Origin of the sequence: Anabaena sp. AL93 (assembly GCF_001672085.1) — a bacterium.
GTDB classification, from domain to species: domain Bacteria; phylum Cyanobacteriota; class Cyanobacteriia; order Cyanobacteriales; family Nostocaceae; genus Dolichospermum; species Dolichospermum heterosporum.
The window spans coordinates 1-40,383 of sequence record NZ_LJOU01000053.1 but is presented as its reverse complement, the minus strand read 5'-3'; the positions used below and the strand labels follow the sequence as shown (position 1 = coordinate 40,383).

The following is a 40,383-nucleotide window of genomic DNA, read 5'->3' as shown; positions in this document are numbered from 1 at the left end:
TCCATATAAGTATCTGTTACCATGTTCTCATTTTTCTGTTGATTTAAAACGTTTTTTTAGTTTTTTATAGTCATTGAGGATAAAGCTTTCAATGATTCTGGACTAGGTTTTCCATTACAATCACCTCAGAATCAAAATTTCGTACTTAGTCGTTTTATTGACTATATATCTGCTTTAATAGTAATTATTCCTATTTAGCCTCAATAAATTTTAATCACCCCTCACAGGTATTAGTTCTTATGTACTAAATATATCGGTTTTCTTGGGGTGTGACACTTGGGGGTGCGGAATGTGGGATAATTACTCTCCTGCCATTTTTTGGTGGTTCACTTGAGGATGTAAACCAAGCTTTAGTGTCACTTATATAAGTTGCAGCACTAGGACATTCACCCACATATTTAAACAAAGGCAAAACTATCTGATTAAGTTCTGATTGTCCCTCAACTTCAAAACCAATCTCAGGTGCAGCAGGAGCAGATTGTCCCCAACTCGGCAAGGATTGCATGAATACTAATGGAGTGGACAATACAACAATCTTCATCAAATAGGATATGCAGCGAGTTCTCTTTGACATTTTTCTCACCATAAAGTAAAGAATTTGTAGGTTACAGCACTTCCCGGTGTTATAAGGTACATATCTAGCGGGCAAGATGCCCGCACTACAAGAGTTTCATGATTCAACTTTGTACCTCATAAGAGCGGAAACCGCTGTATTTAGTCAATAAGCTTCAGTTAACGAAGGATATTAACTTGGATTGTTGAGTTCAATTCTTGATATTGAACCGGATTGAACTATGAGGTTAGTAAGCTTGGCTCAATTTATAGCTATATATACCCGCAGCAATTAATAAGCAATATTTTTATGCTTTTCAAATTGTATGCAGATTCATCTAGGTATGAAATTACTTTATCTTACAACCATCAAAATACGCAATGAAATTTCCCCAAACAGGTCCATCTAAAAATGCTCTAGGGAGATATCCTTTAGGCGCATCTAAAGAGTATTTAAGCTGATTATTAGATAAATATCTACCTCGATAACGCCAACCTAAATCAGTAGCAAAATCTTCAAAATGCTCGTTAGTTGGTTCAAATTTATTACCAAATAAACTCTTCCATTTTTGTGCTTGTGCAGAAAAACCAAAGCGACCTTGGCTTTTAGTTTGCCAAATTTGATTAATAAAGCTTAATTTTCCGCAGGACAATCGAGAAATTGCCTTATCATTGAGTGATCCAGAAGCTTGGCTAATCTCCAGCATTAGAGACTTTGTTTCCTCGTCAGCCCCTTTCCAATCACCTTGAGATAATAATTGTGATAATTTGTCCATACTAGCGGGAAAGTTTCCAGTATTGCCTATTGTGGCTATTGGTTCTTGTTCTGTCTTTGGCGGAATTACACCCCTACTAGGATTAGGAGTAGGAGGTTTCTCACCAATGAGAGCAAAATAGGTATTAATAGGAATTGCCCCATTAAATCCTGTTTTTCCCTCTGGGGATGTTCCTGTTTCCTTTTTTCCAGGTACTAGTTTTTTCACAGGTATGACTGGTTTCTGTATTCTGGTGGTTTGTAACTCGCTCGGATCACTGCCATCTTCTCCACCATAATCACCTTGTCCGTGAATACCGATAACTCTACCAGAAATATCAAACACTGGTCCGCCACTATTACCAGTTTTAGTAGTGGCATCATATACTAGGGTATAACCGTTCTTCTCTTTGCGAAGTAAAGTAGTCACCTTTCCTCGTGTAACTGAATATTCTCTCTCCGTCCCCCCTTTACCAAAAATAGTAGGAAAGCCAGTAACTTTAATATCTGCCTCCCTTTCTACCTCTTGAGAATTTCCTAAAGTAGCGACAGGATAATTTTCCTGGGCTTCAAAAGTAACCACAGCCAAATCTGGGTCATTCTCATTTTGCTGTAATGCCCGACGATCTTTAATCGGATAATCTTTACCAGTGTAAGTACGAATTGTGTAACTAACGTCTGTAGTACAAGTAATTTTTTTGCGTCCCTTTATGGCATCACAGACAACATGATTAGCCGTTAGAACGGTGTAAATTTTTCCTTTTTTATTAATAATTACACCTGAACCTCCGGGAGAGTTATTACCTTCACTATTAATTTGGACTGTAGTTTGTTGGGCAGTGTCCTCAAGTTTTCCCGCTTGCACGGGAATCAATGCTACAAAAAATACAAATATTGACACCGTAACCGAGAAAATAGCAGAATTATTTTTCAGTATTTGGTTAGATAGATTCATATTTACATACAAATGACTTAAGTGAGATGGTATCACACCTACTTGGTAGAATCAATGGGTTTAGACAGGGAATTTACTCCCTGCCCATACTTTACCTTACAAGCGTCCTCCAGTATAAGCGCTCATAGGTTCTTTGATAAACCTGATGTAAAGATGCCTAAAAGTAGACTTAATCACACGGGGCATGGCAAAATCTATGGGCATTAACTTTTCGGGTAATTGCCAATCTGTAATTTGTAATAAATCGGGTGATAAATTCGGGAAGTGAATATCACTTAATTCTGGACATATTCCCAATCTTTGGGAAGCTGCAACTGTGGGAACTTGTGCGGGTGCAACTTGGAGAATTTCTAGCATTGCTCTATCTAAAGCAAATACATTACTCCCAGCTGCTAGAATTTCTAATTTCCGAGGTTCTCCCCCACTTGGTCCATTACCTTCATGACCAATAATTCCATCTAAAATTGTTAAAGTTGGATTAATTGCTCTGGCAGTTTCTACTAACATTTCTCCAAATTTGTTAGCATCTTTACCTGCTTCCATGTGCCACCAAGCTTTCATTTTCCCAGGAACACAACCAAAGAGATTTTTAACTCCTAAAGTTAGGGTTAATTGCATATGAGATTTAACTTTAGGCAGATTAATAATCACGTCTGCTTCCATTGCTTCTTTCGATAAAAGCAAGTGATTAAAATTGTCGTTGACGGTTTGATAACGTTTCCCGTGAAATTCCACCAGTGGTAATTTTAGTTCTTCTAAAATTGGTAATAAACCATTCGCTATGGCCACACCTTTAGCACTACCAAAAGCGGGACTATCTCCTAAAAATGGATTTCCACCCACAGCAATTACCATTTCGGCAACAGCACGCACTAATTCTGGTCTGGTGGTACATTCTTTAGTAGGACGAGAACCTGTGAGCAGGTTGGGTTTGAGTAAAACGCGGTTGCCTGGTTTGACAAAAGCAGCCATGCCCCCTAAAGGTTCTAGCAGTGTTTCTAAGGATTCTTTTAAAGCTTCCTGTTCGTAGGATTTAGCCCGAATGAGACTAACAGATGGTTTTTGTGTTGACATGGAAAATAATTGCGTTATATTACATTCAGCATTAATACTGTATCAAAAATTAAACTATAGTGGAAAAGTTCTTCCTACTTTGACAAAGATGAATCTAAATAACAGTTATGGTAGGGAGTTTTATGAAATACTAATTTTGCTAATATTTATTTTATTTCTCAGGGTAGATGAAACAGCTAAAATCACGCTCGCAAGATTTACGCGGCCTATTTGAGAAAAGTATCACTATAGAATATGTAGCCGAACCTCTCAAGGCTGTGTCGGTTGATGCTGATGTCAAAGAAGTATTACATTGGATGCAGTTACAAGATTTTGATGTGGTAGGGGTAGAGACAGAAAATATTATTAGTGGTTATGTGGAACGTTCTCATTTAATACAATGTCAGGCTGGAAAATGTAGCGACTACCAACAGATATTTCATCCCCAAGAATTAATTGCTATTTCCACACCTTTGATGAAATTATTGCCTATCTTAGCACAAAAACCCAGATTATTTGTCTTAGATTCTAACCAAGTTAGTGGTATTATTACTTACGGTGATTTACAAAAAGCCCCTGTGCGAATGCTACTGTTTAGCTTTATCACCCTTTTAGAAATGAATTTGTTACGATTGGTCAGGCTTTATTATCCTCAAGATTCTTGGCAACAATTTCTTAAACCTGATAGACTGGAGGCGGCTCAAAAATTATGGCGTGAGAGTCGAGAAAGAAACGAAGCTACAGATTTATTAGACTATTTGCAATTTTGCGATAAGCGAGAATTGATATTAAATCAACCAGAACTACTTCCGCAATTAGGATTGAATTCAAAACGCTCTGGGGAAAAGTTTCTCAAGTCTGCTGAACGTTTACGCAACCGTTTAGCACACGCTCAAAACTTAGTTAGTGGTTCTTCTTGGCAAGAGTTAATTTCTTTGGCTGAAGCTATGGAAAAACTGTTAATTTGTTGTGAACAGATTGAATAATATCAATAGTATTTATTGCTGGTTTGTTGAATAGACAACGCGCAGACTTTGGACTAAGATGACCAAAGATGCAATCGCCATTAATAGCCCCCAAAACCAATAAGGTAAAAACAAATATCGCTGCATTTGTCCTGTATCTGATAGTCCTAATGAACCCGCAGTATAACTAAATAAATAATCAAGTTGGTGATAGGTACTTACACAAGCCTGCACACCTAAAAATTGAATTGCAAACCCTTGTACCCAAAGAGGTGTTTTTAACGCAATTCCCAATATCATCAAACCTAACAGGGGAATAGCCACAAAGCCAAACCAAGAACGCACCCAAATTAATGTAGACAGCAGTAAAAATCCACCTAAAATTTTTAAACTCAAAGAAGTTGTTTTCCAACTCCCAGAAGCGAGAATTAAGCTGGCACCGGCAATAGGTGGACCCATTGGCCCCGCAGCCGCTACTAAGCCGATACCAAGGTATCCCCATGTGTTACTTAAAGTATAATGAGCTACGCCAGAACCGTTACCAAAAATTTCTAGTTTTTGAAATTGTCCCCCCAACATCAAAGCCATCAAACCGTGACCCATTTCATGAAACCAAGTAGCTAAGATAGAAAATGGGTACAAAATATAATTACCTATGGGTATTTGCCACATAATTGCTGTGACTATAGCCGCTGCTACTAACCAGGTTAGCCCCATTTGTTCTACTTCTGTTGGTGTTTCTTGAGTAAATAAAGGTTTAGAATTTTTACTGGGTTCTCTCATTAGTGACTCTCCTGCGCGTAATTACACCAATTAGCTGAGTATTCTTGAATCTATCCTAATTTACTTCAAGAGGAAGTGTTGATTTCCTTAAATTTATTCCCAAGTGGCTGCATTCCGCAACACACTGGGAATTTCACCTTGCGATAAGGGAAACTCTAACATTGTTTCTTTATAACCTAAATACCCAGATTCAGTAAAAGACAAAAGCATTCGTTCCAGTGCAAACCAAACTTCTGATTCATATTCCCAATCATGATAGCGTCTAGCACGTCCAGCAATGGAACGTAAAGCCCAAAAGTAAGAATTTCTAACTACAGAACCGCCTTTTTTAAATTCTGGTACATCTTCATGATGAATAAATAAAACATTATTTTCAATTCTGGCTCTCATACTCATAAATCAAATATTCTGTAGGGGCGCAGGGTCTGCGCCCCTTGAACCCAAGGACTGCGCCCATTCAATAGCAAGAAAGAAGAAAAAGTTCCTTATTATAGACTTTTATAATAAACCTTTCATCTCATTGCCAGTGCATACCGCTATAGCTGAATGCTTAATTTATTTTCACCTGACTAGCTGCCTTTACTGCCTTTTCTCTAGCTTCTTGAATATCCCCACCTTTTGCTAAAGCCACACCCATGCGACGATAAGGATGAGCAGTAGGTTTACCAAATAACTTAATATCTACATCTTTTTCAGCTAAAGCTTCAGCTACACCAGTAAAAGTAATAGAATCAGATTTTTCCGAAGCTAAAATTACCGCACTTGCAGAAAATCCTAACTGTTCAATATGGGGAATTGGTAAACCTAAAATAGCTCGCAGATGTAATTCAAATTCATTCAAATTCTGAGAAATTAATGTCACCATCCCTGTATCATGGGGTCTGGGAGACAGTTCTGAAAAAATGACTTCATCTTTAGTAATGAAAAATTCAACCCCAAAAATTCCCGCACCACCTAAAGCATCAGTAACTTTTTTAGCAATTTCTTGAGATGCTAAAATTTTATCTTCAGAAATAGCTGCGGGTTGCCAAGATTCTTGATAATCACCTCTTTCTTGACGGTGACCAATGGGGGAACAGAAAATTGTCGGTGCGTCCCATTGTTTAATCGTTAGTAAAGTAATTTCAATTTCAAAATTAATAAATTCTTCAACAATTACCTTTTGGCTATCACCACGAGAATTAGAAATAGCATAATTCCAAGCTTTTTCTACTTCGCTGCTATCATTAACGACAGATTGACCTTTTCCAGAAGATGACATCACAGGTTTGACAACATTGGGAAAACCAATTTTTTCAGAAATAGTAATTAGCTCTTCTAAAGTGACAGCATAACCATATTTAGCAGTCCTAATTCCTAATTCTTGATGTGCTAATTCCCTAATTCTGTCGCGGTTCATGGTGTAATTAGTCGCCGCTGCTGTGGGAATAACTGTAATTCCTCTTTGTTCAAATTCTTGTAATTTTTCGGTTCTAATTGCTTCAATTTCGGGAATAATAAAATCGGGTTGATGTTTATTGACAACCGCTTCTAAATCATCAGCACTTAGCATAGAAATAACTTCTGCACAATCAGCTACCTGCATGGCGGGTGCATCGGCATATCTGTCCACAGCAATGATATAATTGCCTAGACGTTGAGCAGCAATGACAAATTCTTTTCCCAGTTCTCCTGAACCAAGCAGCATTAATTTTTGGGGTAGTTTTAGCTTCTTAATCATAAGTTCGATACCGCAGATGTTGATTTAAATATCTTGTCATTATTTTACATAGTTTGGGGATTTTTGCCGAGGAGGTTGGATAAAAAAACAGGACAATTATTAAAAATACTCTTGACAAGTTTCCAAGTTTCGGTTATTGTTTAATTACAGTGGAAATCTGTGCGCCCATATATATAGGGTTTTGTTTTCCCGGAAGTATTTTTGTCTGAATCAGGATATCCAGGATTTGAGGATTTTCAGGATGTTGTTGGATGATTTTATTTTGTCAGAATCAGGATATCCAGGATTTGAGGATTTTCAGGATGTTGTTGGATGATTTTTGGTGGGAGTTTGAGGTTTTATTTGTCTGAATCAGGATGTCCAGGATTTGAGGATTTTCAGGATGTTGTTGGATGATTTTTGGTGGGGAGTTGGTTTTTTTTAGGATGTTTTTGAATGATTGTTTTTGAATAATTTAAACCAGCTATAAATTACCATCCTGTTAATCCTTTAATCCTGGTTATCCTGATTCAGACAATATCAATGGTGCGTCGCGTAGTTAATTTATGTGTACATTTTATAATCTTTTGGTTATCCTAACTCACCCTACAAGCTATTCATAAACTTTACTTCTATGGGCAATAAAAACAACTGTTACCATTTTTAAATCATCATTAACTTCATAAATAACTCTATAGTCACCTACTCGATAACGATAATAACCTGATAACTCACCTTTGAGAGATTTTATATTAGGATGATTACGAGGATTAATTTTTAAACGATCAAAACATCTGTCTAACTTCCGTTGTAAGATGGCAGAAGCAGATTCAAAAAACTCCCCTGCATCAATACTAATAACAACAGTATAATTAATATTTTCGTTTAAGTTGGTCAACAGTAATCACCTTTCCTTGTTTTACGTTTTCTCTAGCATGATCAAAATTTTCTTTAAATCCTACAATTTCTAATAACTCTTGAGTAGCATCATCTTCTCTTGTTGCTAGATATGCTAAAAAATCAACTGCTACTAGTAATTTTTCAGGTGACAGTTGTTCAACATATTCTTGGATTTGTTCACGAAGTTCTAGTGTATTCATAGATTATTTTGATTATTTACCCAATTTGATCATATCTTATTCTGTAATATTCTGAATCAGGATATCCAGGATGTAAAGATTTACAGGATGTTATTAGATGATTTTTGGTAGGGAGTTGGTGATTTTTTTGTCAGAATCAGGATGTCCAGGATTTGAGGATGTACAGGATGTGGTTGGATAATTGTTTTTTGGAAGTTGGTTTTTTTTCAGGATGTTTTTGAATGATTGTTTTTGAATAATTTAAACCATCTATAAACTAATATCCTGTACATCCTTTAATCCTGGTTATCCTGATTCAGACAAATACAACTTTCATCACCAACAAACCATCTATAAATTACCATCCTGTACATCCTTTAATCCTGATTATCCTGATTCAGACAAATGCAATTTTCATCACCAAACAAACCATCTATAAACTACCATCCTGTTAATCCTTAAATCCTGGTTATCCTGATTCAGACAAATACAACTTTCATCACCAAACAAACCATCTATAAATTACCATCCTGTACATCCTTTAATCCTGGACATCCTGATTCAGACCAATACAACTTTCATCACCAAACAAACCATCTATAAACTACCATCCTGTACATCCTTTAATCCTGGTTATCCTGATTCAGACTTAATAATTTTCTGTAACCCTTAAATATTACAGTTTACAAGTCTCGACGCGAGAGAAGAACACGTCCAACCATCAAAAACTCCCCCAAGTGAATACCATTCCCCCACGCCCACGCCGCAAATAATTCACCACACACCCCAGTGGGGAGGTGGCCTTCTGGTGCTTTCTTGTCAAAAGTAATATCCTCGGAGTACAACCAGTAGCCTCCTTTTCTGCATCCTACATTGTCCCCGAACTTCTCCCATATTTCCTCATTATATTCTCTCCTTCCACCGAAACTTTGATAAATTCGTTTCTGCACAGAAAAACCAAACTTACCACCACTGTATTTTACCCACAACTGGTCAATGGTGCGGAGGTCTGCACAGGGAAAATTATCAATACTTTTATCATCTAACCAACCTTCTTTTTCCCGCTTCGCAACCACTAACATTACCCGTGCTGTTTCCTCGTCTGCTTCTTTCCATTCCCCTTGTGCGAGGTAGTCACCCAGTTTCCCGTAGTCCATATTAGATGTTTGTAGAGACGTTCCATGGAACGTCTCTACATTTTTGATGAGTTGTTGAATATCAAAATTAATGGGTTTTTGAACCACCAAACCCAAATTTTCCCGAAACTTCAAAACCGTCGGAGTCCGCTTTTCCGGTTCTATTTCCATACCCTGCAAAATAGCATCATTCACCCTCTGACTAATGCGAGAATTATAATGTTTTGGTGCGGGTAAAGGTTCATCATCATATTTCCGGTTTTGCGCGGGTACTGGACTAACTTCCCCCTCTTTGTTGAGTCCATCAGCCGTAAGCAGATAATATAAAGTGGCAGCTAAAGCGTAAACATCGGTATGGGGTCCAAAACTCCCTTTGCGACGATATTGTTCAATAGGTGCATAACCTTCTGTTAAAGCATTTGTCATGCTTTTAGTAGCAATACTGCGAGTTAAACCAAAATCAATTAAAACCGCTTCTTGTTTATTTTGTCGTAAAAGAATATTTGCAGGTTTAATGTCCCGGTGTAAACTGCCTTTGGCGTGAATATATTCTAAAGCCTGACCAATTTGATCTATATATAATAGTGCTTCGCTTTCGGCAAGTTGTCCGTTTTGTCGAAGATGTTGAAATAAAGTTACTCCATCAATATATTCCATCACCACGCCAAAAAGCTCACCTGCTTGAATGACTTCATGGACTTTGAGAATATGCCTATGATCAAAACCTTTAATTGTCAAGGCTTCGTTAATAAACTTAACCTGCTGTTCTGGAAAGTCCTCTCGCAATTGCATTTGCTGATTGAGGGTTTTAATGGCATATAATTTACCCGTGCTGGGTTCTAAGGCTTTGTAGGTAGTTCCAAAACCACCACTACCCAAGGGTTTACCCTGAATGATAAATCTACCGTTATTGATTTGCTGCCCTGGTTGCCAAATAATCATACCCTTGATAGTAGATACGGTGGAGATGAATCTAATTATATCATTGCGTTAGATCCCCGACTTCTTGAAGAAGTCGGGGATCTTGTCCTGGATGTTATAATATCAAAATATTTAAATCATCAGGAGTGGCAATGATGTTGTTAGAATTAAAGCGCATTCATGTACCACCAGGACAAAGTTTTTGGTGGGGAGTTGATGATTTTTTTGTCTGAATCAGGATGTCCAGGATTTGAGGATTTTCAGGATGTTGTTGGATGATTTTTGGTGGGAGTTGGTGATTTTTTTGTCTGAATCAGGATGTCCAGGATTTGAGGATTTTCAGGATGTTGTTGGATGATTTTTGGTGGGGAGTTGGTGATTTTTTTGTCTGAATCAGGATGTCCAGGATTTGAGGATTTTCAGGATGTTGTTGGATGATTTTTGGTGGGGAGTTGATGATTTTTTTTGTCTGAATCAGGATGTCCAGGATTTGAGGATTTTCGGGATGTTGTTGGATGATTTTTGGTGGGGAGTTGGTGATTTTTTTGTCTGAATCAGGATGTCCAGGATTTGAGGATTTTCAGGATGTTGTTGGATGATTTTTGGTGGGGAGTTGGTGATTTTTCAGGATGTTTTTGAATGATTGTTTTCGAATAATTTAAACCATCTATAAACTACTATCCTGTTAATCCTTTAATCCTGGTTATCCTGATTCAGACAAATACAACTTTCATCACCAACAAACCATCTATAAACTAATATCCTGAAAATCCTTTAATCCTGGATATCCTGATTCAGACAAATACAACTTTCATCACCAACAAACCATCTATGAACTAATATCCTGTACATCCTAAAATCCTGGTTATCCTGATTCAGACAAATACAAGTTTCATCACCAACAAACCATCTATGAACTAATATCCTGAAAATCCTTTAATCCTGGATATCCTGATTCTGACAATTGAGAGAGAGATTCATATCCCCGACTTCTTAAAGAAGTCGGGGATATGAAAGGTTAAGCAACAACTTCTACTGGTTTTGCTTCTGGTAACAACCGCTTTACACCTTGCTTGACAAAAGCTTCCAAAACAGCCATTTTTTGATTTTGCTGGAATACAGTTTGCAAAACTTGATGCAGTTTGTCGAGATTTAAAGCGCTTCCCGATTCTAAAGCAATTTCTTGCTGTTCAAAATATTCAACTAAACTTAATCCGGCTACTCTGGTTAGGTAAGCAGCGCTAACTCCTTCTACCATTCCCCCAGCGACAAAGGTAGCAACATTAGTTTTCATAATACCCGTTACAGCCCTAGTGGAAAGTTCCACTAAACCTAATTTCAACATCAAACTTCCCATAGTTCCAGCTACTTGTTGCGCTTGTTCTAAGGAAATTTTCTGCTGATATATATTACCTAAATCTATCACCATTTGAGCCGTAATCGCCGCAGTTGCGAGAATATCTAAAGCAGGTACAGGGTTAGCAAATGCCGCCGCCGCTGCAATCCACTGATATTGTTCTACAAAGGGTGTAGCTTGATCTCTTCTCACACCATTTAAACAATTTTTAGCTTCAGCTTTCAGTAATAATACTCTGTGATTTGTAGTATTACAAACTAGCTGTTCTCTCTGCTGTCCCACAACTTCCCCTATTTGTTGTGTCAACTGCTGGATATCTGGCGTTGGTTGTTCCATCCATTCTTGGAAAGAACCATCTTCTTGATGTTTTCGCACTTTCACCGGTACGGGAGAAGCCGCAGTCCCAACTACATTTGCACCAATGCGCTGCTTTAATGATTGGAAAACTGTAGCGCGTTGATCAGGTTGATATTGATCCTGTTTGTTGAAAACCAGCAAACTTGGTTGTTTTATAGCTTTTAGCTGTTGTAAAACCTGAAATTCTGAATCTGTTAAATCACCGTTTGTCAGAAATAAGACAAAATCAGATTTCTGCATTTCTGATAAGGTAACAACATCGGAGTTTTCACCAACTACCGAAAACAAAGGCGCTGTTTCCGAAAAATGTAAAGACAGTCCCGGAAGACTTGGGGAAGTTTTTAGAACTTTAATAACTGTACTTTTACCTACGGATTTCCCACCAGTAACGGCAATGAATATTTCCTTTCTATTCAATTCTAAGGGCAATTTAGCCAGTTTTTCGCGGAGAATTGCCAGGTGAGGATGATTGGCTGCTTCTTGAGAAAGCTGATTAATTATTACTTCTGTTTGAGCGATCGCTTGTTCCACAACCGTTCTAGCTGCAACTATATCATTTAGCTGTTCACCTAATTGGGGCTGATTTTTTTTCAATAACCACAAACCCCCACCAACGGCTAAAGCACTCAGGAGTCCGAATTCTCCCACTTGCACTATTGAATCATGCCAACTCTCTAACATCCACAGGGAGAACGATAGTCCTAGTCCTCCCACTAATATTGGTCGCTGTAACTTCACAATTGTGATTCTCCACACGAGGAAAAAGCTTTTACTTCACTTTAGTCGAAAACCTGCTACTCAGATTGCGGTTGGTGAACAAACATCTTTTGATGTTGGAGATTTGCAAGCAGCTAAAATCATGTTTCTGCTATGTATAAACAATACATCAATTTTTCTTGATTAATTTGGATATCTGATGGTAAGGTAAATATTGACATATCAACTTTTTTTGAGATAATAAGTACATAGGATCAAAAGTCTGCTCACTAATTATACAGGTGAAATCAGTGAATAAAACAGCAAGCCAATTAGTCTTAACTTTCGGAATACTAGCATTGACAAGCAGTTTTACAAATACGCTTGGTCTTGCCCAAAATATTCAAAAACCAAATGAAGCGACAAAAGTTACTAACTCTGCCACTGACGCACTTATTAAAGTAGATGGTTCTAGTACCGTATATCCCATTACCCAGTCCATAGCTAAAGCATACCAAGCCAACCTAAAAAATAATGGTCAAATACAAGTAAATATTTCTGGTACTAGCGGTGGATTTGAAAAATTTTGTACTCGTAAAATAGATATCAGTAATGCTTCTCGACCAATTAACCAGTCAGAAATGGCAGCTTGCAAGAAAAATGGCGTAAGTTACATGGAATTACCCATAGCTTTTGATGCCGTAACCATTGCTGTTAACCCCCAAAACACTTGGGCAAAAGACATTACAGTAGCCGAATTGAAAAAAATCTGGGAACCTGCGGCTGAAGGAAAAATTACAAAATGGAATCAAGTCCGAGATTCTTGGCCAGACCGCCCAATTAAATTATATGGTCCCGGTGGTAAGTCTGGAACTTATGATTATTTTACCGAAGCAATTGTCGGTAAAGCCAAAGCCAGTCGCAAAGATTACACAGCCAGTGAAAATGATGAAGTTTTAGTTACTGGTGTTAATAAAGATCCTAATGCTTTGGGTTATGGGGATTTTTCAGGATGTTTTTGAATGATTGTTTTTGAATAATTTAAACCGTCTATAAATTACCATCCTGTACATCCTTTAATCCTGGATATCCTGATTCAGACAAATGCAATTTTCATCACCAAACAAACCATCTATAAATTACCATCCTGTAAATCCTTTAATCCTGGATATCCTGATTCTGACTTAATATTTTTCTGTAACCCTTAAATGTTACAGTTTACAAGTCTCGACGCGAGAGAAGAAACCCACAACTCGAAGACCACCCACACCGTCTCTCTTCCCACCCAAAGTATCCGTACCTCAACGCATAGTAATCTGGTGTATTGAATTCAACATTATTATAAATCCAATCATTAAATGCATAGTGAACTTAATTTAAATATATCATTGCGTTGCGTTAGATCCCCGACTTCTTGAAGAAGTCGGGGATATGAAAGGTTAAACTACAACTTCTGCTGATTTTGCTTCTGGTAACAACCGCCTTATACCTTGCTGTTCAAAATATGCACTAAACTTAATCCGGCTACTCTGGTTAAGTAAGTAGCTTGGATTAGTTGATTAATTGTTACTTTGGTTTGGGCGATCGCTCTTTCCACAAACGTTCTATCTGCAACCAGGAAAAAGCTTTTACTTCACTTTAGTCCAAAACCCGTTACTCGGATTGAGGTTGGTGAACAAACGTCTGCTAATGCTGGAAACTAGCAAGCTGCTAAAAACGTTTTTTCTGCTGTGTATAAACAATACATCAATTTTCCTTGATTAATGTTTACATCTGATGCTAGAGTCAATATTAACATATCAACTTTTTTTGAAATGACAATTAAAGTAGGAATTAATGGATTCGGACGCATGGGCAGGTTGTCCGTTCGTGCTGCTTGGGATTGGCCAGAAATAGAATTTGTTCACATTAATGAAACCAAAGGTGGAACAGAAGCCGCAGCACATTTACTCAAATTTGATTCTGTACATGGGCGTTGGACACCAGAAGTAGAAGCGGTCGAAAACCAAGTTGTTATTGATGGTAAATCTCTCAGTTTTACTGAATATTCTCAACCGGGTGAAGTTCCTTGGGAAGATTTTGGGGTTGATATAGTTTTGGAATGTTCTGGTAAGTTTAGAACCCCCGCTACCCTTGATCCATATTTTAAAAGAGGTGTGCAGAAGGTAATTGTTGCCGCACCTGTTAAACAAGAGGCTTTAAACATTGTCATGGGGGTAAATGATCACCTCTATGAACCTGATAAACATCATTTATTAACAGCAGCTTCTTGTACTACTAATTGTTTAGCCCCAGTCGTAAAAGTAATTCATGAAGGTTTAGGAATTAAACATGGAGTAATTACCACAATTCACGACAATACTAATACTCAAACTATTGTAGATGCACCTCATAAAGATTTGCGTCGGGCTAGGGCTACAAGTATGTCATTAATTCCTACTAGCACAGGTTCAGCTACAGCTATTGGTTTAATTTATCCAGAATTAAATGGTAAATTAAATGGTTTAGCAGTGCGTGTACCTTTGTTAAATGCTTCCCTGACAGATTGTGTATTTGAAGTTGTTAGTCCGACAACAACAGCCGAAGTTAATGGTTTATTAAAAACTGCATCTGCACAAGAACCATTAATAGGAATTTTAGGTTATGAAGAACGTCCTTTAGTTTCTATTGATTATAAAGATGATCCTCGTTCTTCGATTATTGATGCCCTTTCGACAATGGTTGTCAATGAAACCCAAGTGAAAATCTTGGCTTGGTATGACAATGAATGGGGTTATGTTAACCGCATGACTGAATTAGCGCGAAAGGTGGCTTTAAGTTTGCAAAAATAATGGTTTTCCAGGGGTGGGTTTTCTGTCCTACCCCATAAAGATTTTTTGCACCCAGAGACGGAGAGAGAATTTTAGTTTGTATTTACAATTTTGAATTTTTAATCATGGCTTCTACTACTGCTTCTAATCCTAATTTCAAGAATTATATTCTGGTGACACTGGCATACTGGGGCTTCACTTTGACTGATGGGGCTTTGCGAATGTTGGTTTTGCTCTATTTTAATAAAATTGGTTATACACCTATTCAAATTGCCTCTCTGTTCCTGTTTTACGAGGTATTTGGAATTGTTACAAACTTTCTCGGCGGTTGGATTGGTTCCCAGTTTGGGTTAAAAGTAACTCTTTATACTGGGATTGGATTACAGGTGTTTTCTTTAATTATGCTGTCTTTTCTGAATCCAGGGTGGGCGCAGTGGCTTTCAGTCCTTTATGTGATGGTTGCACAGGCATTTTCGGGAATTGCTAAGGACTTAACGAAGATGAGTTCTAAAAGCGCCATTCGCTTGGTTGTGCCTCAAGATGCCCAATCTTCTTTGTTTAAGTGGGTGGCTGTACTCACAGGTTCTAAGAATGCTTTGAAGGGTGTTGGTTTCTTTCTTGGTAGCGCCCTTCTCAGTTCTGTGGGTTTTATTAATTCCCTGTGGATTATGGCTGGGGGACTGGCTTTAATTATGTTTTCTGGGTTAATGCTGCCCAAGGGCATGGGTAAAATCAAGAAAAAGGTCAAATTTAGCCAACTTTTCTCTAAAAGCGCAGAAATCAATATTCTCTCGGCGGCGCGATTCTTTTTATTTGGATCTAGAGATGTATGGTTTGTTGTGGCTTTACCAGTGTTTTTACGTGGGACTTTGGGCTGGTCTTTTTATCAAGTGGGGGGATTTTTAGCTTGTTGGGTGATTGGTTATGGGATTATTCAATTTTTAGCACCAACACTCATGCAGCGATTTGGTTCTGGTCGTCCACCTCAATCTCAAACTATTCGATTCTGGACATTTACATTAACGGCTGTTCCCGGTGCGATCGCTTTGGCACTACAATTAGGTTTACCCGCTAATATCGTAATTATTGCTGGACTTCTCGTTTTTGGTGTCGTATTTGCTTTCAATTCCGCTGTCCATTCCTATTTGGTTTTAGCATTTACTGATGATGATAAGGTCGCTTTAAATGTGGGTTTTTACTATATGGCAAACTCCGGTGGTCGTCTTGTGGGTACAGTTTTATCCGGTTTGGTTTATCAAATATTTGGCTTAGTTGGTTGTCTGTGGACATCAATGTTTTTCGTATTCGCAGCAGGTTTAGTTTCTCTGAAGTTACCTAATCCTCAACCTAGTAAATCTATAGCTTGGAAAACTGGAGACGGAGAATAATATTTCCCAGTCTAAAGATATGCTATGTAAAGAGGTATATCCTACTCTAGTTGGATGACTCCAAAATTTATTTGATTTTAAATATGGTAGTAGGCAATTGGTGACAGTTTTTGCCTCTTGCCTAAATACTAATTTGTAATAAATACAGATTTTATAATGACAACAAGATCCCCGACTTCTTAGAGAAGTCGGGGATCTGAAACTAACATTTATAAAGGTTAATTAAGTGGAATATGTAACTAAACAACCGACTATAAAACGCCTTTCTTTTCTGGATCGCTTTTTGACATTGTGGATATTTCTGGCAATGGCAACTGGAGTGGGTTTAGGCTATTTTTTCCCCACAATAGAAGTTTTTATCAATCATTTCCAAATAGGAACAACCAACATTCCCATTGCTATTGGTTTAATTTTGATGATGTACCCACCCTTAGCAAAGGTAAAATATGAAGAATTAGGAGATGTATTTCGTAATAAAAAAATTCTCGGACTATCATTATCGCTAACTTGGATAATTGCCCCAATTGTAATGTTTACACTTGCTATTCTTTTTTTACGCGATAAACCTGAATATATGACTGGGTTAATCATGGTGGGAATAGCCCCTTGTATTGCTATGGTAATTGTCTGGAGTGACTTAGCTAAAGGAGATACTGAATATACAGCCGGACTGGTTGCTTTTAATAGTATTTTTCAAATTCTCTTTTACAGCGTTTATGCTTGGTTTTTCCTGACTATTTTGCCACCTTTATTTGGCTTACAAGCAACTATTGTAAATATCGGTATTGGGGAAATTGCCAACAGCGTTTTTATCTATTTAGGTATTCCTTTTCTGGCTGGATTTATGACTCGCCTTATTTTAGTGAAAGCTAAAGGTAAGCAGTGGTATAATCAAGAATTTATTCCAAAAATCAGCCCCATAACTTTAATTGCTCTCTTATTTACCATCATGGTAATGTTTAGTTTAAAGGGTAATTTAATTGTGCAGATTCCTCTGGATGTTGTCCGCATTGCCATTCCGTTAATTATCTATTTCCTATTCATGTTTTTGAGTGCTTTTTACCTAGCATGGAAAATCAAAGCCGACTATGCAAAAGCTGCTAGTGTGGCATTTACTGCTGCTGGTAATAATTTTGAATTAGCAATAGCTGTAGCTATTTCTGTATTCGGAATTAAATCTGGTGTGGCTTTTGCTGCTGTCATTGGACCATTGGTAGAAGTGCCAGTCTTAATTAGTTTAGTCAATGTATCTTTCTGGATTAAGAAACATTTTTTTAGGTTATCTCCACCAGTAGGATTATAATTAAATACGTTTAATCTATTGATTTATTTGAATTTAATGAAAGTTACTGATTTAATTACTTGGTTTGAAGAATGGGCAAATCCTGCTTGGTGCGAAAGCTGGGATAATTGCGGTTGGCAAGTAGAACCGGGTGTTTTGTCCATAGAAGCGCGGGTCTTAGTGTGTTTAACTCCGACTTTAGCCGTAATGCAGGAAGCGATCGCTCTCCATGCTAACCTTATATTTGCCCATCACCCCCTCATTTTTCATCCCCCCAAATCTTTCCGCACTGGGGACGCTTTAACAGAAATGGTGCGGTTAGCCTTTACCCACAACATCGGAATTTATACCGCCCATACTAATTTTGACCAAGTAGCAGATGGAACTGCTGACGTTTTAGCGCAACTGCTTGAACTTCAACAAGTATCACCCATTGTTCCTACTCAGGCAGGTTTAGGTTATGGGCGTGTAGGAAATATAAAACCTACTTTGACATTAGAACATCTACTTAACAATATTCAATCTCAATTAAATCCACCTCATTTGATTTTTTCCCCAATGGCTGATTTACAACAGCAAATTTCACGGGTAGCTGTTTTAGGTGGTTCAGGTGCAGGTTATATTTCAGCAGTAGTCAAAACTAATGCTCAGGTTTACTTAACGTCTGACTGTAAATTTCATCAATTCCAAGAAAGCCGTGATCGTGGTATTATATTAATTGATGCTGGACATTATGCCACAGAACGCCCAGCGTGCGATCGCCTAGTTCAGAAATTTCAAGCTCTTAACTTAGATTGGGTGCAATTGAGTCAGAAAGATGAAGATTTTCGCCAGTTTCTAACCTAGTAGTCTGTCAACCCGAAAATGACGGGTGAAGGAAAGCAGGGGGAGAACAGAGGCAGGGGAGGGAAGAACAGAAGTTTTTTCCGATCATTACCCGTCAAAATAAATTTGACGAACTACCAGTACCATGCTGACCTTTACGCTGTATGTAAAATTGCTAATTTCATGAATACAATCACTTATACCATCTTAAACCCGATGTAGAGATGTGCCACTAAAATACCTCCACATATAAATTTACATTTTGCTTCCGTAACGCCTGGCTAATCTTATTCAAAAATTTATACAAAAAAAATTATTTACCTTTAAGAAACTAGAAATAATGTTATCATTTATATAGAATACACATTTTAACCTTGGGGAGAATCTTCTATAGACTATCCAATCGGTTATCTGTACTTAGCTAGATAGTCTCATTAAAGGGCTGAAAGCTATGTTGCGCCCAGACATAATATTTCTATTGACAAAGCGTGCTAATAAGGATAACTAGCCTTGCCCCTAGAAACGCCAAATCAGAGAAAAATGTCTGTAGATGTTAACAGTTGCCATAGCCGTTCAACTAATGCGGTAAACTAAAGCTTAAGACCCAAAATTTCACCTAACACTAATGACTAAAAATAAGTGGTAAAATTGAGTCACTAAACTTACTGGGTTCTGACTACGAAATTCACCTCTTAGAGGCGGATATTCCAGGGGTGGAACCCGAATTTGACAGGTTTAACTACGTTGTATAAAAAGGCAGAAGCACTACATGCTACACCGCAAAATTTATCAACTGTGTTGCGACGGGCGGGAGGTATGTGTTTTTTTGCGGGATCAGCAACGCTGGATAGAGCGGGCCCGCATCATTGATATCGAGGGCGATTTAGTGACTTTACGCTATGAGACAGACGAAGAAGATGAAGTTTGTTCTTGGGAGGAGATGGTTCGTCTTGAAAGCATCGGATCTGTTACTCAAAAATTAGCTTCAGTGCAACGCGGTAACATAGATCCGCTGACAACTGAAGAATGTCCAGAAGCAGAGCGTATCCCTAACCCTTATACTGACCTAAATCCAGATTGAAAGAGCCGTCAGCGTGTTGTTAACAAGAGGATTTAAACCCCACCTCAGCAACATTCCACCTGTAGAGGTGGCGGAATTGAACCCAAAATTAACTCAATGCTGATTGCTAATGGCTTATTAAACGCTCCTAAATTAAATTCACGTCAAGCGTTCAAAAGCAGGACAGTATCCGTCAAGGGTAACTTTGAAATTATATAAGGGGGCAGCGGGGTTCCAACACCGTTGCCCCCTTTGGTGTCGGCAGCTACCACAGCACGCAACATCACCAGAATTAGGGCGAAGATGATTGGGGTTTACAAGTTCTCGTGGGGATAACCCCCGCAATACCAGGTCTTCGCCCTGCCAACGCGCTTCTATTAAACCCGTGTCAGCGAATTGTCTCCAGCGGGGGTCTGCTGTTACTGTATCAGGGAGAGTGATGGTAATAACAGTACCTAATTCCGTCAACTCTCCCTCATAATTAGTTTCTGGGGCGGCAGGTTGTAAAAATGTTTCCCCAATTGGTAATTCTACTAGAGTTCCGGCTGCTGGTGAGTGGACATGATAGCGGTTTTGTAGCTCTTCTAAGCAAGTTAAATCTGCTAGATAGCTGGGAGAACCATGCACAAAAATAACGTGCTGGGGTCGTAAATTATGAATTAGCTGGGTTGTTCCTGGTCCGTCACTATGTTGCGCTAAAAGATAACTTTCAAATTTCGTTGGTGCTAAATATTCTGGGTTAACGGGAAGATCAATTTTTTCCGGTAAAAGAATCAACCAATTGCCTGTGTTATATTGGCAGTATTTACGTAAATCTGCGGAAGAGTCCGTGAGAACAATACAAGGAGATGTCCCTAAAGTGGCTAGGTTTTCCGGCTTTAATCTTCTTACACGAGGCTTTACCCGTTCATCCCAAAATAAAGGTTGGTGTCGGGCAAAATTCTGGACAGCGGCGGGGAGATGGGGTAAAAGTTCTAAGTAGGCATCGCAACCAGCAGCTACAGCACCATCAACCCAAATATCTAAATCTCGACCTGTAAAGTGGTGATGGGAACGTAACAGCATGAGTAATTCTTGACCTAATCCTAATGCTGGGGTTGGTAAAATTACTGAATTGTTTTTCTCTGTGCCACTAGAACTAATGGCGCGATGAATCCTTTCTGCTAGTTGATTTTCTTGGTTACGACGATGGGTATGACGGGATGTACCATAACTACCTTCAATTAATAGCACGTCTAAATTTAAACCCCGGAGTTCATCTAGTCGCAACCCTTCGACTAAACGGGAGTTGGATAGGAAAAAATCACCTGTGTAAAGTAATTTATAATCACGGTTGGGGGTGTGGTAAGTGAGGAGAATCGCCACAGCACCGGGTAAATGACCTGCGGGAAATAATTCTACTATTAAATTTTCTCTGATTTCTACAGGCGATCGCAATGGTAATGCCTGACAAAATGAGAGAATTCCTGGTAGTTCTTCATCTGGCCAATTTAGCGGTAATAACTTCGTTGTTACCTCACTAGCATAAATAGGTAATAGGGGAAAAGCTTGATGTAGTGTTAATAAGCCTCTGGCATGATCTGGATGAGCATGACTAATTAGGACTAAATCCGCTGGTATCCCATGATGTGCCGATTGAGTCATTTCCTGTGCTACAGGGGAAATATTTGTCAAACCGAAATCTAACATGATCCGGTGTGGTCCCATCCTGACCAGTAGACACACCCCTTCATCTTGATGCTGAACACTATAGGGAAAGCATTCCAACTCGTTAGCTGTTGTTCCAGCATCAATTGATATATTATTCATTATTTGCTCCTCCCCTCAATCAAACTATTGGCTGAGAAAGTTGGCTTTTAGCAATATTCCTCTGCAAAGTTCAAAAAAGTTGGAAACCTAAGTTGTCACTCTTGTTAATGTGCAGAACCGTTACCATGATAGTTATCGGAATCATAAAAGCCATTTTTCGTACCAAAGAATAAGCACGAAACCGTAAATATAACAGTTAAACCCACTAAAATTAGTTTGATGTCCATTAATTTTATCCCCTTAACTTCAGACTTTTTGATTTTAATATCGTGTTTTTGCATTTGGGCAAAATCACTAGAAATCTTTACCATACTTGGGTTATAAGTAAATATAGCACTTTTATGGTATGGGCAGGGGCAACTTGTCAGAATCAAGATGTCCAGGATGAGAGGGTCAACCACCCATCACTTCCCTTCGGGTAAGTGAGGGCTTGTAAAAGCCTAGTTGGACTCAGTTCTTAACCGAACTACGTTAGAGGTAAGAGTTAAAGACCTACCAGGGGATGCGTAGCTAGTTCCCTGCTCTAGAACTTCAAAGTTAAACAGTCCTAAAGAAGATTATATTGTTAAGCCATTAAGTGTTTTAGTATGAGTATTTTTCCGAGCGTCAAAGCTAAGGGACTTCCAAATAAAAAAATACTCAACCACCTAACGCAAAAATCTCTCAAACCCTTATTCCTCTGTGTCCTCTGCGCCTCTGTGGTTCGTTAATCAGGATAATTTATTTCTTGGAAGTCCCTAAAGACTTTATTAAAGTTGTTGAAAAAATATTTTGCTGGATTAATTGAGAGACACGATATAAAACCAAAAGAAGTTTTGGTAATACCGTTTCATCGTCCAGGTAGACAACAGGGTAAATTAGATGAATCTGAATCTATACAGGTGTCTCTACCGCTAAAATACACCTAAATTTTGCTGGTTAAATTTTTATCTTGAAAAAACTTTAAAGAATAATATCCTCTCCCCGTTCAGTAAAGCGGACATCTTTAATTTTCCACTGAGAATTACTAATTAATGTTTTGCGGACACTGCTAAACAACGCAAACTGTTCACAACTAGAAAGAGAAGATACTTGTCTTTTGGAATCTGGTGAGATGCGGATATCAACAATTGCAACACCGTTTTTTACATTGACACGATAACCAGACACGCTAAAATCTGCTGTACTTTGTTCTTTAAATATTTTACCTATGGCTTCATTCATGGGTTCTGCTGCGGAAACGTCAGCTTTTTGAGGAATTAGCTCTTGACATTGAGCATCACTTGTGTATACCGTGACGTGAGTAGTTTTCCCAGAAATGGCTTTATTGTTAGAATATGGCTCAACTGTGGGAGTGGGAGACTTCTGTAGTTTCTTGGGGTTAATTTTGCTATTTGGTATTGTTTCTGGAGTTGGGTTATCAGCAGTATTGCTAGAATCACAACTACTAATAACAGTGCAGGATACAACTAAAAATAATGATAAAATAGCTTGTTTGTAATTATACATATAGTAATTCCGTTGGATTTTTACAAGACAATTCATCAGGGGAAGGAAATAAAAACCTAAATATCAATGATAACTACTTTTCCTACCATCCTATTTTATGTCACAGTATTTAAGGTTCTTCGGTTATTTTTATGGAAAACCTGGTTCAAAATCATTGAAAGCCCTATTGTGTAGGCATTTCATTGAAAATATGGAAATAATTGTTTATAACCCTTGTCCCGTAAGGGTTTTGTTATCATCAATCCTCAATCTCAATCACCATAAAAGAGACGCAAGAGCCTGTAATCTTAACCTGTAAATTTTAGCTGATCAATTTTTTCAGCGTAACTATTGTTATTGTTATAAGTAGGTGAACACAATAAAACCAAACTGTGTAAAGAAACGTAAAATCGCCCAAAACCTCTTTACTCTTGCCTTTTGCCTCTTGCCTCTTGCCCTGCCATAACGACAATTTTCAACGCCAACCTACTTAGCTGATTTGAATGCTCTTTAATGCTAGACGTAAATCTTCTTGTGAACGAAATTCTTCTAACCTCTGCTTGACAATACCATTTTCAATCAGCAATAAAGTTGGTAGGGATTTAAGCCTATAAGTATTAGATAGTTTAAAATTTTGATCGGCATTTATCTCCACTAGTTTTATTCTATCACTGCATTGAATTTGAAATTGTAGCAACAAAGGATGAATAATTTTACAGAATTCCGACCAAGGGGCTGTAAAATTTACTAAAACAGGGATAGGGGATTCTAAAACATTTTTGGTAAATGTTTTTTCACTGATAGATAATATAGTTGGTTGTACGTCAGATTCAGGAAGTAAATGTGCAACTCCAAGTAGCTTACCTAAACGAGATGTTTTCAAAAAAGCCTGTCTTTGAGCATGAGTCATTATCTCTTTTGATCCTGCCATTATTTCATTACTATTCATATAACTTTGGTTTTCCCCATCTGGTTTCATGTCGTTGACAAAATTCTGCTGCTGCGGTTCGTGAAAATCTGAATACATATAAGTCTTCTCCACTAGGAGTGCTACCTAAAAAACCAAGATATTCCATCTGTACCTTATCCCTATAGTATGCCACAGCTTCATCCAAAGCTTCCAGCGAAATGAATGATTCCACTGGTGTTACCTGGCAAAACTCGAAAGCAACCTTTATTGCATACCAAATTAACCATTTACCAATAGGTTCAATTAACCTTGAAGTAACATCTCCTCGACTGGTAGGGTATGCTTCTATATTGTTTATTTCCATAAATATGGGAGGAGCGGTTTCAGGATAAAAATATGGATAAAGACTGTATTTCACCAATCCCCAAACTTGACCTTTATAAACAAGCTTGACTATATTTTGGCAGTAAAAACTGGTGTTATTCCATATATTCAACCAGTCACAAGTCCAATCTGTGGGTAGATCATTAATACTTGCTGGAGAAATAAAAGCAATTTCTTCAGTGTTAGATTCAATTAAAACTTTTACCTGATAACTTCCGATAGTAGTCAATTTGTTTTTATTACCTGTTGAAAATTTGAATATCATAAATTGTACATTAAGATAGACAATTATTCAAACATGGTTTGTAAGATAACTTATGATTACTATATATTAGTTACATCGTACCATCATAATATCAATCACAAGCTAACTTCATGAAAATCCTTTAATCCTAAAAATCCTGATAGCGCAGCGTGGTGTTAGCCACTTCAAACAATTAACAAATAGCTGCATTCACAAACTGAATTACATCTCCTAATCCAGTTTGAGTTTTCAGGTTTGTAAAAACAAAAGGTTTATCACCACGCATTTTTTTTGCGTCTCTTTCCATGACATTCAAATCAGCACCCACATAGGGAGCAAGATCGGTTTTATTAATAACTAATAAATCAGATTTAGTGATACCTGGACCACCTTTACGGGGGATTTTATCACCAGCAGCCACATCAATTACATAAATAGTTAAATCTACTAATTCAGGACTAAAAGTAGCAGCTAAATTATCTCCACCACTTTCTAAAAAGACTAAATCTAAATTGGTAAATTTCTCTTCTAATTGTTCAATTGCGGCTAAATTCATGGAAGCATCTTCACGGATAGCTGTATGGGGACAACCACCTGTTTCTACACCCAAAATGCGATCGCTTTCTAAGGCTTGAGAACGGACTAAAAATTGAGCATCTTCTTGAGTATAGATATCATTTGTCACTACTGCTAATTGATATTTTTCCCGTAAATTCTTACATAAAGCATCTACTAAAGCCGTTTTTCCTGAACCCACAGGACCTGCAACTCCTACTCTTAAAGCCGTCATAATTTTTAACTCCTAAACAATCTAGTATATTGGGTTTCGTGCTGCATACTCGCTAAAGACAAACCCCAACTACAACATCCCAAATCATCATCCTCCATTCTCAAAATCTCCCCCACAGTAGTAATTAATAAAGGTTGTAAACCCAGTAATAATTCTTGTCCCGCAGTTTGTCCCAGAGGAATAAGTTTGATCCCAGCCGTAATTAAATTATTAGCCCAACTGTGTAAATAAGCTAATAAACAGACTTGAATATTTATATCCCAATGAGCGCAAGCTATAGCAAATGCGATCGCATAATTGCTAGGATAACCCACAGCATTCACCACAGGTAAAATATCCGGTTCTAGTTTCCCCAATAATTGCATCAGAGAACGTCCCATTTGCCAACTAGCAGCCCGTAATTCCTCCGTATCCCTCGCCGCCGATAACCATAAATTCCACCGCTTTAAAGCCGACCTATCACCTGATTGGATAGCATGAAAACCCCTCGTCATTACTGCCGCATCTAGGCGAATTGAGCCATAAATTAACTCAGATTTTAGCCAATCTTGGAGATTTTCAATATTAGTAATAGTCCCATTTTCTACTAACATTTCCAACCCTTCTGAATAGCCATAAGCACCAACAGGTAAAGCTGGACTTGCTAATTGTAAAATCGCCAAAAAATGGCTATGTGTGAGAGTGATTTCCATAAGCCCCTAATTCTGGTTGAAAAGGTACAACTTCCTCTTTAATTTCTAACCCTAATTGGATTAACATAGCAGCTAAAACTGCATCTGGAGATAAGCGTAAATAAGTCGAAGTTATTTCTACAGGAACATGACGATTTCCTAAATGATATGCAGCCCTTAATAATAAAGGAATTTCTGCTAATGCAGTTAAAACTGGTTCAGGTTTAGCAATAATTCTCATATTCATACTTTCATTTTCATTTATGAGAATATCGCCGTCATTTAATACTGTACCTCTAGCCAAACGCAAAAAAACTTCCTTACCATTTGCTAATGTAAATTTATGGCGGCTACGAGTTCGTTCTTCCGCAGTCAGTGAAAGAGTGAAAGTAACTATAGTATCATCATTAGGTGGTTGACGTTGAGTAAAAGTCAGCATAATTCCTGAAATTAACTTTAATTTTGATGATTCTGTATCTATAGTAATTCATTTTCAATATTTAGTAAACAAAAATATACCCGACTTCTTAGAGAAATCGAGTATTTTCAAATTTTCCCTTTACAAATCTCTTTTAACTAAGCGAGTGAGATGGTAAATAATTCCTCATAATCATGAGAGAAATATTTATAAAATCTGCGGAAATTTTCCGGAGAAACAGCAAGTTGTACAACAGCAAAAACAGCCCGCACATGAATAGCAGCTATCGTGGGTTCTACCTTTTCTTTGTCACTGATACATTTAATAAATTCTTGTAAATTCAAAGATTGAATAGGTTCTGTTTCACCTCCATACAAATATTCTCTCAATTCCTGGGGTATTTGTGCTGCTAATTCTTCTCTTTCATCACTAGGAATAATTTTTTTAATACTTTCAAAAGTAGCACGAGTAGCAACTTCTGCTTCTTCACGAAGTTCCGATTGAGCTAAACTTTGAACATGGGTTATAAACTCGGTATATTCCATTTTTTTATCTCCAGTATTCAAATCAATAATTTGTCTTATCAATCAAACAATTATGAGTGAGAGAAGTCCTAAACATGATGACTGATTACCTCCAACTTATAATTTAATATTTAAAACTAAAGGTGGCTTTGGCAATAGTAAGTGTATTCTAGGCTTTAACGATTCACTTAACTTCATCCCCAAGAGTTAGATATAGCTATATCTGACGATAGATATATTAGTGAAATATCCCCAATTTGTTCAAGAAGTTAGGGATATTAAGAATTAAAAGTTTTCTACTGAAACGGTGCGTCAAACTTGTTAATTCATCATCTAATTATTAAATTAACTTTTGACGCACCCTACGAGTTTTTATTGTTTTATCTTCTTTCTAGGAAACCAATCATCTAAAATGGCGTAAAATACGGGGACAACAAACAAGCTGAGAATAGTAGAACTGACCAAACCACCGGCTATAGATACAGCCATAGGCGATCGCAATTCTGAACCCGCACCTAAACCCAAAGCAATGGGAACCATCCCCAAAATTGTCGCCGCAGTTGTCATCATAATGGGACGCAACCGGACAGGTCCAGCTTTGAGAATTGCCTCAGTTCTTTCTAGTCCAGAATCTCTTAACTGGTTAATGTAATCTACAATTAAGATGGCATTTTTGTTAGTAATCCCCAGCAAAAATACAAAACCAATTAGAGATATCATCCCAAAATCACTTTTTGTAAATAGCAGTGCCAACAACGCCCCCACGATTGCTAAAGGTAAAGAAAGACCAATAACTATGGGGTCTACCCAACTTTTAAATAACCAAATTAACACCACAATAATACAAAGTGCTGATAATCCCAAAGTCGTGCCAAAACTCCCAAAAACCTCATTCTGACGGGCAGAATCTCCTCCCAAATTCAAAGAAACACCCGCAGGTATAACTGCTTTAGCTTCTGCTACCACCTTATCCGTCGCATCACCCAAAGTTAAATTTTGACCCAGATTAGCGCCGATATAAGCCACCCGCTGATTATTCAAACGTTCAATTTGTAAAATTGGATCTTGTTGATCAGATGCACCTGTGATAGTGATATCAGCAAACCCAGATATTTTCTCAATTCGGGCTTTTACTGCTTTAGCTGCCGTCGTTAAGGCTTGAAGATCATTACCTTGTAAGGCTATTTGCAGAGGTTTTTGTCCACCTGTGTCTACAAACTGAATATCTTCTACACTTGTAGTTACACCCGCCAATTTTGGCAAAGCAGCGCGGAGTTGGTCTTGTACTTCTGCCGTTTTCACTTCTGAGTCTGTTTTCAGCTTAATGTACAGCGTACCCTTGTTTGGCTCACCTTCACGAGAACCGACAGTAGTAAATACCGTTGCTACTGCGGGGGACTTCCTCACTACTTCTTCCAGTTTCTTAGCAACATCCAAAGAATCGTTTAGAGGATTAGGAATGGGAATAGAAGATGATGAAGCAGCTAAAGCCGCAGCAGACAAAGACGAATTTTCTAATTTATCTTTTTGTCCCGCTTGTCCTGGTTGTCCTCCTGGTTGTTGTCGTCCTCCTTGCCCCGCTTGTCCAAGATTCCCAGGAAGATTAGGTAAGGGAGCAGTATAGACAATATTAAATTCTCCTCGGTCAAGTTTGGGAATAAACCCTTTGGGAATTAGGGGAATCAGGGCTAAACCAGCTATTAAACTACCAACTGCCAAGCCGACAACTATTAAGCGGTGCTGCAATGACCAGGCTAACAAGTTACGGTAAGCCTGATCAAATTCTAGCCAAATTTTACTTTGCTTTTGGGGAGAACTGGATGATTTAGCTTTGAGCCAGTAAATAGCTAAGACGGGTGATAAGGTTCGGGCTACTAATAAAGATGTCAGCATCGCAGCGGAAACTGTAATCCCAAAGGGTTTGAAAAATTGACCAATGACTCCACCCATTAAACCGATAGGCAAAAATACCGCTACTGCTGTTAAAGTGGCTGCGGTGACAGTTAAACCAATTTCATTGGTGGCTATGAGTGCGGCTTCGCGGGGGGTTTTTCCTTCTTCTATATGCCGCATGATGTTTTCTACATCAACTATGGCATCATCTACTATCGAGCCAATGACTAAAGCTAAGGCTAACAGGGTGATGGTTTCTAGGTTAAAGCCATATATCGCCATGACGATAAATGTCCCTAACAAAGACACGGGAATAGCTAAGGCAGAAATTAGGGTGGCTTGCCAATTCCATAAAAAGGGAAAGATGACAACTACTGAGAGGACGATCGCTTCAATCAGTGCATCTATGGTGGAATGGGTGGCGTTGTGAATATATTCAGCTTGGGTAGCAGCTAAGGTGAGGGTGACATCTTTTAAGCTCAACCTTAGCTGTTGTACTTCTTTTTCTACCCGACTGACTACTTCTAGGGTGTTGGCATTACCTTTTTTAATTACTTGAAAGGCTAAAGCCTGTTTACCATTGAATCTTACTAAAGTGCCAGATGAGGGTAATAAAACATTCCTTCTTCTTTCTTCTTCCTGACTTATGGGAGTTACGGGCGCAGACCCTGCGCCCCTGCGCTCCTGACTCCTTGTGTTGCCATCTCCTAAGAGGGAGACTTTGAGAACTCCTGGTAATTTAGCGATCGCTGGGACAATTTTCGCTTTTGCTATTTGCTGTAAATTGTCAATCTTCCCAGCAGTGCTTTCAATGGCATAGCTAACAGCCGCTGATTCGTTCAGATTCAAAGGGATGATTTTTTTAGTGGCATTCTTGGGTAGATTTAATTGATTGACGATTTGAGAAATTTTCTTGGTCGCAGTTTCTAAATTTGTCCCCACCACAAAAGAGGAAATTACGGCAGTTTGACCAGGATAGGTTGATGAACGAATATCCTCAAGACCTGCCAGTGATTTGAGACTTGCCTCCAGGGGTTTAGTTAGTTGTTCTTCCGTATCTAGGGCAGATGTTAAGGGTGCTTGGGCATTTACTACCACTACCGGAAAGGTGATATCTGGAAATAAAGCATATTTGAGGGAACTGAATGCCAGGATACCAGCTACCGCTATACCTATCCAAAAACACACTGTCAACCAAGAAAACTTAATCGCTAATTTGGAAATATTGAAGCTTTCGCGTGTAGATTGTGTATTGGTCTGTACCATCTGATAAAATTATTTGAGTCCTTGGTCATTATTTGTCAGTCTTTTGATCACTGACAACTGACAGGCTAGTATAGAACTTCTAGGGTGAAAATGGTTGTAGATGTTTAGTCATGGTAGATCCTTAATCCTTTCGTTCCTTGTTCAAAGTATTCTAAGCAACACCATAATCTGTATATGGACGCTTGTAGGGTGGATGCAACCCCAACACAATATCTTCTTTGGGAACACCCATTTTTACTAACTCCTCAGCAGGATTTTGGTCTGTCAAATTTTGTTGTAGCCAAATTTTGCCATCTTTAATATCAAAGTGCATGACACTACGATAAACTCGATGTAGTTCTTGCCAGCCGACATTCATCCATTGGTAATGATCCCTTTGGGTATCAAAAATCAGTTGTAGTTCTTCTTCTTCATCATCTTTGGCGTAATTAGTTAACAAAGTTTGAATATATTCTCGATATTTAGCTATTTTATCCATTTAAAAATTACCTCTTTCCTGGGTTCATAGACTACTAATGGTACTTGATATCTTTGTAGTGCAATTTGAGTAAATTCAAGTTGGAAAAATATTTCATAAGCATCTAAGGGAATCGCTAAGTACAGTATACGATTTGGTTCAATAGTTTCCAATGCTAGACGATAACTGAGAAACTGACCTAACGCAGCGTAAAAGTCTGTAATTGCCGAAGGATTGAGAAAACTTTTGATTTCTACAGCTATTTTCTCACCTGCTTTTTCCGCACCAAGTAATTTCTGGGCAGCTAAATCGACCTGAAAATTGACATCACCAAATTTAAATTTTAGTGGATCATCTGTAATTAACCACTGTTCTTTTTCTAAAGCTTTTCTTACTGATTCATGAAAAATATCTTTGGCAGACACGGATAACATTAAATTGTTGTATCTTTAGTATTTTACACTCTTAGTAGTAAAAGGAAAATAGTTTCTAAATTTTTTATTCTCATGTCAACTTTGATCTTAGTCCCCCAGGGAGCAGAATATCAAGCCGTCTGTCGCGGATTAAGGCGCGTCCCCAATTCTCAAACCAAGGTATTAGCGATACCAATGGGAATTGAACCAGTGCGGAAATATTTACAACAATTCACCCATAATCAAGCAAATCGGATGCTGATGATGGGTTTATGCGGTAGCTTGAGCCAAAAATATCAAATTGGAGATATTGTTTTATATCAAAATTGTCTTTATCAAGGAAATCTGCAAGAGGGCGATAATTCCTTTACCGCAGATATACATAATAAACTTGGAGATCATGTATCTTTAGTCAAAGGGTTAACGAGCGATCGCCTCTTGTATAAAGCCACACAAAAACGCGAGTTACATGAACAATCCGGTGCTGACGTTGTAGATATGGAAGGATACGCTTTTCTCGAATTTTTCCAGCAACCATCTGACGCAGTTTCTCCACCAGTACAAGTAGCCATCCTGCGAGTAGTTAGCGATGATGCTCACCATGACATCCCCAATATCACATCAGCAATTGGTGCAGATGGCTCATTACAACCTTTACCCTTAGCTTGGGAATTAATCCGTCAACCCCCAGCAGCAACTCGATTAATTACCGGTTCATTAAAAGGACTCAAAGCTTTAACAACAGTCACACAATTATTGTTTACGGCTTAAGGCAAGAATGTCCAATAGACCCATAAGATCCCCGACTTCTTAGAGAAGTCGGGGATCTAAACAGAATTTAAACCGGAGAAATATCTTTTAAGCTAAACTACTGGTGCCAAATTGACTTTAACAATCACATCATTGAAGTCTTTATCACCACCACCACGTAAATCCTCAAAGCCAAAGGTATTATCACCTAATATCCGCACATGATCAACACCATCTGAGTTAGCCCCCAAGAAGGCGAAGTAAATATCTGGGTTATTATTAGGATTTCTATCAAGTAGGGCATCAAGTGTACCATTAGCCACAAGAAATGGTACATACATAGCACCACCTTGAAGGGTAGTATTGAAACCTGCTGTTCCGCCGTTATTCACGTTCAAACTAACATCAGAAACACGACCATTTAGAGCCGCTTGCACATAACCATCCTGTCCTGGGAGGATATCAGCGATACCATCACCACTAGTATCAATACCGCCATTCCCATCAGTTACGCGATAGAAACCAACGAAATTGTTGTAACTTGCTTCTCGGTAAACAGTAAAATCAGCGGTTACTGCACTAGTAATACCCCGTAAATCCAGCGATTCGCCTTGTGGTTTACTTTGCAAAGCTGTACCCAAAGGCATAGATTTATCATTTGCTTGAATCTGGACTTGCAAATCGTCGAATCCACTTGGATTACCAGAACCATCTTCCCAATTTAGAGAGAAACTATTAGACCCCAAGTCTGTAATTTTTACAGTAGAAGGGTTGGCAAAGAGAACATTGCCAATGGGTGTGTTCTTATTCAGTACAGAATCGGTTGAACCATCTTTTACTAAATAGAATCTCAAATTGTCATTGGAGTTAAACTCTAATAACCTACCGAGGCTAGTGAGATCAAATCCAGCAGGAAGATTAGTAATAGTAGAGAAAATTATCTGACCTTTTGCTAATGCTTTTTCTGCATAACCAGGTTCACCTGGGGCAATTCCATCTATTCTACCAGACGCATCATCAACAGCAAATACTCCTATTTCATAGAAACCATTAAAATTGAATCCTGTCAATTTTACTTCTAGTGTCACTTTGCCGTCGTTATCTTTGATATTGAAGACATTATCACTAATTAGTGAGAGGAAATCGTTAACGTTAACAGTTTCCGTGTCAGTGCCAGTGTCAGTGCCAGTGTCAGTTCCGGTATCAGTGCCAGTGTCGGTTCCCGTATCAGTTCCCGTGTCGGTTCCCGTATCAGTGCCAGTGTCAGTTCCCGTATCAGTGCCAGTGTCAGTTCCCGTGTCAGTGCCAGTGTCAGTTCCCGTGTCAGTTCCCGTATCAGTGCCAGTGTCGGTTCCCGTATCAGTGCCAGTGTCGGTTCCCGTATCAGTTCCCGTATCAGTGCCAGCGTCGGTTCCCGTATCAGTGCCAGCGTCAGTTCCCGTGTCGGTTCCCGTGTCAGTTCCCGTGTCGGTTCCCGTGTCAGTTCCCGTGTCGGTTCCCGTATCAGTGCCAGTGTCGGTTCCCGTATCAGTTCCCGTATCAGTGCCAGCGTCGGTTCCCGTGTCGGTTCCCGTGTCAGTATCAGTGCCAGTGCCAAGCCGCACATAGACTTTCCCTGATCCAGGTGCGCCAATAATTAAATCGTTAACACCGTCACCATCAAAATCTCCATTACTGATCGAGCTACCTAACTTATCACCTATAGAAGCACCGTCAATTATAAAGCCATTTTGACTGTCGGGACTTTCGAGACTTGAGAGTTCAAAGGTAGGTGCAAAGTCTTCCTCTGTGCCATAAATGACGTAGACTTGTCCAACATTATTATTAGCATTTTTTGCCCCAATGATGATGTCATCAATGTCATCATCGTTAATATTCCCAGCACCACTGACATACCAATCGGAGTTATCAAGGGTTGAAATACCATTGATGGTAAAGCCATTGCTACCATTAAGGTCAGAAAGATTGATGCTAGAACCAAAATCTTGTTTGCCAAAGACCACATAGCCTTTGCCTTTCGCACCAATAATCAAGTCTCCGATGCGGTCACCGTTGATATCCCCAGCTTTGCTAACAGAGAGTCCTGATTGATCAGCATCTTGTCCGTTGATGACAAAGCCATCGCTGCTACTGAGGTTGGCAATGTTAATATCATCAGTAAAGGGGTTGTCATTGCTACGCCCATAAATGACATAACTGCTGCCAGAATTGTTACCATTGGGATTCGCATAGGGCGCACCAATGATGAGGTCATCAATTCCATCACCGTTGATATCCCCAGCGTCACTGACAGAATAACCTAAGCTATTGTTGTCATCACTTGGGTTATCCGGGTTATAGCTGTAGATAATCAAACCGTCATCAAGCCCAAAGTTTGGGTCGTCGAGGTTTAGGGTTGAGTCAAAATTCTCTTTCCCAAAGATGGCATAGCTTTCACCTATAGTCCCTGATCCGTTGTCACCAGGATTGGTTGCGCCAATTAATAGCTCTTTGATGCCATCACCATTGATATCGCCCGCAGCACTAACAGACCAACCGGCATTACTACTAAATCCACTGCCTTGAATGTTAAAGCCCTTACTGCCAAGGTTGGAAAGTTCGATGGGACTATTAAAATAGTTGGGGTCGTTACTGCCAAAGATGACATAAGCAGAGCCGAGACTATTCCCATTTGCACCAGGTGCTCCAATGGCTAGGTCATCAACACCATCACCATTAATATCCCCAATATTCCTAACAGAATAGCCGGATTTATCGCCTGCTTTAGCCCCATTGATCACAAAGCCTTTAGTGTTATCGAGGCTAGAGACATCTATGGTTCGATTAAGTGAATCTCTTTCACCAAAGACTACATAGGTTTTTCCGGCGTTGCTTTTGTTATTAGGATCGCTCGAAGGTGAACCAATGACGATATCTTCAATTCCATCACCGTTAATATCAACAGCGCCAACTGAGTAGCCGAACTCATCGCTACTTACACCCTTGATAGTAAAGCCGTTGTTGTTGGATATGGGAGTGGAAGTGGGTATAATCTCACCACTTACAGGATCGATAACAATAGTCTCGCCAGTTACAGGATCTATACCGATCAAAAATACCTCTTCATTGTCACTGCTGGAATTAGAATCTGGTAGGGCTGCTTCAAATGGGATCTCCTCAACTGGGCTATTTTCACTTGTTATGATCGATGGATTGCTGCTAACTCCAGTTGTGGTGGCGATAGGATTAGGATCTGGTTCTGTTGATGGATTGCTGCTGACTCCAGTTGTGGTGGCGATAGGATTAGGATCTGGTTCTGTTGATGGATTGCTGCTGACTCCAGTTGTGGTGGCGATAGGATCTGGTTCTGTTGATGGATTGCTGCTGACTCCAGTTGTGGTGGCGATAGGATCTGGTTCTATTGATGGATTGCTGCTATCTTCAGTTGTGGTGGCGATAGGATCTGGTTCTATTGATGGATTGCTGCTATCTTCAGTTGTGGTGGCGATAGGATATGGTTCTATTGATGGATTGCTGCTATCTTCAGTTGTGGTGAGTGGTTCCATAATGATGTAGTGTTATTAGTTTTTCTTCAATGGTTGACAAATTTCGGTTACAGCAAAGCTGGTGTAATAAGTAGTTCCACCCTAGTTACACAAGTATTTGCTATAAATCTGCGTTGAGAAATAGCTCTAGGCTGTAGTTGAGTGGCTAGAGTGTTGGTGATAGTATCGACAGAATTTCATACCTCTGGGGTAAATATGCGTGGTTGCCCCTAAGCTTGAGTTGTTAGAGTAACTTTTGATGGAAATAGGGGAATAGTAGTTAATACCCTGGTATGATGAGACTTCCCTGGCTTGCAGTTGAGTCGCCAGAGTTGGTGGAGATAATTTTTTCGGATGGTCAGATACGGTTAGTTTCTATGCCAGATCAAACTCTCTTTATATCCATATTTGTGTACCCAATTTTTCACCTCATATAATCAAATCCAGGTCTATTTATTTAAGACTTGGGGTTTTTGCCGACTACACCCAGACGCGGGAAGATGCTGAAGTTTATGCCTGATTTGATTTAAGGACTCTTAGCTTTTCACTAATGAGAAAGTTTACTTTGATTGTCCGAAAACAGTATAGCCTAGATATTGTGTTATTAGTTGTGAAGTTTCTGTGAAGTTGAGGTCAATAACACGCAAATTCCTGAGTTGGGCTTTTATCATTGGCTGTAAACATGACAATCTGTTTTAGTCTGCGGTTATGATACTTGATATCAATGGGAAAAATTTTTCTTCCCTGTTCTCAAGTCCAGATTCCTATAACTTAATCCCTAATTGTTAATGTCCAATCCGGACTTGTTTTAAATATTCTGACTACTTTTGATCTACTGTCTTTACCAGTAATCCTAATGTGTGGTTAATGCTGGGGCTGGTGTTTAATGGGTAAAAATGGGGATTTTTAGGAAAAATGTCTGCTACTGGTTGTCAACGGGGTAAACTCTGGCTTGATTAGGGATCAGGAGTCAGAAGTAAGTAATTGGACAAAAATATTTACAGTCATTGCGAGCGAAGGGAAGCAATCACAACCCTTGCGATTGCTTCATTTCACTTCGTTCCATATGGCTAACGCCACGCAACGCTTACGCAATGACATTGTGTAATTAATTCTGTCCCACTACTTATGGCTTACGCCAAGTCAGAAGTCAAAAGAAGAGGGAAATTTCTGTCTTTGCTGCTTTTGCTTCTCCTATTTTGTTATTTGGCATATACTCTACCTTTCCATGCGCCTCCAAGACCTTGCCAATGTTGTAATGCTGAATCTAGTGTCATACAAGTATACATAAAGGCAATTATGGGTAGGCTAAAGGCAAAAGCGGGGGAGCATTTGTAAAAGCGAGTAATTGGGAAGTAAGCAAAAGTCATTAGCAGGTATCCGATGACAGAGGTGAGGGTAATTATCCAATTCCCGAATACCAGTCCTAAAATAATTCCTATTGGGGGGACTATATAAACTAAGATCATTCCTAAGAGGCTACCTAGGAGGAGAAAGGGGGAATAATTCAGTTGTGTATAAGCACTTCTGGCGACCATATCCCAAATTGTTTTGAGGGAATCGTAGGGGCGTAAGCTACGGGTGAGAGTGCTGAGTCCTAACCAGATTTTTCCCTTGGTTGATTTGACGGCTTTGGCTAGGGAACAGTCATCAATTAGGGCTTGACGAATAACTTGTAATCCACCAATTCGATTGAGGGCTTCTTTCTGAATGAGAATACAACCTCCGGCGGCGGCGGCGATCGCCTTTTTGGGGTTATTTACCCAGGAAAAGGGATAGAGTTTTTGGAAGAAGAAGACGAATGCGGGTATTAATAGTTGTTCCCAAAAGCTTTGACAGCGTAATCGTACCATGATGGATACGAGGTCTAATTTCTGTGCTTCGGCTTTGGCAACTAGGCGGCGGAGGTTACTGGGATGATGTTCTATATCTGCGTCTGTAAGTAAAAAATAGTCTGGTTTTAATTGGCTGGCTGTTTGTACACCTTGTTCCATTGCCCATAATTTGCCTGTCCAACCCGGAGGTAATGGGGGGCTGGATATAATCTGCAATTGTGGGGTTTTGTCGAGGGCGTGGGCTACTCCTTGGGCAAAGTTGGCTGTACCGTCGCTACTTTGATCGTCTACTAGGAAGATGGTGAATTTACCAGGATAGTCTTGCAGGAGGAGCGATCGCAAGCTAATGGGAATGACATCGGCTTCATTGCGGGCGGGAATGATTACGCACACTGTGGGTAAGGTGTTATGCTCAATATTTTTGTCGGGCGTTGCTTCTAATTGGTGATTAATTCGCCAAAATTGCCCCCAAAATAAGATTAAAAATAACCAAATGACTAAGGATAGAAGGGTCAAACTCAAGATAATTGTTGCCATAACTGTTGCTATACTCCAATTTAAAACTTAAAAAACACATTTAATTCTCACTGACTTGGATAGAATACAATGTTTGCTGATTTTGGGGAAGAATTTTCTCGTAATTCGGTTATGTTATTAAATACTTGAGTTTGGTGCTGAGGTAGGTATTTGATGGAAACACAAGATAGAACAAAAGTCAATAAAGTTGTTGATGCGATAGCCGCCAGTCAAAAACATCTGCTTTCTATTCAAAATCCCGATGGTTATTGGTGGGCAGAGTTAGAATCTAATGTTACCATCACTTCGGAAGCTGTTTTACTGCATAAGATTTGGGGAACTGATAAAACCAGACCTTTGCATAAAGTTGAAAATTATCTCCGTTCTCAACAGCGAGAACATGGAGGTTGGGAGTTATTTTATGGTGATGGTGGAGATTTAAGTACAACCGTAGAAGCTTATATGGCTTTGAGGTTGTTAGGTGTATCCCCTACAGACCCAGCATTGCTAAAAGCGAAATCCCTAATTTTAGCTAAAGGTGGTATTAGCAAAACTCGGATTTTTACAAAATTACATCTAGCTTTAATTGGCTGTTATAATTGGCGCGGACTGCCTTCTTTACCACCTTGGGTAATGTTGCTACCCGATAATTTTTTCTTCAATATTTATGAACTTTCGAGTTGGGCTCGTTCTAGCACTGTACCTTTATTAATTGTCTTTGATCAAAAACCTGTCTTTAAAATTGATCAGCCAATTAATTTAGATGAATTATATGCTGAAGGTGTGAATAATGTCCGTTGGAAATTACCAAAAAATGGTGATTGGTCAGATATATTTAACATTCTGGATGATGGTTTTAAATTAGCAGAAAGTCTAAATTTTGTCCCTTTTAGAAATGAAGGGATTAAAGCGGCAGAAAATTGGATTTTAGAACGTCAAGAAGTTACAGGTGATTGGGGGGGAATTATTCCCGCTATGTTAAATTCTCTATTAGCTTTAAAGTGTTTAGATTATGATGCTAATGATCCAATTATTGAACGAGGTTTAAAAGCAGTTGATAATTTTGCTATTGAAATAGAAAATAGTTACTGTGTCCAACCTTGTGTTTCTCCTGTATGGGACACAGCTTGGGCAATTCGGGCTTTAATAGATTCAGGTTTCGCGCCAAATAATGCCCCTATTGTCAAAGCTGGAGAATGGTTAATAGAGAAACAAATTCTTGATTATGGTGATTGGAATGTCAAAAACAAGCAGGGAAAACCCGGTGCTTGGGCGTTTGAATTTGAAAATCGTTTTTACCCAGATGTGGATGATTCGGCTGTGGTTGTCATGGCTTTACATCAAGCAAAATTGCCAAATGAGGAACTAAAAAAACAAGCTATTGATAGGGCTTTAAATTGGATTGCGACGATGCAATGTAAACCAGGTGGTTGGGCGGCTTTTGATCTTGATAATGATCAAGAATGGCTCAATTCTGTCCCCTATGGTGATTTGAAAGCGATGATTGATCCAAATACGGCTGATGTCACTGCTAGAGTATTGGAAATGTTGGGGGCTTGTAATTTATCAATTCAACCAGATAATTTAGAAAAGTCTTTAGATTATCTTTTGAAAGAACAAGAAATAGAAGGTTGTTGGTTTGGACGTTGGGGTGTAAATTACATTTATGGAACTAGCGGCGTTTTATCAGCTTTGGCTTTAATTAATCCTTTGAAATATGCTAGAGATATAAATCAAGGTGCAGCTTGGTTAGTAAAAGTACAAAATTCTGATGGTGGTTGGGGAGAAACTTGTTTTAGTTACAATGATCCTAGTTTAAAAGGAAAAGGTGACAGTACAGCATCCCAAACTGCATGGGCTTTAATTGGGTTAATAGCAGCAGGTGAAGCTACGGGAAAATTAGCTCTTGATAGTATTGAAAAGGGGATTAATTACCTGCTAGAAACGCAAAAATCCGATGGTACTTGGGATGAAATTTACTTTACCGGCACGGGCTTTCCTTGTCATTTTTATTTGAAGTATCACCTTTATCAACAGTATTTTCCTTTAATGGCTTTGGGAAGATATCAAGCAATTCGTTAGAGGATATTTGAAAAGGCTAGGTTCATCCTGTACACAGACAAAAACCACCTTCATGGGTTTCAGCCCTTAATTCTTTGTTAGCCTATGCATGTGGTCACTGAGCAGTTCGACAAGTGTTACAGTGAGCTTGTCGAAATGTGAACTTTGTTTGTGTAGCAGCTTTTTAAACTCTGAACTTTTACATAAATATTGGCAATGAATAGTCTAATTACTACTTTTACTCAAAGCATCATTGCTTTTACAGTCACTAATATTGATGACATTGATGACATTATTATTTTGCTCCTATTTTTTTCGCAAATAGATCAAAATTTCCGCCGTAGACATATTTTTATCGGTCAATATCTGGGCTTCGCTGTTATTATTCTCCTCAGTTTACCAGGTTTTTTTGGTGGTTTATTTATCAAGAGAGAATTAATTGGATTATTAGGAATATTACCAATAATTATCAAACAATTACGGCTCTTGCGTCTCTTTTATGGAGAATTAATACTAAAGTGCCAGTTTAATAAACTACGTAATCGGAAATTACTAAAGTTACGAAAGCCATATCCAAGTCTTTTGATTAATTTGAGTTTATTATTAATTCCTTCAACAGTACCACTCGTAGTTCTGCCATCAAAATAACCTACGACTTCACCAAACCATCTAATCATTGTTCCTATACTTTTGGGAAAATACGAAAGTCCATTATGCATCCAATCTAATAAATTGATTATGCTTTCACCCCAAGACTTAGTAGATTCAAATATGTCTCG

33 protein-coding genes and 2 pseudogenes are annotated in these 40,383 nt (G+C 38.7%); 10 read left to right on the top strand and 25 right to left on the bottom strand.

Annotation, left to right across the window (positions count from 1 at the left end):
* Window positions 1-244: 244 nt before the first annotated feature.
* The 3 genes from AN486_RS14840 to AN486_RS14830 all read right to left on the bottom strand — a co-directional run bounded on the left by AN486_RS14840 (window position 245) and on the right by AN486_RS14830 (window position 3,335).
* A complete protein-coding gene (locus tag AN486_RS14840) occupies window positions 245-574 on the bottom strand; it encodes a hypothetical protein (RefSeq protein WP_290601314.1) in 330 nt (109 codons plus the stop codon).
* A gap of 328 nt (window positions 575-902) precedes the next feature.
* A complete protein-coding gene (locus AN486_RS14835; protein WP_051155196.1) occupies window positions 903-2,261 on the bottom strand; it encodes a trypsin-like peptidase domain-containing protein in 1,359 nt (452 codons plus the stop codon).
* A 96-nt stretch (window positions 2,262-2,357) separates the two neighbouring features.
* A complete protein-coding gene (locus tag AN486_RS14830; protein WP_015080943.1) occupies window positions 2,358-3,335 on the bottom strand; it encodes a DUF362 domain-containing protein in 978 nt (325 codons plus the stop codon).
* A 167-nt stretch (window positions 3,336-3,502) separates the two neighbouring features.
* Here AN486_RS14830 and AN486_RS14825 point away from each other — a divergent pair, with 167 nt between their 5' ends.
* A complete protein-coding gene (locus tag AN486_RS14825; protein ID WP_168637082.1) occupies window positions 3,503-4,300 on the top strand; it encodes an exocyst complex component Sec10 in 798 nt (265 codons plus the stop codon).
* A 12-nt stretch (window positions 4,301-4,312) separates the two neighbouring features.
* Here the strand turns inward: AN486_RS14825 and AN486_RS14820 are convergent, their stop codons facing one another.
* The 7 genes from AN486_RS14820 to AN486_RS14790 form a co-directional block, all read right to left on the bottom strand.
* Complete coding sequence (locus tag AN486_RS14820; RefSeq protein WP_290601310.1) at window positions 4,313-5,062, bottom strand: M50 family metallopeptidase; 750 nt, start codon at window positions 5,060-5,062, stop codon at window positions 4,313-4,315.
* A gap of 93 nt (window positions 5,063-5,155) precedes the next feature.
* Complete coding sequence (locus tag AN486_RS14815; protein WP_027403863.1) at window positions 5,156-5,452, bottom strand: hypothetical protein; 297 nt, start codon at window positions 5,450-5,452, stop codon at window positions 5,156-5,158.
* 160 nt (window positions 5,453-5,612) lie between these two features.
* Complete coding sequence (gene purT, locus AN486_RS14810; protein ID WP_290601308.1) at window positions 5,613-6,782, bottom strand: formate-dependent phosphoribosylglycinamide formyltransferase; 1,170 nt, start codon at window positions 6,780-6,782, stop codon at window positions 5,613-5,615.
* Window positions 6,783-7,374: 592 nt separating this feature from the next.
* Window positions 7,375-7,659, bottom strand: a complete 285-nt coding sequence (locus AN486_RS14805) for a type II toxin-antitoxin system RelE/ParE family toxin (RefSeq protein ID WP_053539305.1) — start codon at window positions 7,657-7,659, stop codon at window positions 7,375-7,377.
* Window positions 7,634-7,861, bottom strand: coding sequence for a hypothetical protein (locus AN486_RS14800; protein ID WP_027403866.1), 228 nt, complete (start codon window positions 7,859-7,861; stop codon window positions 7,634-7,636). The genes AN486_RS14805 and AN486_RS14800 overlap by 26 nt, the downstream gene beginning before the upstream one ends.
* A 662-nt stretch (window positions 7,862-8,523) precedes the next feature.
* A complete protein-coding gene (locus AN486_RS14795; protein WP_290601305.1) occupies window positions 8,524-9,918 on the bottom strand; it encodes a serine/threonine-protein kinase in 1,395 nt (464 codons plus the stop codon).
* Window positions 9,919-10,915: 997 nt separating this feature from the next.
* Window positions 10,916-12,349 (bottom strand): DUF697 domain-containing protein, encoded by a 1,434-nt coding sequence (locus AN486_RS14790; protein WP_290601303.1) that lies wholly within the window; start codon window positions 12,347-12,349, stop codon window positions 10,916-10,918.
* 269 nt (window positions 12,350-12,618) lie between these two features.
* On the opposite strand from AN486_RS14790, the pseudogene AN486_RS14785 reads away from it, so the two are divergent.
* The 6 genes and pseudogenes from AN486_RS14785 to AN486_RS14760 all read left to right on the top strand — a co-directional run.
* Window positions 12,619-13,305, top strand: a pseudogene (locus AN486_RS14785) (phosphate ABC transporter substrate-binding protein PstS family protein); the annotation flags it as partial.
* 816 nt (window positions 13,306-14,121) lie between these two features.
* Window positions 14,122-15,138: an ArsJ-associated glyceraldehyde-3-phosphate dehydrogenase gene (locus AN486_RS14780; protein WP_290601301.1), complete on the top strand. Its 1,017-nt coding sequence runs from the start codon at window positions 14,122-14,124 to the stop codon at window positions 15,136-15,138.
* 104 nt (window positions 15,139-15,242) lie between these two features.
* On the top strand, window positions 15,243-16,505 hold the full coding sequence (gene arsJ, locus AN486_RS14775; RefSeq protein ID WP_290601299.1) for an organoarsenical effux MFS transporter ArsJ: 1,263 nt from the start codon (window positions 15,243-15,245) through the stop codon (window positions 16,503-16,505).
* A 226-nt stretch (window positions 16,506-16,731) separates the two neighbouring features.
* Entirely contained in the window at window positions 16,732-17,808 is a 1,077-nt protein-coding gene (gene arsB, locus AN486_RS14770) for an ACR3 family arsenite efflux transporter (protein ID WP_290601297.1), read from the top strand.
* 36 nt (window positions 17,809-17,844) lie between these two features.
* On the top strand, window positions 17,845-18,633 hold the full coding sequence (locus AN486_RS14765; protein WP_290601295.1) for a Nif3-like dinuclear metal center hexameric protein: 789 nt from the start codon (window positions 17,845-17,847) through the stop codon (window positions 18,631-18,633).
* Between the two features lie 748 nt (window positions 18,634-19,381).
* Window positions 19,382-19,693, top strand: coding sequence for a DUF6679 family protein (locus tag AN486_RS14760; RefSeq protein WP_027403878.1), 312 nt, complete (start codon window positions 19,382-19,384; stop codon window positions 19,691-19,693).
* Between the two features lie 138 nt (window positions 19,694-19,831).
* Here AN486_RS14760 and AN486_RS14755 read toward each other — a convergent pair whose 3' ends face one another.
* From AN486_RS14755 to AN486_RS14700, 12 genes are all read right to left on the bottom strand, one after another.
* The gene (locus AN486_RS14755) at window positions 19,832-21,481 is read right to left on the bottom strand and encodes an MBL fold metallo-hydrolase (RefSeq protein WP_168637092.1); all 1,650 of its coding nucleotides are present in this window, start codon (window positions 21,479-21,481) and stop codon (window positions 19,832-19,834) included.
* Between the two features lie 104 nt (window positions 21,482-21,585).
* Window positions 21,586-21,792, bottom strand: a complete 207-nt coding sequence (locus AN486_RS14750) for a hypothetical protein (RefSeq protein WP_053539310.1) — start codon at window positions 21,790-21,792, stop codon at window positions 21,586-21,588.
* 631 nt (window positions 21,793-22,423) lie between these two features.
* On the bottom strand, window positions 22,424-22,969 hold the full coding sequence (locus AN486_RS14745; protein ID WP_053539311.1) for a hypothetical protein: 546 nt from the start codon (window positions 22,967-22,969) through the stop codon (window positions 22,424-22,426).
* Between the two features lie 469 nt (window positions 22,970-23,438).
* Window positions 23,439-23,858: a co-chaperone YbbN gene (locus AN486_RS14740; protein WP_053541283.1), complete on the bottom strand. Its 420-nt coding sequence runs from the start codon at window positions 23,856-23,858 to the stop codon at window positions 23,439-23,441.
* Between the two features lie 31 nt (window positions 23,859-23,889).
* Complete coding sequence (locus AN486_RS14735) at window positions 23,890-24,471, bottom strand: hypothetical protein (RefSeq protein WP_290601291.1); 582 nt, start codon at window positions 24,469-24,471, stop codon at window positions 23,890-23,892.
* Between the two features lie 208 nt (window positions 24,472-24,679).
* Window positions 24,680-25,276 carry an urease accessory protein UreG gene (ureG, locus tag AN486_RS14730; protein WP_168637094.1) on the bottom strand — a complete coding sequence of 199 codons (597 nt, stop codon included), beginning with the start codon at window positions 25,274-25,276 and terminating at the stop codon, window positions 24,680-24,682.
* 5 nt (window positions 25,277-25,281) lie between these two features.
* A complete protein-coding gene (locus tag AN486_RS14725; protein ID WP_290601288.1) occupies window positions 25,282-25,968 on the bottom strand; it encodes an urease accessory protein UreF in 687 nt (228 codons plus the stop codon).
* The gene (ureE, locus tag AN486_RS14720; RefSeq protein ID WP_168637096.1) at window positions 25,946-26,386 is read right to left on the bottom strand and encodes an urease accessory protein UreE; all 441 of its coding nucleotides are present in this window, start codon (window positions 26,384-26,386) and stop codon (window positions 25,946-25,948) included. The genes AN486_RS14725 and ureE overlap by 23 nt, the downstream gene beginning before the upstream one ends.
* Window positions 26,387-26,523: 137 nt before the next feature.
* Window positions 26,524-26,910: a DUF2267 domain-containing protein gene (locus tag AN486_RS14715; RefSeq protein WP_168637097.1), complete on the bottom strand. Its 387-nt coding sequence runs from the start codon at window positions 26,908-26,910 to the stop codon at window positions 26,524-26,526.
* A gap of 351 nt (window positions 26,911-27,261) precedes the next feature.
* On the bottom strand, window positions 27,262-30,048 hold the full coding sequence (locus tag AN486_RS14710) for an efflux RND transporter permease subunit (protein WP_290601285.1): 2,787 nt from the start codon (window positions 30,046-30,048) through the stop codon (window positions 27,262-27,264).
* Window positions 30,049-30,199: 151 nt separating this feature from the next.
* On the bottom strand, window positions 30,200-30,526 hold the full coding sequence (locus AN486_RS14705) for a XisI protein (protein ID WP_027403892.1): 327 nt from the start codon (window positions 30,524-30,526) through the stop codon (window positions 30,200-30,202).
* Complete coding sequence (locus tag AN486_RS14700) at window positions 30,514-30,930, bottom strand: XisH family protein (protein WP_053541284.1); 417 nt, start codon at window positions 30,928-30,930, stop codon at window positions 30,514-30,516. Before AN486_RS14700 ends, AN486_RS14705 begins: the two co-directional genes overlap by 13 nt.
* Before the next feature lie 81 nt (window positions 30,931-31,011).
* Between AN486_RS14700 and AN486_RS14695 the strand changes: the two genes are divergently transcribed.
* Window positions 31,012-31,689 (top strand): phosphorylase, encoded by a 678-nt coding sequence (locus tag AN486_RS14695; protein WP_053539317.1) that lies wholly within the window; start codon window positions 31,012-31,014, stop codon window positions 31,687-31,689.
* A gap of 92 nt (window positions 31,690-31,781) precedes the next feature.
* Here the strand turns inward: AN486_RS14695 and AN486_RS14690 are convergent, their stop codons facing one another.
* Both AN486_RS14690 and AN486_RS14685 read right to left on the bottom strand, forming a co-directional pair.
* Window positions 31,782-35,213 (bottom strand): DUF4114 domain-containing protein, encoded by a 3,432-nt coding sequence (locus tag AN486_RS14690; protein WP_290601282.1) that lies wholly within the window; start codon window positions 35,211-35,213, stop codon window positions 31,782-31,784.
* Window positions 35,214-36,394: 1,181 nt separating this feature from the next.
* Window positions 36,395-37,564, bottom strand: coding sequence for a glycosyltransferase (locus AN486_RS14685; protein ID WP_290601280.1), 1,170 nt, complete (start codon window positions 37,562-37,564; stop codon window positions 36,395-36,397).
* A gap of 153 nt (window positions 37,565-37,717) precedes the next feature.
* Here AN486_RS14685 and shc point away from each other — a divergent pair, with 153 nt between their 5' ends.
* On the top strand, window positions 37,718-39,625 hold the full coding sequence (gene shc / locus AN486_RS14680) for a squalene--hopene cyclase (protein ID WP_290601278.1): 1,908 nt from the start codon (window positions 37,718-37,720) through the stop codon (window positions 39,623-39,625).
* 195 nt (window positions 39,626-39,820) lie between these two features.
* A pseudogene (locus tag AN486_RS14675) lies at window positions 39,821-40,084 on the top strand (cadmium resistance transporter); the annotation flags it as partial.
* A 17-nt stretch (window positions 40,085-40,101) separates the two neighbouring features.
* Here the strand turns inward: AN486_RS14675 and AN486_RS14670 are convergent.
* A partial coding sequence (locus AN486_RS14670; RefSeq protein WP_290601277.1) for a transposase occupies window positions 40,102-40,383 on the bottom strand: 282 nt, incomplete at its 5' end.

Coding starts and splice junctions, on each gene's coding strand:
- AN486_RS14815 (WP_027403863.1), bottom strand. CDS start 5,452: ATGAGAGCCAGAATTGAAAATAATGTTTTATTTATTCATCATGAAGAT.
- AN486_RS14840 (WP_290601314.1), bottom strand. CDS start 574: ATGTCAAAGAGAACTCGCTGCATATCCTATTTGATGAAGATTGTTGTA.
- AN486_RS14685 (WP_290601280.1), bottom strand. CDS start 37,564: ATGGCAACAATTATCTTGAGTTTGACCCTTCTATCCTTAGTCATTTGG.
- AN486_RS14830 (WP_015080943.1), bottom strand. CDS start 3,335: ATGTCAACACAAAAACCATCTGTTAGTCTCATTCGGGCTAAATCCTAC.
- AN486_RS14795 (WP_290601305.1), bottom strand. CDS start 9,918: ATGATTATTTGGCAACCAGGGCAGCAAATCAATAACGGTAGATTTATC.
- AN486_RS14745 (WP_053539311.1), bottom strand. CDS start 22,969: ATGTATAATTACAAACAAGCTATTTTATCATTATTTTTAGTTGTATCC.
- AN486_RS14825 (WP_168637082.1), top strand. CDS start 3,503: ATGAAACAGCTAAAATCACGCTCGCAAGATTTACGCGGCCTATTTGAG.
- AN486_RS14835 (WP_051155196.1), bottom strand. CDS start 2,261: ATGAATCTATCTAACCAAATACTGAAAAATAATTCTGCTATTTTCTCG.
- AN486_RS14690 (WP_290601282.1), bottom strand. CDS start 35,213: ATGGAACCACTCACCACAACTGAAGATAGCAGCAATCCATCAATAGAA.
- ureE (WP_168637096.1), bottom strand. CDS start 26,386: ATGCTGACTTTTACTCAACGTCAACCACCTAATGATGATACTATAGTT.
- AN486_RS14750 (WP_053539310.1), bottom strand. CDS start 21,792: ATGGTAAAGATTTCTAGTGATTTTGCCCAAATGCAAAAACACGATATT.
- AN486_RS14740 (WP_053541283.1), bottom strand. CDS start 23,858: ATGACTCATGCTCAAAGACAGGCTTTTTTGAAAACATCTCGTTTAGGT.
- arsJ (WP_290601299.1), top strand. CDS start 15,243: ATGGCTTCTACTACTGCTTCTAATCCTAATTTCAAGAATTATATTCTG.
- AN486_RS14780 (WP_290601301.1), top strand. CDS start 14,122: ATGACAATTAAAGTAGGAATTAATGGATTCGGACGCATGGGCAGGTTG.
- ureG (WP_168637094.1), bottom strand. CDS start 25,276: ATGACGGCTTTAAGAGTAGGAGTTGCAGGTCCTGTGGGTTCAGGAAAA.
- AN486_RS14715 (WP_168637097.1), bottom strand. CDS start 26,910: ATGGAATATACCGAGTTTATAACCCATGTTCAAAGTTTAGCTCAATCG.
- shc (WP_290601278.1), top strand. CDS start 37,718: ATGGAAACACAAGATAGAACAAAAGTCAATAAAGTTGTTGATGCGATA.
- AN486_RS14820 (WP_290601310.1), bottom strand. CDS start 5,062: ATGAGAGAACCCAGTAAAAATTCTAAACCTTTATTTACTCAAGAAACA.
- AN486_RS14765 (WP_290601295.1), top strand. CDS start 17,845: ATGAAAGTTACTGATTTAATTACTTGGTTTGAAGAATGGGCAAATCCT.
- AN486_RS14695 (WP_053539317.1), top strand. CDS start 31,012: ATGTCAACTTTGATCTTAGTCCCCCAGGGAGCAGAATATCAAGCCGTC.
- AN486_RS14760 (WP_027403878.1), top strand. CDS start 19,382: ATGCTACACCGCAAAATTTATCAACTGTGTTGCGACGGGCGGGAGGTA.
- AN486_RS14800 (WP_027403866.1), bottom strand. CDS start 7,861: ATGAATACACTAGAACTTCGTGAACAAATCCAAGAATATGTTGAACAA.
- AN486_RS14755 (WP_168637092.1), bottom strand. CDS start 21,481: ATGAATAATATATCAATTGATGCTGGAACAACAGCTAACGAGTTGGAA.
- AN486_RS14725 (WP_290601288.1), bottom strand. CDS start 25,968: ATGGAAATCACTCTCACACATAGCCATTTTTTGGCGATTTTACAATTA.
- purT (WP_290601308.1), bottom strand. CDS start 6,782: ATGATTAAGAAGCTAAAACTACCCCAAAAATTAATGCTGCTTGGTTCA.
- AN486_RS14710 (WP_290601285.1), bottom strand. CDS start 30,048: ATGGTACAGACCAATACACAATCTACACGCGAAAGCTTCAATATTTCC.
- AN486_RS14705 (WP_027403892.1), bottom strand. CDS start 30,526: ATGGATAAAATAGCTAAATATCGAGAATATATTCAAACTTTGTTAACT.